55 protein-coding genes and 4 tRNA genes (2 of these 59 cut by a window edge) are annotated in these 55,565 nt (G+C 66.5%); 39 read left to right on the top strand and 20 right to left on the bottom strand.

The features are described 5' to 3' along the window. Positions 1-526 carry the 3' portion of a phosphate ABC transporter ATP-binding protein PstB gene (pstB, locus tag G6N77_RS02480; protein WP_165180408.1) on the top strand. 254 nt of this gene lie to the left of the window's left edge, so only the last 526 of its 780 coding nucleotides appear in the window; its start codon lies off the left edge, out of view; it ends in the stop codon at positions 524-526. Between the two features lie 59 nt (positions 527-585). Here pstB and G6N77_RS02475 read toward each other — a convergent pair whose 3' ends face one another. From G6N77_RS02475 to G6N77_RS02465, 3 genes are all read right to left on the bottom strand, one after another. Beyond that, positions 586-1,593, bottom strand: a complete 1,008-nt coding sequence (locus tag G6N77_RS02475) for an inorganic phosphate transporter (protein ID WP_370875224.1) — start codon at positions 1,591-1,593, stop codon at positions 586-588. A gap of 5 nt (positions 1,594-1,598) precedes the next feature. Continuing rightward, a complete protein-coding gene (locus G6N77_RS02470; RefSeq protein WP_165180407.1) occupies positions 1,599-2,216 on the bottom strand; it encodes a DUF47 domain-containing protein in 618 nt (205 codons plus the stop codon). A gap of 230 nt (positions 2,217-2,446) precedes the next feature. Continuing rightward, positions 2,447-3,094 (bottom strand): hypothetical protein, encoded by a 648-nt coding sequence (locus G6N77_RS02465; protein ID WP_165180406.1) that lies wholly within the window; start codon positions 3,092-3,094, stop codon positions 2,447-2,449. Positions 3,095-3,221: 127 nt separating this feature from the next. Here G6N77_RS02465 and G6N77_RS02460 point away from each other — a divergent pair. From G6N77_RS02460 to G6N77_RS02435, 6 genes are all read left to right on the top strand, one after another. After that, positions 3,222-3,294, top strand: a tRNA-Lys gene (locus G6N77_RS02460). An 83-nt stretch (positions 3,295-3,377) separates the two neighbouring features. Beyond that, complete coding sequence (locus G6N77_RS02455; RefSeq protein WP_165180405.1) at positions 3,378-4,211, top strand: hydroxymethylpyrimidine/phosphomethylpyrimidine kinase; 834 nt, start codon at positions 3,378-3,380, stop codon at positions 4,209-4,211. Positions 4,212-4,253: 42 nt separating this feature from the next. Then, a complete protein-coding gene (locus G6N77_RS02450; protein WP_165180404.1) occupies positions 4,254-4,592 on the top strand; it encodes a GNAT family N-acetyltransferase in 339 nt (112 codons plus the stop codon). Further along, a complete protein-coding gene (locus G6N77_RS02445; protein ID WP_165180403.1) occupies positions 4,593-5,354 on the top strand; it encodes an SDR family NAD(P)-dependent oxidoreductase in 762 nt (253 codons plus the stop codon). Positions 5,355-5,478: 124 nt separating this feature from the next. Then, positions 5,479-6,048 (top strand): hypothetical protein, encoded by a 570-nt coding sequence (locus G6N77_RS02440; protein ID WP_165180402.1) that lies wholly within the window; start codon positions 5,479-5,481, stop codon positions 6,046-6,048. 60 nt (positions 6,049-6,108) lie between these two features. Continuing rightward, on the top strand, positions 6,109-7,926 hold the full coding sequence (locus tag G6N77_RS02435) for a molybdopterin-dependent oxidoreductase (protein ID WP_165180401.1): 1,818 nt from the start codon (positions 6,109-6,111) through the stop codon (positions 7,924-7,926). A 28-nt stretch (positions 7,927-7,954) separates the two neighbouring features. On the opposite strand, the gene G6N77_RS02430 is transcribed toward G6N77_RS02435, so the two are convergent. From G6N77_RS02430 to G6N77_RS02415, 4 genes are all read right to left on the bottom strand, one after another. Beyond that, the gene (locus G6N77_RS02430; protein WP_165180400.1) at positions 7,955-9,547 is read right to left on the bottom strand and encodes an MFS transporter; all 1,593 of its coding nucleotides are present in this window, start codon (positions 9,545-9,547) and stop codon (positions 7,955-7,957) included. Positions 9,548-9,716: 169 nt separating this feature from the next. Further along, positions 9,717-11,765, bottom strand: coding sequence for a PTS fructose transporter subunit IIABC (locus G6N77_RS02425; RefSeq protein WP_165180399.1), 2,049 nt, complete (start codon positions 11,763-11,765; stop codon positions 9,717-9,719). Between the two features lies 1 nt (position 11,766). Then, positions 11,767-12,729: a 1-phosphofructokinase family hexose kinase gene (locus tag G6N77_RS02420; RefSeq protein ID WP_165180398.1), complete on the bottom strand. Its 963-nt coding sequence runs from the start codon at positions 12,727-12,729 to the stop codon at positions 11,767-11,769. After that, positions 12,726-13,514: a DeoR/GlpR family DNA-binding transcription regulator gene (locus G6N77_RS02415; RefSeq protein ID WP_165180397.1), complete on the bottom strand. Its 789-nt coding sequence runs from the start codon at positions 13,512-13,514 to the stop codon at positions 12,726-12,728. Before G6N77_RS02415 ends, G6N77_RS02420 begins: the two co-directional genes overlap by 4 nt. Before the next feature lie 217 nt (positions 13,515-13,731). Between G6N77_RS02415 and G6N77_RS02410 the strand changes: the two genes are divergently transcribed. From G6N77_RS02410 to G6N77_RS02400, 3 genes are all read left to right on the top strand, one after another. Next, positions 13,732-14,373, top strand: a complete 642-nt coding sequence (locus G6N77_RS02410) for an alpha/beta hydrolase (protein ID WP_165180396.1) — start codon at positions 13,732-13,734, stop codon at positions 14,371-14,373. A 149-nt stretch (positions 14,374-14,522) separates the two neighbouring features. Next, entirely contained in the window at positions 14,523-14,975 is a 453-nt protein-coding gene (locus G6N77_RS02405) for a DUF2871 domain-containing protein (RefSeq protein ID WP_165180395.1), read from the top strand. A gap of 63 nt (positions 14,976-15,038) precedes the next feature. Beyond that, entirely contained in the window at positions 15,039-15,848 is an 810-nt protein-coding gene (locus tag G6N77_RS02400) for a hypothetical protein (protein WP_240901604.1), read from the top strand. 20 nt (positions 15,849-15,868) lie between these two features. On the opposite strand, the gene G6N77_RS02395 is transcribed toward G6N77_RS02400, so the two are convergent. Further along, positions 15,869-17,164 carry a DUF445 domain-containing protein gene (locus tag G6N77_RS02395; RefSeq protein WP_240901603.1) on the bottom strand — a complete coding sequence of 432 codons (1,296 nt, stop codon included), beginning with the start codon at positions 17,162-17,164 and terminating at the stop codon, positions 15,869-15,871. Positions 17,165-17,186: 22 nt separating this feature from the next. Between G6N77_RS02395 and G6N77_RS02390 the strand changes: the two genes are divergently transcribed. From G6N77_RS02390 to G6N77_RS02375, 4 genes are read left to right on the top strand one after another with little or no spacing between them, the layout of a single operon-like run. Then, a complete protein-coding gene (locus tag G6N77_RS02390; RefSeq protein ID WP_165180393.1) occupies positions 17,187-18,059 on the top strand; it encodes a glycerophosphodiester phosphodiesterase in 873 nt (290 codons plus the stop codon). 12 nt (positions 18,060-18,071) lie between these two features. Further along, entirely contained in the window at positions 18,072-19,880 is a 1,809-nt protein-coding gene (locus tag G6N77_RS02385; protein ID WP_165180392.1) for a glycoside hydrolase family 15 protein, read from the top strand. Between the two features lie 20 nt (positions 19,881-19,900). Further along, a complete protein-coding gene (locus G6N77_RS02380; RefSeq protein ID WP_165180391.1) occupies positions 19,901-20,686 on the top strand; it encodes an AzlC family ABC transporter permease in 786 nt (261 codons plus the stop codon). Next, positions 20,683-20,994: an AzlD domain-containing protein gene (locus G6N77_RS02375; protein WP_165180390.1), complete on the top strand. Its 312-nt coding sequence runs from the start codon at positions 20,683-20,685 to the stop codon at positions 20,992-20,994. The genes G6N77_RS02380 and G6N77_RS02375 overlap by 4 nt, the downstream gene beginning before the upstream one ends. Here the strand turns inward: G6N77_RS02375 and G6N77_RS02370 are convergent. After that, positions 20,977-21,615 carry a DUF5684 domain-containing protein gene (locus G6N77_RS02370; protein ID WP_165180389.1) on the bottom strand — a complete coding sequence of 213 codons (639 nt, stop codon included), beginning with the start codon at positions 21,613-21,615 and terminating at the stop codon, positions 20,977-20,979. The two genes, G6N77_RS02375 and G6N77_RS02370, sit on opposite strands and share 18 nt — an antisense overlap. Before the next feature lie 128 nt (positions 21,616-21,743). On the opposite strand from G6N77_RS02370, the gene G6N77_RS02365 reads away from it, so the two are divergent. The 8 genes from G6N77_RS02365 to G6N77_RS02330 all read left to right on the top strand — a co-directional run bounded on the left by G6N77_RS02365 (position 21,744) and on the right by G6N77_RS02330 (position 31,130). Further along, positions 21,744-22,076, top strand: a complete 333-nt coding sequence (locus tag G6N77_RS02365) for a thiamine-binding protein (RefSeq protein ID WP_165180388.1) — start codon at positions 21,744-21,746, stop codon at positions 22,074-22,076. 9 nt (positions 22,077-22,085) lie between these two features. Next, positions 22,086-22,754, top strand: coding sequence for an O-methyltransferase (locus G6N77_RS02360; RefSeq protein WP_165180387.1), 669 nt, complete (start codon positions 22,086-22,088; stop codon positions 22,752-22,754). A gap of 35 nt (positions 22,755-22,789) precedes the next feature. Continuing rightward, positions 22,790-23,290 carry a GNAT family N-acetyltransferase gene (locus tag G6N77_RS02355; RefSeq protein WP_165180386.1) on the top strand — a complete coding sequence of 167 codons (501 nt, stop codon included), beginning with the start codon at positions 22,790-22,792 and terminating at the stop codon, positions 23,288-23,290. After that, positions 23,290-24,147: a spermidine synthase gene (locus tag G6N77_RS02350; protein ID WP_165180385.1), complete on the top strand. Its 858-nt coding sequence runs from the start codon at positions 23,290-23,292 to the stop codon at positions 24,145-24,147. The genes G6N77_RS02355 and G6N77_RS02350 overlap by 1 nt, the downstream gene beginning before the upstream one ends. Positions 24,148-24,245: 98 nt before the next feature. After that, positions 24,246-25,040 carry an IclR family transcriptional regulator gene (locus G6N77_RS02345; protein ID WP_165180384.1) on the top strand — a complete coding sequence of 265 codons (795 nt, stop codon included), beginning with the start codon at positions 24,246-24,248 and terminating at the stop codon, positions 25,038-25,040. A 448-nt stretch (positions 25,041-25,488) separates the two neighbouring features. Beyond that, on the top strand, positions 25,489-27,060 hold the full coding sequence (hutH, locus tag G6N77_RS02340; RefSeq protein ID WP_165180383.1) for a histidine ammonia-lyase: 1,572 nt from the start codon (positions 25,489-25,491) through the stop codon (positions 27,058-27,060). Between the two features lie 309 nt (positions 27,061-27,369). Beyond that, positions 27,370-29,100 (top strand): ABC transporter ATP-binding protein, encoded by a 1,731-nt coding sequence (locus G6N77_RS02335; protein ID WP_165180382.1) that lies wholly within the window; start codon positions 27,370-27,372, stop codon positions 29,098-29,100. Continuing rightward, entirely contained in the window at positions 29,100-31,130 is a 2,031-nt protein-coding gene (locus tag G6N77_RS02330; RefSeq protein ID WP_165180381.1) for an ABC transporter ATP-binding protein, read from the top strand. The genes G6N77_RS02335 and G6N77_RS02330 overlap by 1 nt, the downstream gene beginning before the upstream one ends. A 39-nt stretch (positions 31,131-31,169) precedes the next feature. On the opposite strand, the gene G6N77_RS02325 is transcribed toward G6N77_RS02330, so the two are convergent. From G6N77_RS02325 to G6N77_RS02315, 3 genes are all read right to left on the bottom strand, one after another. Further along, complete coding sequence (locus G6N77_RS02325) at positions 31,170-32,888, bottom strand: aldehyde dehydrogenase family protein (protein WP_165180380.1); 1,719 nt, start codon at positions 32,886-32,888, stop codon at positions 31,170-31,172. Positions 32,889-33,005: 117 nt separating this feature from the next. Beyond that, positions 33,006-33,971 (bottom strand): formimidoylglutamase, encoded by a 966-nt coding sequence (gene hutG / locus G6N77_RS02320; RefSeq protein ID WP_165180379.1) that lies wholly within the window; start codon positions 33,969-33,971, stop codon positions 33,006-33,008. Positions 33,972-34,157: 186 nt separating this feature from the next. Next, entirely contained in the window at positions 34,158-35,588 is a 1,431-nt protein-coding gene (locus G6N77_RS02315) for an NCS2 family permease (RefSeq protein WP_240901602.1), read from the bottom strand. 286 nt (positions 35,589-35,874) lie between these two features. Here G6N77_RS02315 and G6N77_RS02310 point away from each other — a divergent pair, with 286 nt between their 5' ends. Beyond that, positions 35,875-36,498: a copper resistance CopC family protein gene (locus G6N77_RS02310; RefSeq protein WP_306987218.1), complete on the top strand. Its 624-nt coding sequence runs from the start codon at positions 35,875-35,877 to the stop codon at positions 36,496-36,498. A gap of 83 nt (positions 36,499-36,581) precedes the next feature. On the opposite strand, the gene G6N77_RS02305 is transcribed toward G6N77_RS02310, so the two are convergent. Next, entirely contained in the window at positions 36,582-37,232 is a 651-nt protein-coding gene (locus G6N77_RS02305) for an NAD(P)/FAD-dependent oxidoreductase (protein WP_165180377.1), read from the bottom strand. Between the two features lie 385 nt (positions 37,233-37,617). Here G6N77_RS02305 and G6N77_RS02300 point away from each other — a divergent pair, with 385 nt between their 5' ends. Further along, positions 37,618-38,622, top strand: a complete 1,005-nt coding sequence (locus G6N77_RS02300) for a universal stress protein (protein ID WP_165180376.1) — start codon at positions 37,618-37,620, stop codon at positions 38,620-38,622. Positions 38,623-38,645: 23 nt separating this feature from the next. Here the strand turns inward: G6N77_RS02300 and G6N77_RS02295 are convergent, their stop codons facing one another. Next, a complete protein-coding gene (locus G6N77_RS02295) occupies positions 38,646-40,106 on the bottom strand; it encodes a C40 family peptidase (protein ID WP_165180375.1) in 1,461 nt (486 codons plus the stop codon). 223 nt (positions 40,107-40,329) lie between these two features. Further along, the gene (locus G6N77_RS02290; protein WP_240901601.1) at positions 40,330-40,737 is read right to left on the bottom strand and encodes a metallopeptidase family protein; all 408 of its coding nucleotides are present in this window, start codon (positions 40,735-40,737) and stop codon (positions 40,330-40,332) included. Positions 40,738-40,871: 134 nt separating this feature from the next. On the opposite strand from G6N77_RS02290, the gene G6N77_RS02285 reads away from it, so the two are divergent. The 14 genes from G6N77_RS02285 (at position 40,872) to G6N77_RS02220 (ending at position 48,945) form a co-directional block, all read left to right on the top strand. After that, positions 40,872-40,944, top strand: a tRNA-Glu gene (locus G6N77_RS02285). Positions 40,945-41,048: 104 nt separating this feature from the next. Next, positions 41,049-41,122: transfer RNA gene (locus tag G6N77_RS02280), tRNA-Asp, on the top strand. Positions 41,123-41,182: 60 nt separating this feature from the next. Then, positions 41,183-41,258: transfer RNA gene (locus G6N77_RS02275), tRNA-Phe, on the top strand. A gap of 191 nt (positions 41,259-41,449) precedes the next feature. After that, a complete protein-coding gene (locus G6N77_RS02270) occupies positions 41,450-41,938 on the top strand; it encodes an Asp23/Gls24 family envelope stress response protein (RefSeq protein WP_165180374.1) in 489 nt (162 codons plus the stop codon). After that, positions 41,935-42,126 carry a hypothetical protein gene (locus tag G6N77_RS02265; RefSeq protein WP_165180373.1) on the top strand — a complete coding sequence of 64 codons (192 nt, stop codon included), beginning with the start codon at positions 41,935-41,937 and terminating at the stop codon, positions 42,124-42,126. Before G6N77_RS02270 ends, G6N77_RS02265 begins: the two co-directional genes overlap by 4 nt. After that, positions 42,123-42,512 carry a hypothetical protein gene (locus G6N77_RS02260; protein ID WP_165180372.1) on the top strand — a complete coding sequence of 130 codons (390 nt, stop codon included), beginning with the start codon at positions 42,123-42,125 and terminating at the stop codon, positions 42,510-42,512. Before G6N77_RS02265 ends, G6N77_RS02260 begins: the two co-directional genes overlap by 4 nt. After that, entirely contained in the window at positions 42,509-43,084 is a 576-nt protein-coding gene (locus G6N77_RS02255; protein ID WP_205677904.1) for a DUF6286 domain-containing protein, read from the top strand. The genes G6N77_RS02260 and G6N77_RS02255 overlap by 4 nt, the downstream gene beginning before the upstream one ends. Next, positions 43,081-43,701 (top strand): hypothetical protein, encoded by a 621-nt coding sequence (locus tag G6N77_RS02250; protein WP_165180371.1) that lies wholly within the window; start codon positions 43,081-43,083, stop codon positions 43,699-43,701. The genes G6N77_RS02255 and G6N77_RS02250 overlap by 4 nt, the downstream gene beginning before the upstream one ends. A gap of 68 nt (positions 43,702-43,769) precedes the next feature. Beyond that, positions 43,770-44,021 (top strand): hypothetical protein, encoded by a 252-nt coding sequence (locus G6N77_RS02245; protein WP_165180370.1) that lies wholly within the window; start codon positions 43,770-43,772, stop codon positions 44,019-44,021. Between the two features lie 261 nt (positions 44,022-44,282). Then, positions 44,283-45,575, top strand: coding sequence for an ABC transporter substrate-binding protein (locus G6N77_RS02240; RefSeq protein WP_165180369.1), 1,293 nt, complete (start codon positions 44,283-44,285; stop codon positions 45,573-45,575). Between the two features lie 137 nt (positions 45,576-45,712). After that, on the top strand, positions 45,713-46,732 hold the full coding sequence (locus G6N77_RS02235) for a carbohydrate ABC transporter permease (RefSeq protein ID WP_370875270.1): 1,020 nt from the start codon (positions 45,713-45,715) through the stop codon (positions 46,730-46,732). A 1-nt stretch (position 46,733) separates the two neighbouring features. Next, positions 46,734-47,612: a carbohydrate ABC transporter permease gene (locus tag G6N77_RS02230; protein WP_165180367.1), complete on the top strand. Its 879-nt coding sequence runs from the start codon at positions 46,734-46,736 to the stop codon at positions 47,610-47,612. After that, on the top strand, positions 47,613-47,870 hold the full coding sequence (locus G6N77_RS02225) for an NAD(P)(+) transhydrogenase (Re/Si-specific) subunit beta (protein ID WP_165180366.1): 258 nt from the start codon (positions 47,613-47,615) through the stop codon (positions 47,868-47,870). 49 nt (positions 47,871-47,919) lie between these two features. Beyond that, the gene (locus tag G6N77_RS02220; protein WP_165180365.1) at positions 47,920-48,945 is read left to right on the top strand and encodes a LacI family DNA-binding transcriptional regulator; all 1,026 of its coding nucleotides are present in this window, start codon (positions 47,920-47,922) and stop codon (positions 48,943-48,945) included. A gap of 14 nt (positions 48,946-48,959) precedes the next feature. Here the strand turns inward: G6N77_RS02220 and G6N77_RS02215 are convergent, their stop codons facing one another. From G6N77_RS02215 to G6N77_RS02195, 5 genes are all read right to left on the bottom strand, one after another. Next, on the bottom strand, positions 48,960-49,802 hold the full coding sequence (locus tag G6N77_RS02215) for a DUF8083 family protein (RefSeq protein WP_165180364.1): 843 nt from the start codon (positions 49,800-49,802) through the stop codon (positions 48,960-48,962). A gap of 3 nt (positions 49,803-49,805) precedes the next feature. Next, complete coding sequence (locus G6N77_RS02210) at positions 49,806-50,609, bottom strand: exodeoxyribonuclease III (RefSeq protein WP_165180363.1); 804 nt, start codon at positions 50,607-50,609, stop codon at positions 49,806-49,808. A 276-nt stretch (positions 50,610-50,885) separates the two neighbouring features. Beyond that, positions 50,886-52,631 carry an AMP-binding protein gene (locus tag G6N77_RS02205; protein ID WP_165180362.1) on the bottom strand — a complete coding sequence of 582 codons (1,746 nt, stop codon included), beginning with the start codon at positions 52,629-52,631 and terminating at the stop codon, positions 50,886-50,888. Between the two features lie 76 nt (positions 52,632-52,707). Continuing rightward, positions 52,708-53,529 carry an ammonia-dependent NAD(+) synthetase gene (nadE, locus tag G6N77_RS02200; RefSeq protein WP_165180361.1) on the bottom strand — a complete coding sequence of 274 codons (822 nt, stop codon included), beginning with the start codon at positions 53,527-53,529 and terminating at the stop codon, positions 52,708-52,710. A 75-nt stretch (positions 53,530-53,604) separates the two neighbouring features. Further along, on the bottom strand, positions 53,605-54,366 hold the full coding sequence (locus tag G6N77_RS02195; RefSeq protein WP_165180360.1) for a FadR/GntR family transcriptional regulator: 762 nt from the start codon (positions 54,364-54,366) through the stop codon (positions 53,605-53,607). Between the two features lie 138 nt (positions 54,367-54,504). On the opposite strand from G6N77_RS02195, the gene G6N77_RS02190 reads away from it, so the two are divergent. Then, a protein-coding gene (locus G6N77_RS02190; RefSeq protein WP_165180359.1) for an ABC transporter substrate-binding protein crosses the window boundary here: on the top strand, positions 54,505-55,565 show its 5' portion. Its footprint extends 220 nt past the window's final position; only the first 1,061 of its 1,281 coding nucleotides appear in the window; it begins with the start codon at positions 54,505-54,507; its stop codon lies off the right edge, out of view.

Below are 55,565 nucleotides of genomic sequence, written 5' to 3'. Positions count from 1 at the left end.
CCAGATCGGGATGGTCTTCCAGCGCCCCAACCCGTTCCCCACCATGAGCATCCGCGACAACGTGCTGGCCGGCGTGAAGCTGAACAGCCGCCGCATGGCCAAGTCCGACGCCGACGCCCTCGTGGAAAAGTCACTGCAGGGCGCCAACCTGTGGAACGAGGTCAAGGACCGCCTCGAAAAGCCCGGCTCCGGCCTTTCCGGCGGCCAGCAGCAGCGCCTCTGCATTGCCCGCGCCATTGCCGTCGCCCCAGACGTGATCCTGATGGACGAGCCCTGCTCCGCACTGGACCCCATCTCCACCCTGGCCATTGAGGACCTCATCAATGAGCTCAAGGACGAATACACCGTGGTGATCGTCACGCACAACATGCAGCAGGCGGCCCGCGTGTCCGACAAGACCGCGTTCTTCAACATCGCCGGCACCGGCAAGCCCGGCAAGCTGATCGAATTTGCCGAGACCGCCACCATCTTCAACAACCCGGGCCAAAAGTCCACCGAGGACTACGTTTCCGGCCGCTTCGGATAACCTCCGGCGCCTTCACGGCGCGGCGCCTTGACGGCGCGGCGCCCGTCACCGGGCCGCATTCAGCCCAGGGGCGACAGGGCCAGGTAGAACACGGCACCCAACAGGGCGCAGGCCACGGGCGTGGCGAGCCACATGCCAACAATGCGCGCCATGACGGGCCCGTTGGTGCCCGGGAACTTCTGGTTCCGGCCGGCCCCCGCGATGGCCGAGGTGACGGTGTGGGTGGTGGACAGCGGCAGCGCCAGGCCAATGGCGCCCACAAACAGCAGCCCGGCCCCCACCAGCTGGGCCGCGTTGCCGCGCAGCGGGTCAATCCGCACCAGCCTGTTTCCCATGGTGTAGGAAATTCGCCAGCCACCAAACAACGTCCCCACCGTGAGCAGGGTTGCCGTGAAAATGGGCACCCACAACGGCATGTCCCCGGCCGCCCCCACACCGGCAGCCAACAGCGCAAGCGTGAGGACCGCCGTCGTGCGCTGCCCGTCCTGCAGTCCGTGGCCAAAGGCCACCGCTGCTCCCGCCACTGATTGCAGCTGCCGGGTGCGGCGGTTGACCCTGTTCGGCGCGGAATTCCGGGCCGCCCAGGCACTGGGGTAGACCGCGGCGAAGCCGAGTATATAGGCCACCACGGGGGAGAGGAGGAGCGGCAGCACCACCAGGCTCAGGAGCATGGTGTCGATGCCCTGCAGCGGCGCATGGCCCAGCAGCGCCGAACCAAGCGAGGCGCCAAGGAGCCCGCCAATCAGCGCATGGGTGGAGGAGGACGGATAGCCGCCCCGCCACTGGTGGATGCCCCACAGGCAGGCGCTGACCAGGGCCGCCAGCAGCAGGATCAACCCGCCGCGGCCGGGCGGGAGCATAATGATGCGGCCGGCAAAGGCGGCGGTGAGGGTCACGCTGACCAGGGCGCCGAGGCAGTTGAACAGGCCCGCCAGGAGCACGGAAATGGTGGGCGTGAGTGCCCGGGTGCGGACGGAGAGTGCGACGGCGGAGGAGACGTCGCGGAAGCCGTTCAGGAAGGCGAACACGGCTGCCCCGGCGATGACGGCGCCGAGCAGGAGCCCCACCAACGTCAGGATTCCTTGACGATGATGCTGCCCACCTGCGTTGCGACGGCGCGCAGCTGGCGGCTGGCGGAGGCAAACTGGTCCGCGAGGGTGCGGTACTTTACGAAACTGGTGGGGCTGTGGTTGTCCATGAGCTCGGCCACCAGGGTGCGGTGGGTGTGGTCGGCCCGCTTGGCCAGGCGCAGCACCTCAAGCCAGTAGTCCTCCAGCGAGTCAAGGTCGTTGAGCGATTTCATGGCCGACGCCGTGAGCTCCGCCTGCCGGGAAATGATCTCCAGCTGGTCGCTGGCGCGGGCGGAAACGCGGTCCAGCCGGTAAAGGGTCACCAGTTCGGCGGCCCCGGTGAGGATTTCGCTGGTCTCATTGAGGAGGCGGCCCAGGGCGAAGAGGTCTTCGCGGGGAAGCGGGTTGATGAAGCTGGTGCGCATGGCGGTGAGCAGGGTGGCGAATTCGGCCGTTGAGGCGCCCTCATGCTGGCGCATGGTTTCGGCCAGGGCGGGGAAGTCGGCACGTCCGGCGCCCAGGAGCTCGGCGAGGGTCTGCGTGCCGGCTGTGATTTGCCCGGCCATGCGGGCCAGGGAATCCAGTCCGGCAGTCTCTTGGGGGAAGAATCGCAGCTTCACGGCAGGACCTGTGGTTTCTGGGTGGTAGGGGGCCTATCCGGGCATAAAAGTGGTGTCGAACCGGGAGCGCCTCTCGGCACAGGGCCGCTCGAAGCGGCTAAAAAATGGAGCCCGGGGGTTCCGCAGTTCGACACCACTTTTAGTGTTCTACGTCCGGCGCCCCCTGTCAACCGAAGCCCCTTGGCGGCCGATTCAACAGGTGGCGGGGCGCACAATTTCCGCCGTGGAATTTAGTCCAGTTCGCCCTTGCGCCACGATGCCGCGGCGCCTTCAAGGTCCTCGGCCGTCCGCACCAGCTGGTGGGCCTTTTTGTTCAGGGCCTGGGCGTGCTCCGGGTGTGCGGCCTTCCTGTCAACGGCCACGGTGGCCTGCCCCAGTGCCACCACCCGGCAAAATGCGGCGGAACGCTCCAGCGCAACGTCAAAGTCGCCGTCGAACGCCCCGGAAAGGATGGCGTCCGCCATGGTGGTGATTTCATCAGCGCCAGGGGGCTCCGCAACGCCCGCCACGGCGTTGGCCACCTGGGCCTGGTGCTGCCCGGCACGGAAGAAGATGCTGATGCCCTCCGGGTCCTGGAGGGTGGCCGCCCGCAGGGCGTACAGCCGCCACAGCGCACCGGGCAGGGAGCGGGCCGGGCTGGCGGCCCACATCTCGGCGATGGCTTCCAGGCCCTGCCTGTCGGCCAGCTTCACCAGCCGCTTGGTGATGGCGGGGTCATTGCTTTCGCGGCCGCCGCGCACCAGGGCGCGGGCAGCAAGGTGCGCAGCCTCGGACACCCTCGCGGGATCCGTGCCACCGGTGAACGGCTCAAAGTCGGCCGGGGCAAACGGCAGCGGCTTGTGCGGTCGGGGAGCGTGCGGGGCTGGTCCTTGGTTCATGACACGACACTACCGCTGCCGCAGGGCAGGGTCGAGGGTGGCGGGGCCGCAATTGCGTTGCAGTGCATGCCGTGCGGTAGTCTAAATTTCGACAACTTTTCCTTACGGATCGGCTGTCAAGAGGTATGGGCCTTTAGCTCAGTTGGTAGAGCATCGGACTTTTAATCCGTGGGTCGCGGGTTCGAGCCCCGCAGGGCCCACCCTTCACACCGAAAAGCCCCCGGACACCGCGTGGCGTCCGGGGGCTTTTTCGCGCCGCCGCCGCGGATGGCAAGATGGTTTCATGAGCCCAAACGCACCCGCACTTGTCCTGACCATCGCCGGATCCGAAGCGACGGGCGGGGCCGGCGCCCAGGCGGACCTGAAGACGTTCCAGGAACTGGGCGTCTTCGGCATCGTCAACCTCACCTGCATTGTCTCCTTTGACCCGAAGGACAGCTGGAACCACCGCTTCGTCCCCGTGGACCAGCAGGTCATCGCCGACCAGCTGGAGGCGACAGTGGCGGTGTACGGCCCACAGTCCGGCGCGCCGAGCATTCTGGAGACCGTCAAAATTGGCATGCTGGGCAGCCCCGACACCATTGGCACAGTGGAAACGGCACTGAAAAATGCCGCCTTCAAGCACGTGGTGCTGGATCCTGTCCTGATCTGCAAGGGCCAGGAACCCGGCCATGCCCTGGACACCGACCAGGCCCTCAAGGCCCAGATCCTTCCGTTGGCCACCTTTGTCACACCCAACCACTTTGAGGCAGAGTCGCTCTCCGGCCTGAAAATCAACACTGTTGAGGACCTCAAGGCGGCCGCCCGCAAGATCCACGAGATCAGCGGCGCCGCCGTGCTCGCCAAGGGCGGGGTTCGGCTGGAAGGCCCGGACGCCGTCGACGTTTTCTTTGACGGGGACACCCTGGAGGTCCTCTCCGCCCCCAAGGAGGGCGAGGTGGCCGTTTCCGGGGCCGGCTGCTCGCTGGCCGCGGCCGTGACGGCGGAACTGGCCAAGGGTGCCACGGCGCTGGAGGCAGCACGCACGGCCAAGGCTTTTGTCACAGAAGGCATCAGGAACAGGGTGTCCTCGGGCGCCCCGTTCACGGCCCTGTGGCAGGGCGGCGCCGGGCGTTAGCGCTCTGTTGCCAGCCACGCGCCATTGTGCCAAGCTCGCTTTATGAGTGACGACATTGTTGACCAGGCCGAAGCGTTTGACGCCGGCGTAACTACGTCCCGCAACGATGCAGCGCACCGCTACGAGCTCCACGTTGGCACGGATTTGGCGGTCATCATCGTCTTTCGCGAGCTGCCCGGCCACATCGACCTGATCCACACGGAGACCCAGGAGGGCTTCGAAGGGCGCGGGCTGGCCCGGGTGCTGGTGCGGTACGCCCTCGATGACGTGGTGGCCTCGGGCAAGCGCATCATTCCGCACTGCCCCTATGTGGCCAAGATCGTGGCGCGGAACCCCGATCTTTACAGGCAGTACACGGACGTTCCGGAGGACGAGTTCTAGGTGTCGCGTCCGGCCGCGCTGGTCACCGGCGCCACCTCCGGACTGGGCGCGGAGTTCGCCCAGCAGCTGGCCCGATCTGGGCATGACCTCATCCTGGTGGCGCGCACCGTTCCCCGGCTGGAGGCCAAGGCAGTCCGGCTGCGCGCCGACTTCGGCGTGCAGGTTGAGGTGCTGCCGGCTGACCTGCTGACGGACGACGGCGTTGCCTCCGTTGGTGCCCGGCTTGCGGACCCTGCGCGGCCGGTTGCCGTGCTGGTGAACAATGCCGGCTTCGGCCTGGTGCACGCCTTCGAGGGAAATACGGTGGAGCAGGAGGCGGACCACCTCCAGATCCTGGTGACGGCACCCATGAAGCTCATGCATGCCGCACTGGGGCCCATGCTGGCCCGGAAGGACGGGCGCATCATCAATGTCGCCAGCGTGGCCGGTTTCATCCCGCGCGGCTCCTACGGTGCGGCCAAGGCCTGGGGGATCAGCTTCAGCCGCTTCGCCAACCTGCGCTACCGCCCGCGCGGTGTCACCGTCACGGCCGTGTGCCCCGGCTTTGTCCACACCGAATTCCACCAGCGCATGGGTGCCAGCATGGGCCGCATCCCGAAGTGGATGTGGCTGGAACCGGACGTTGTGGTGCGCCAGGGGCTGGCCGACTCCGCCGCCGGCAAGTCGGTGTCCATTCCCACCCGGCGGTACGCCACGCTCATTGCCCTCTCCCGGCTGGTTCCGGACAAGGTCGCCGCGGCCGCCGGCAACCGCGGGCGGTAGCAAGGGTTACCGGCGGGGCCCGGCTGCTCGGGTGGCGTCAGCGCCGCGTCAGGAATGGCCCGCCGGCCGTATCGATCGCGTAAAAATCGCTGGCGGCGGGCCCTGGGCATGGTCCCATAAAAGCATGGACGGAACGGCAGGGCGGGCCCCGGAGGGGGCCCCGGTGGATGGCGGCCCGGTGGACAAGCGCTTGGTGGACAGTGGCCTGGTGGCCGTGGACGACGGCGGCGACTTCTCGTACTACGCCACGGCGGGCGCCCTTGAGGCGGACTATGAATACCCGGGGGACTTGGTGTGCGTGCTGGACCGGCGGGGCGGTGCATTCCAACTGGCAGCGGCCGGATCATCGCGGGTGAAGTTGGTCCCAGCAGCCGCCGCCGTCGATTATTCCTGGTTGCGGAAGGCCTGGCTGGAAGCCCAGCGCCGCCACCCCCGCCGCTACCCGCTCCGCCGGTTTTATCCCGACAGCAGGGAGACGCTCCTGGCGGCAGTGTTTGAATGCCTCTACCTGCGATGGACGGCGGAACCGTGGCCGCCGCCGTCGGACGTGGCAGCCGGGCGCATCCTGGCGGACCCCTTCGGGCACCGCTACAAGGCGGCGAAACTCCCTTCCCTGACCCAACTATGTATCAGAAACTCCATTAAAAATGCGATTTTCGTCGAAATTCCTGCAGTTTCTGACTCACAGTTGTGAGAGGAGGGATGTTTTCTACGGACAGTAGAAATTGTTGTGTTTCGGGGCTATGCTCCGAGTATGGGACACGAAATTGAGCAGGCCAGGGAGAATTCGCCGGTGGTTTCCGCGGTAGTAGTCGGTGCGGCACGCGGTGATCCGGCCTCCCGGCTGCGGGAAAGTTTCCGCTCGGAACTGGTGAAGAAGGAAGAAGACGTGGTGGATGCCGGCTGGGCCGGCGGCATCCCCGCCCAATACGGCGTGGCCCCCAGGATCCGGGTGGGGCGGAACAAGTGGTTCAACCTGCTGTGGCTGGTCCCGATCGGCCTGCTGCTGCTCATCGTGGGAATCGCCGTGGCCAAGGGCCTGCGCGAACTGCCGGGCGTGCAGGAATTCATCGCGAAATACCCGGGCACCTCGCCGCTGCCCGCCACCGCGCCCGTGGGCCTTCCCGCCTGGATTGGCTGGCAGCATTTCCTGAACATGTTCCTGATGGTCTTCATCATGCGGTCCGGACTGACCATCATTGCCGACCACCCCAGGTTTTACTGGACCCGCCACTCCACGCCCGGCAAGGACTGGTTCCGGGTCCAAAAGCCCATCCCGCATGATCCGCTGTACACGGCAAAGGCAGACTCCATCACCCTTCCCAACGGCGTGGGGCTGCCGGGCCAGCGGCACTCGATCGGGCTGGCCCGCTGGTGGCACCTGGGCGTGGATTCCCTGTGGCTGCTCAACGGTGCTGTTTTCTTTGTCCTGCTTTTCGCCACGGGCCAGTGGATGCGCCTGGTGCCGACAGGCTGGGACGTGTTCCCGAATTCCGTCTCGGTGGGCATCCAGTACCTCTCCCTGGACTGGCCGGTGGACAACGGCTGGGTCAACTACAACTCCCTGCAGGTGGTTGCCTACTTCATCACCGTTTTCATTGCCGCCCCGGCCGCCCTGGTCACCGGCCTGGGGATGTCCCCGGCACTGTCCACGAAGTTCCGGCGCATCAGCTCGGTCTTCAGCATCCAGCTGGCGCGTTCCCTGCACTTTTTGGTGTTTTGCTGGTTCGTGCTTTTCATTGTGGTCCACGTGACGCTGGTCCTGACCACAGGCGCCCTGGCCAACCTCAACCACATGTACGCCTCGCAGGACAGCAGTGCATCCTGGCTTGGCTTTTGGATCTTTGCCGGCTCCATGGTGGTGCTCATCGCCGCCTGGGTGGCCGCCACCCCCGTCACCTACAAGTATCCGCGCAAGGTGCAAAGGATCAGCTATGCACTGATCGGCCCGGTCCAGCGGCTCTTTGAGCACGTTGACTCCAAGCCGGGGCAGTACACGGAAAAGGACATCTCGCCCTATTTCTGGCACAACGGCTACTACCCGGCCACGGATGAATACAAGGAACTCCGCGCCGGCAACTTCAGCAACTACACCTTGCGCGTCAACGGCCTGGTGGAAAACCCCGTGGAACTTACCCTTGAGCAAATCAGGGCCCTGCCGTACCACGAACAAATTACCCAGCACTTTTGCATCCAGGGCTGGTCCGGGGTGGCCAAGTGGGGCGGTGTGTCGATGCAGACCATCGTGGACCTGGTCAAGCCCAGCCCGGAAGCCAAGTGGGTGGTGTTCTACTCCTTCGCGGAGGGCCCCGACTCCGGCATCTACTACGACGCCCAGCCGATCGAGCAGATGGGGTACCACCTGACCATGCTGGCCTACGACATGAACGGGGAGGAGCTGCCGTACGGCCACGGGGCGCCGCTGCGGCTGCGCAATGAAGTCCAGCTGGGCTTCAAGATGGTCAAGTGGATCAAGGGAGTGGAATTTGTGGCCCATTTTGACGAAGTGGGCGGCGGACAGGGCGGCTACAACAACGACCACGAGTTCTTCGGCTACAGCCAGTCGATCTAGCCCTTCCCCGGCCCGCCGCCGCGGTCCGTCAGGGCAGGCCCACCGTGACCGGGATGCCGGTGCCCGGGGTGGGCGGCTCGTAGGAGTCGTCAAAGGGCAGGTAGTCCATGTCCAGCAGCGGGTTCTCATCCTGCGTGGCCACCAGTTCCTGCGCCTCTTCCAGCGTGGCCACGCTGGGCATGGAGCCGGGCAGCGGCTTTTGGGCGGACTCGCGCAGGAAATAGATGGCCACCGCGCCAACGGCGGACGTCGCCATGAGGTAGTAGGCCGGCATCATGTCGTTGCCCGTGAGCGTGATCAGCCCCTGAATGATGAACGGCGCCGTGCCGCCAAAAAGGGCGACGGCGAAGTTGTAGGCAATGCCCATGCCGCCGTAACGGCTCGACGTCGGAAACAGCGCCGGCAGCGATGACGCCAGGTTGGCCACATAAAAGGTCACCGGGAAAGCGATCAGGGCCAGGCCCAGCAGCGTGGACCAGATGGCCCCCACACCAATGAGCATGAACGCAGGCACGGCCAGGACCACGGTGCTCAGGGCGCCGACCCATAGCACGGGGCGGCGGCCCACCTTGTCGGAGAGGCGCCCCGTCAGCGGGATGCACAGGGCCATGGCCACCAGGATGGGGATGGTGAGCAAGGTGCCGTGGACGGGGTCGTAGCCCTTGGAATCGGTCAGGTACGTGGGCATGTAGGAGGTCAGGGCGTAGCCCACGGTGTTGGCCGCGGCCACCAGCACCATGGCCAGCAGGATCTGGCGCCAGAACACCCTGACCAGCCGGACGGGGCCGTTGGCGGTGGCCTCGTCGCTGGCTGCGGCGGCCTTGGACGTTTCCTCCGCGGCGTCCAGTGTGGCCTGGAACTGGGGCGATTCCTCAATTTTCAGGCGGAAATAAACGGCGACGGCGCCGAGCGGGCCAGCAGCCAGGAACGGCAGACGCCAGCCCCACTGTTCCATGGAGTCCTGGCCCAGCGTCAGCTGCAGCACCGACACCAGTGCGGCGCCGATTGCGAAGCCAAGGTAGCTGCCCAGGTCAAGGATGCTGGCGAAGTAGCCGCGGCGCGCGTCCGGAGCGTATTCGCTGACAAAGGTGGTGGCGCCGGCGTACTCGCCGCCCGTGGAGAATCCCTGGACAAGCTTGAGCAACACCAGCAGCACGGCGGCCCAGATGCCGATCTGTGCGTAACCGGGCAGCAGGCCGACGGCGAACGTGGAGGCGGCCATGACCAGCAGTGTTGCGGCCAGCACCTTTTGCCGGCCCACCTTGTCCCCGAGCCAGCCAAACACGACCCCGCCAAGGGGGCGGGCCAGGAACGTCGCGGCGAACGTGCCCAGCAGGAACAGCGTCTGCACGGCGGCGTCGGCCTCCGGCAGGAACACGGGCCCCATGGTGGCGATCAGGTAGCCAAAAACGCCCACGTCGTACCACTCCATGGTGTTTCCGACAACGGTGCCGCCAAGGGCTTTTCTCAGCATGGGCGTATCCACGACATTGACGTGGTCGACGTCCAGGCGGCGTCTCTTGAGTTTTGGCAGGAGCGGCTTTTTTGGCCTTGCCTGCGATGGTTCTGCGGTGTCCCCGACACCTGTTTCCGGTTGAATCGTGCTTCGGTCCATGGGCATTTGCACATCCCCTTACGGAGGTCATTTGCTTGCGGTTTTTAGCTTTCTCGCTACGGGCAGACCATAAATTCTAGCAGATGGACTAATTCAAGCCCTGGGGAGAGGTCCGTCACACAGGCAAAAAGCCCTTGAAAGTCCGCCATTTTGGGGACCTTCAAGGGCTTTATTGCTAGCTGTTTTGGCTGACCAGCTGGCCGGTGGCGGGTGTTTCGGCGGCTGCCGCCGGAGCGCGCACTGCCCAGCGCTTCAGGGCAACCACGGCCAGCGCAGCGACAACGGTTCCCACCAAGATGGCCGTGATGAACATGCCGATGTTGCCGATGGCGAAGAAGACGAAGATGCCGCCGTGGGGTGCCTGCGAGGTGACGTGGAAGCCCATCGTAATGGCGCCGGTGACGGCACCGCCCAGCATGGTGGACGGGATGACCCGCAGCGGGTCGGCCGCGGCGAAGGGGATGGCGCCTTCGGAAATGAAGGAGGCACCAAGGAGCCAGGCGGCCTTGCCGTTTTCACGCTCGGCCAGGGAGAAGCGCTTCTTGTCGATCACGGTGGCCAGTGCCATGGCCAGCGGCGGGACCATGCCCGCGGCCATGACGGTGGCCATGATTTCCCACGGTGCGTGGTTCAGCGCTGATCCTGTGCCCAGGCCGGCAACTGCGAAGGCGTACGCCACCTTGTTGACGGGGCCGCCCAGGTCGAAGCACATCATCAGGCCCAGGACAATGCCCAGCACCACGGCGGACGCCCCGGACATGCCCGTGAGCCAGTGGTTCAGGCCGTTGGACAGTGCCGCGATGGGGCCGCCAAGGAACAGGAGCATGGCGCCGGAGGCGATGATGGAGCCCAGCAGCGGGATGATGACCACGGGCATGAGCCCGCGCAGCCAGCGCGGCACCTGCCAGGTGCCGATCCAGTAGGCGGCAAGGCCGGCCAGCAGGCCGCCCACCAGGCCGCCCAGGAAGCCGGCGCCCATGAACACGGCCACCGCTCCGGCCGTGAAGCCGGGTGCAATGCCGGGCCGGTCGGCGATGCCGAAGGCGATGTAGCCGGCCAATGCCGGGACCAGGAAGCCCATGGACAGCCCGCCGATCTTGAACGCGACAGCGCCCAAGTACAACAGGAGGTTGCCGCCGTCGGGCAGGTTCAGCAGCGTGTTGTCCGCCAGGATGTGGTCGGCCTGGCCGTTCAGTCCCAGCCCGTATCCGCCCAGCAGGAAGCCGAGCGCGATGAGCAGTCCGCCGCCGGCCACAAACGGGATCATGTAGCTGACACCGGTCAGCAGCACCTTCTTGACTTTGGTGCCCAGGTGCTCCCCGGCCGCCTCTGCGTTGTGCTCGGCAGCCTCCTCGGCGCCAAAGTGCGGCACCCGGTGTGCGTGGGGGTCCGTGGCAGCCGCAAGGGCCTCCTGGATCATCTTGGCCGGTTCGTCAATGCCGCGCTTGACGGGGGCGTTGATGACTGGCTTGCCGGCAAAGCGCTCCTTGCCGCGCACATCAACGTCGACGGCGAAGATCACGGCGTCGGCCGCGGCGATGACGGCGGGGTCCAGCGGCGTCACGGCGCCCGAACCCTGCGTTTCCACCTGGAGGTCTATCCCGGCCTCCTTGGCAGCCTCCACAAGCGAATCGGCGGCCATGTAGGTGTGGGCGATGCCGGTGGGGCACGCCGTCACAGCGACCAGGCGCTTCGGGGCGGCGGAGGTGACCGGGGCCGAAGCCGGGGCTGTAGCGGCAGCCGGGCCGTCCGCCGCGGTGCTTGGCTTTGGCGCCTCAGCCAGTGCGCCGTCGACCAGGGCCACGATCTCCTCCGGCGTTGCCGCTGCGCGCAGGGCCGCCGTGAAGTCCTTCTTGATGAGGGAACGGGCCAGCTTGGAAAGCAGCTTGAGGTGCTCGTTGTCGGCGCCGGCCGGGGCGGCAATGAAGAAAACAATGTCCGCGGGGCCGTCCTTCGCACCGAAGTCCACGGCCGGGGACAGACGGGCCATGGCAAGCGTGGCCTCGCGGACGGCCGATGAGCGGCAGTGCGGGATGGCGATCCCGCCGGGCACGCCCGTGGCGGTTTTCTGCTCGCGGGCCAGGGCATCCGCGTACAGGCTTTCGACGTCCGTGGAGCGGCCTGTGCCGGCAACCAGCTCGGCCAGCCTGCGGATCACGGATGGGGTGTCGGTGCCCAGGTTGGCATCCAGGGCCACCAGGGCGGTGTTGATGAGGGTTGTCATGTCATTTTTCCTTGACAGGGGTCAGTGCCGTCACGGCGACGTCGGCGGGGTGGGTTTGCTTGAGGGAGGGAACCAGTGTTCCGGGGAGGGAAGCGGCGGCCGCTCCATGGGCCACGGCTTGCTGCAGGCATTCGGCGGGGGTGTCCCCGCGCTGGCTGGCCAGCAGATATCCGGCGAGGGCGGAGTCGCCCGCGCCAACGGTGCTTTTGGCGGCGATGACGGGACCCTTGGCGAGCCAGCTGCCGTCTGCCGTGACCAGCACGGCGCCACGGGAGCCCAGCGTTGCCAGCACGGCCCCGACGCCCCGCTCCACCAGGGACGCCGCGGCGCTCGCGGCCATGAAGGGATCGGCCTCCAGGGATGGTCCGTCGCCAATGCCGGTCAGCTCGGCGAGTTCCTCCGCATTGGGCTTGAGCAGATCGGGCGACGCGGCCACGCTGGCTGCCAGCGGGGCTCCGGAGGAGTCGACGGCGATGCGCGGGGAGTCCGGGCCGTACGTGGCCCGGACTGCGGCAATCACGCGGGCGTAAAAATCGTCGGGCGCCCCCGGCGGCAGGGAACCGGCCAGCACCAGCCAGGCAGCGCCGTCGGACTTCTCCACGGCCAGCTTCAGCAGCGAGGCGAGCTGGGCGGCGGAGAGTGCGGGGCCGGGTTCGTTGACCTTGGTGGTGGTGCCGTCCGGCTCGGTGATGGCCACATTGCTGCGCAGGGGGGCGCCTATGGGGAGGGAAAGGTGCGGGATTTCCTCGCGGCCCAGCGCCAGCACGACGTCGTCTCCCGGATCTCCGGGCAGCAGCGCCAGGGCGGCAGTGCCGGAAGCGGTGAGGGCGCGGACGATGTTCACGCCCTTTCCGCCGGGATGGGCGGAGGCGGCGGCGGCCCGCTGGACCTCGCCGCGTTCCAGCCGGCCGGGCAGTTCGATGGTGCGGTCCAGGCTGGGATTGGGGGTCAGGGTGAGAATCATGCCAGCACCACCTCGACGCCGGCGGCTGCCAGTGCGGCGGCAAGATCGGGTGCGGGGGCGGTGGTGGTGATCAGGGTGTCGACCTCCTCAAGGTTGGCAAAGCGGACAAGGGTTTCGGCGCCGAGCTTGGAGGCATCGGCAAGGATGACAATTTGGCGGGCCGCACGGACCATGGCGGTCTTGGTGGCGGCCTCAACGGGGTCCGGGGTGCTCAGGCCAAAGTCCGCGTGGACGCCGTTGGCCCCGAGGAACGCGATGTCGGGGCGGAGGGCGCCGAGCTGTTCGGTGGCGCGGGCCCCCACCACGGCGCTGGTCAGCCCGCGGACCCGGCCGCCCAGGATGTCCAGCAGCAGGTGGGTGTTGTTGGAGAGCGTGGCGGCGATGGGGAGGGAATTGGTGATGGCGAGGAGTTCGTCACCTTCATTGGCGGGGGTCCAGGCCGCCAGTTTGTCGGCAAGGGCCGCAGTGGTGGTGCCGGAGTCCAGCAGGATCGAAACGGTCTGGGCTTGGGGGATCAGGGTCAGGGCGGCCGCGGCAATCCGCTGTTTTTCGTCCAGCCGCTGGCCCTGCCGTTCAACCAGGCTCGGTTCGGAACGGCTCAGCTTGTCCAGGGCGACGGCGCCGCCGTGGACACGCCGCAGCACGCGGCCGTCCTCCAGGGCCGCCAGGTCGCGGCGGACTGTTTCCTGGGTGATGGCGAAGAGGTCGGCCAGCTCGTTGACGCCGACCCGGCCCTGTGCGCCCACCAGTTCGGCAATGCGCTGGTGCCGTTCTTCCGCAAACATGGCGTTCCTTCCTCCGGTCCATCGCGTGACGGGCATCACATGATGTTGTTTCACATGACTTTATCTGTGTTTGTCTTCGCTTGTCAAGGGAAAACAACATAAACGCAGATTCGGGTGAGTGTGCCGGGTTCGGGTGCGCCGTTCGGGGGTGAATTGATGCGTCGGGTGCGCCGGTTCGGGGGTGCCGGCGGCGCACCGCGGTGCGTAGGCTGGCCTGATGGAAACGGTTGCGTGGTCCCGCCCGGAGAACGAACGCGCAGACACGCCGTTGCTGCTGATGCTCCACGGCTACGGCTCCTGCGAAAAGCGCATGGCTGAGGCGTTTGGTGCCATGCCCCGGGGATTTACCTGCGCCGCGCCGCGTGGTCCGCTGGATGTGGGCGGCGACTGGGGCTGGTTCCTGCTGGACTACTTTCTGGACAACGACTTTGCCGAAGTGGTCGCCGCCGCCACGAAGGTGCTGGCCTGGCTGGACACCGTGACGGCCACGTACAAGTTCAGCTCCGTCTCCGTCCTGGGGTTCTCGCAGGGGATGGCAATGGGCACCACGCTCATCCGCCTGCGCCCCGGGATGTTCACGGCAGCAGTGGGACTCTCCGGCTTTGCCCTCAACAACGATTTGCTGGCCGCCATGGAGCCGCTGGCCCGCCAAGTCCCCTTCTTGTGGGCCCGTGATACGGAAGACCTGGTCATCAACCCCGACGCCACGGCATTCACGGCCGAATGGCTGGCCGCCAACACGGATCTGCAGCAGGCCCGCTACGAAGGCCTGGGCCACAACCTCCGGGCCGACGAGCTCTCCGACGTGGCCTCTTTCCTGACGGCCAACGTGCCCGGCTCCTTCGTGCCGCGCGGGTAGGCGCCGCTCAGCCCCGCGGAAGCGCCGTCCCGCGGGAGCGCCGTCCCAAAAGCAGCCCAAAGGCGCACGCCGGTTCAACCAAAAGGTTGATGGCCGCCGTCGTGCGCGTCAATAGGCTGGAAGCAAAGCCCAACCAGCGAAGGAACCCCATGAAAAAGCTCTTCTATTCGTCATTCGCCTACATGGTGGTCGGCGTGCTTTCCGGCCTGTTTTACCGCGAATACACCAAGGGAAAGTCATTCGAAGGCTTCACACAGCTTTCCGTGGTCCACACGCACCTGCTGACCCTCGGCTTCATCGTCCTGCTGATTGTGCTGATCCTCGAGAAGCTGTTCACGCTGTCGAAGTCGCGCCTGTTCAGCTGGTTCTTCTGGACGTACAACGCCGGCCTCATCCTCACCGCCGCCATGATGGTGGTCCACGGCATGCTGCAGGTCCAGGGCGCCACGGACGTCTCCGCCGCCATCCCCGGCATTGCAGGCCTGGGCCACATCCTGCTCTCCGTTGCCATGGTGCTGCTGTTCCTGGCGCTGCGGACCCGCCTGTTCGGCGCCGGCAAGGAAAGGGTCGACGGCGGCGCCAAGGTGGCGCTGAAGGGTTGAGCCGGGCGCCGGCCGGGCCTGCTGGCGGTTAGGCTTGGAGCCAGGTCTACGGGAAGGTTTCGCATGGCGCGCAAGGATGTGGAAAAGGCGGGGAAGCCAAATCCCGCCGTCGGGCTGGCTGCCGCGGCCGCCTTTGACGACAAGGGCAGGCCCAAGCCCGCAGTGCACGGCATGCTGCTCAAGGCCGTGGAGGTGCAGCGGCCCCTGGTCCTGGCCAACCTGCGCCGGCTGCGCAAGAAATACCCCAACGCCACCGCCTTCGAGCTCAGCCAGCGGCTGGAACGCGACTTTCTGAACGGGGTCGGCACCGGCGGCGCGGCCATTGGCGCCACGGCCATCATTCCCGGCGTGGGGACAGTTGCGGCGCTCTCCATCTCGGCCGCCGCCACGGTGGTCTTCCTGGAGGCCACGGCGCTTTACGCCCAGTCAGTGGCGGAGCTGCACGGCGTCCGGCTGGCGGACCCGGAGCGGGCACGGCTCACCGTCATGGCCATCATGCTCGGCGACGAGGGCACGGCCATGCTTGCCGGACTCACGGGGCACGCCATCGGCAACGGCAAGACTCCCATGCAGGCCTGGGGCAAGACGGTGGGCAAGAGCATGCCCATCTCGGCGGTGAAGGCCATGGTCGGATCGCTGCAAAAGAAGTTCGTCAAGCGGATTGCTGTCCGGGGCGGTGCCTCGGTGGTGGGCAAGGCCCTGCCATTCGGCATCGGCGCAGCGGTGGGCGGCGTGGGCAACTACATGATGGGCCGTGCGGTGGTGGCCTCCACGCTCCGCGCATTCGGCCCCGCCCCGCTGGAGATCCCGGCGGAGCTTCTGGCTGAGCTCGATGCTCCCAAGGAGAAAAAGCCCCGCGCCGTGCGGAACTAGGCGCCTGCTTCAACCATTTGTCAGTGGAAGACCAGCGTTGCGAGGGTAAAGATGGCCAGGCCGGCCAGGGAACCCACCACGGTGCCGTTGATGCGGATGAACTGCAGGTCCTTGCCCACCTGGAGCTCGATCTTTTGGCTGGTCTCCACGGCGTCCCATCGCTCCACCGTGTCCGTGATGATGGACGCGATCTCGTGCTTGTACGTGCGCACCAGGTAGGACGCGGCGTCGGAGATCCAGGCGTTGGCCTTGCCGGCCAGTTCGGGATCGGTGGCCAGGCGCGTGCCAAATTCCTGCACGGCCCCCGTGAACTTCAGGCGCAATTCCGACTGCGGATCGTCTACGGCGTCAAACAAGGCCTTCTTGATGGTTTCCCAGGTGCGCCCCGCCAGGTTGCGGACCTCGGGGTCGCCCAGAACCTGCGCCTTGATGTTTTCGGCGCGGGCAATCATGGCTGGATCGTGCTGGAGCTCCTGGGCCAGGTCCGCGAGGTAGCTGTCCAGCTGCTGGCGGAGCTTATGGTGGGGATCGTTCTGCACGGCGCGGGCAAACTTGTAAATCTCGGTGTAAATCTTGTCCCCCACCAGCCCATCCATAAATTGCGGTACCCAGGCCGGCGAGCGGTCGGAGACCAGCCCGGAAATGGTGTCATGGTTGGCCTGGATCCACAGGGTGGACCGGTCGACCAGCAGGTCCACCAGGGCGTGGTGGTGGCCGTCGGCAAAGATCCGCTCCGCCACCTTGCCGATGGGCGGGCCCCAGGGCGGGTCAACGAGGTGCTTGCGGACCATGGACTCGATGACGTCCCGGACGTCGTCGTCCTTCAAAACCGCCATGGCGCCGCGCATCGCGGCCGCGCCCTCCGTGGCCACGCGCTGTGCGCTGGCGGGCTTGGACAGCCAGGCACCCACCTTTTCCGCAATCTGCGTCCCGGCCAGCTTCTCCGCCACCACGTTTTCAGAGAGGAAGTTGGTTTCCACAAATTCGCCCAGCGACGCCCCGATTTGGTCCTTGCGGTTGGGGATGATGGCCGTGTGCGGGATCTTGATCCCCATGGGGTACTTGAACAACGCGGTCACGGCGAACCAGTCGGCCAGGGCGCCCACCATGCCGCCCTCCGCCGCCGACCGGACATACTCCAGCCACGGGTACTGCCGGGCGAACGCGAACGCAACACAAAAAATCACGGCCATTGCCACCAGCAGCGCCAGGGCAATGTTTTTCATGCGGCGCAGGGCAGCTGCCTTTTCCGCGTCCGGATGGGGCGCGCCGGAAGTGCCTGCCTTCGGTGCCGTGCGTTGTTCGGGATGCGCCATAATGCAAGCGTAGCGTGGTGCCATGACAGTTCAGGTTTATGCCCACCGGGGTTCCTCCGGCCTCTTTGCCGAGCACACCCGCGCAGCCTATCTGCAGGCCCTGGCCGACGGCGCCGACGGAGTTGAGTGCGACCTCCACCTCACCGCTGACGGCCACCTGGTGCTGCTCCACGACGACGACGTCGACAGGACCTCCGACGGCACTGGCCCCGTGGCGGAGAAGACCCTCGCGGAGCTGAGGGGCCTGGATTTCAGCTCCTGGAAGGGCACGGCCATTCCGGAGGAATTCGGCGGCACCGCGGAGCAGCTGCTGACTTTGGGGGAACTGCTGGACATTCTGGCGGGGGCCGGGCGGCCAGTCGGCCTGGCGATTGAATTCAAGTACGGTGCGCTTTTTGATGCCGCGCTGGTGGACGCCGCACTGTCACTGTTGGCCGGGCGCGGCTGGTCCGCGGACGCGGGGCCCTCGGCACTGGGGGCCGGAAATGTCGGGGTTTCCTTCATGAGTTTCCACCCGGATGCCGTGAAGTACCTAGCGGAGCGCGTGCCGGCGGAGCTGGTCTGCCAGCTGCTGGAGGAAGTGGAAGTGGGGGAGGTGCGCGAGGAGCTCGACGTCGGCCCCATCGCCGGGCACACCGTGGCCTTCTTCATGCGCCGCGCCGTGGCAGAGGGCGAATCCCTGCTGGACCGCGGCGTCGCCCACCTCGCCGGGCCCGGCGTCGACTACCTGCGCGCAAACCCCGAAAAGACTGCGGGCTGGCTGGCTGCAGGGCGGCGTTTTCGGGTCTGGACGGTGGACACTGAGGAGGAACTGCGGCTCTGCCTGGAGGCGGGCGTGGCCGAGGTGACCACCAACCGTCCGGCAGAAATCAAGGCGCTGCTGTCCGGCATGTGATTGCATGGGGTCATGGCCTCACGGATTGAAGATTATGCGCTGCTCTCCGATTTGCACACCGCCGCGTTGATTGGCCGGGACGGCAGCCTTGACTGGCTGTGCTTCCCCCGCTTCGACTCGCCGTCGGTTTTTGCCGCCCTGCTGGGCACCGAACACCACGGGCGCTGGCTCATGGCGCCAGTGGACGGAAAGGTGGTGCGCCGGTCCTACGTGGGGCACAGCTTTGTGCTGGAAACGGAGTGGGAATCCGCCACGGGAACAGCACGCGTCACCGAGTTCATGCCCACCGAGGACAGGCGGGCCTCCGTGGTGCGGCGCATTGAAGGGCTGTCCGGCAGCATGGAATTCCGGCAGGAAATCACCATGCGCCCCGGCTACGGTGCGGTGCTGCCGTGGGTCCGGCGCGTCCGCCAGGACTCTGGCCACCCGGCCATCCTGGCCGTTGCCGGGCCGGACGCCCTGGTGCTGCGCGGCGCTGAGCTGCCCCACGCCGTCGACCATAAACACGGCGGCCGGTTCACGGTGGCGGCGGGGGACAAGGTTGAGCAGGAACTCATCTGGTACCCGTCTCACCGGCCCCTCCCTGCCGACATCGACCTGGACGCGGCGCTGCGGGACACTCTGGCGTATTGGGGCAGCTGGGCTGAAATGTGCAGCGAGGACGGGAAGTATGCACCGTTTGTGGAGCGTTCCCTGCTGGTGCTGCGCGCCCTGACCCATGAGGACACAGGCGGCATCGTGGCGGCGGCCACCACCTCGCTGCCGGAGGACTTTGGCGGGGCACGGAACTGGGACTACAGGTTTTGCTGGCTGCGGGACGCTGCGCTCACGCTGGAGGCCATGCTGACCCACGGCTATGAAAACGAGGCCCTGCGGTGGCGCGACTGGCTGCTGCGGGCCGTGGCCGGTGACCCCGAGGACCTGCAGATCATGTACGGGCTCTCCGGGGAACGGCAGCTGGCCGAGGGCGTGCTTGAGCACCTGCCGGGCTATGAAGGATCTGTGCCGGTGCGGATCGGCAACGGTGCCGTGGGCCAGTACCAGGCTGACGTGGTGGGCGAGGTGCTGGTGGCCATGGAAAAACTGCGCCTGGCCGGCGGCAAGGAGGACCACTTCTCCTGGCCGCTGCAGCAGGCCCTGTTGAAGTTCGTGGAGCGGCACCTGGCGGAACCGGACCACGGGATCTGGGAAATGCGCGGGGACCTGAAGCACTTCACGCACTCGCGGGTCATGATGTGGGCCGCGTTCGACGCCGGCGTCCGGGCCGTCCGCGACCACGGGCTGAAGGGGCCCGTGGAGCACTGGGAAATGCTACGCGAACAGCTGCGGACGGAAGTCATGGAGCAGGGCTTCAACAAGGAATTGAACACCTTCACCCAAACGTATGGCGGCACCACCACGGACGCCTCACTGCTGGTGATTCCGATGGTGGGCTTTGTGGACCATGGTTCGCCGGAAATGCTGGGCACGGTTGCCGCGCTGGAGGCCGAGCTCGTGGACCACCACGGCCTGCTGATGCGGTACCGCACGGACAGCGGCGTGGACGGCCTGGCCCCCGGCGAACATCCGTTCCTGGCCTGCTCCTTCTGGCTCGTGGAGCAGTATGCACACACGGGGCGCCGGGCCGAAGCGGTGGCCCTCATGGACCGGCTGGTGGGCTATGCCAACGAGTTGGGGCTGCTCAGCGAGGAGTACGACGCCGACAGCGCGCGCATGGCCGGAAATTTCCCGCAGGCCTTCTCCCACCTGGCGCTGGTGCGGGCGGCGGACGCCCTGCACGAGACAGACAGTGGCAGCACTGCAGGCGCCGGGGACGCCTGAGAACGTGAAACCATGGGTGCATGAAGTTACGTGAGTCGCCGGCAGCGAAGATCGGTGCGTCGATCGCCGTTGCCACGGGCCTTTACGGGGTGTCCTTTGGGGCGCTTTCCGTGGCGTCGGGCCTGTCGTTTTGGCAGACCATGGCCCTGAGTTTTCTGCTCTTCAGCGGCGGTTCCCAGTTTGCCTTCATCGGCGTGGTTGCCGGCGGCGGCTCCGGCGTCGCGGCCATGAGCGCCTCCGCGCTGCTGGGCATCCGCAACGGCGTGTACGGGATGCAGCTCAACGCCCTCCTGAGGCCCACCGGCTGGCGGCGCTTTGCCTCCGCCCATCTCACCATTGATGAATCAACGGCCACCGCCACGGGCCAGGCCGATCCGGCAGAGCAGCGGCGCGGTTTCTGGGTGGCGGGCCTTGGCATTTTCATCTTTTGGAACGTCATGACGGCCGTTGGCGCGGTGATTGGCAATGCCTTGGGCGACCCCAAGCAATGGGGCCTTGACGGCGCCGCCGTGGCAGCATTCCTGGGCCTGCTCTGGCCGCGCATCAAGGCGTTTCAGCCGGCCGCCATTGCGGTGGTGTGTGCCGTGGTGACGCTGCTTGCCGTGCCGTTTGTCCCGCCGGGCGTGCCCATTTTGGTGGCTGCGCTGGTGGCCGGGCTCATCGGCTGGTTCCGGCACGGGCGCACCCCTGACCATGCCCCCGGCCACGTGGATGACGGCCTGGAGCCGGACATTGAGCCATACAGGCACGACGCCGGCGCCCGTCCGCCGCGCCCGGCCCGCCTGGGGCAGGGGGAAGACGCATGAGCATGTGGATCTGGGTGCTGGTGGCGGCCCTGCTGGCCTACCTGACAAAGCTGCTGGGCTACCTGGTGCCGGCCAAGGTCCTGGCGAATCCGCGAATGTCGCGCGTGGCCGGCACCCTGACCATCGGGCTGTTGGCGTCGCTGACGGTGGTGAACGCGGCAGCCACGGGGACCGCCGTCGTGCTTGATGCCCGGGCCGGGGCCCTGGCCGCGGCCGCAGTGGCGCTCTGGTTCAAGGCGCCGTTTTTGCTGGTGGTGCTGGTGGGGGCGCTGGCCGCGGCCGGGCTGAGGCTACTGGGCTGGCCCTGAGCCGTAGGGGTTCTGGCCCTGCGCGTTGGGGTCCTGCTGGCCGGGCTGCTGATCGGGATAGGCCTGGCCCGGGTAGGCCTGGCCGGGGTACGGCTGCTGGGGGTACGGCTGCGGCTGCCCCTGGTAGGGCTGGCCGTATGGCGGCGCGAACTGCTGGGCGTACTGCTTTTGGGCGGCGGAAACATACTGCGGCCCCCGGTATGGGGCCTCGCCGTAGGAAAGTATGCTGGCGAAGACCACCGGAATGAACACCAGCCCCACGGTAAAGGCGGCATCCTTGCCAAACGCCTTCGCAATGTCGTTGAGGATGACAACCTGCATGTAAATGTTGAAGTACGGGATGAACAGGAACCAGAAATGGGATTCCGGCCGACCCGCAATTTTGACCAGGATCCACTGGTTGTAGAACGGCACATAGGCCTTCCACTTCGCGTACCCGGCCTTGCTGAACACCCCGGCCCACATGATGCCGGCCACCACCAAGGCCAGCACAATGATGAACAGGTAAAAGAACATCAAGGCCGCTATCAGGCCCATGGCTGCGGCCGGATCGACGCTGGAACTGCCGTAGGGGGCGGGGTCTGTGGCGCCAAGCACGGCGGCGAGGGAAGTGGCAAGCATAGTTGAACCTTATAGTGGGGCGCACCCGGCAACCAATGGGGAGGAGTCCCCTTCTGGTGAATAGTGGAAGAAGCAAAGACTCCCGGGGCAATAATGGGAGGGAAAGCACCAATTAAGAGGAGATTTCCATGATCGTGGCATTTTCAGTTGCACCCAGCGGTACCCCGTCCGGTGCGCCTGCGGGAACGGGCGACGACGCCTCCGTGCACACGGCCGTCGCGGCTGCCGTCAAGGTGGTCAGGGAATCGGGGCTGCCAAACCGCACCAGCTCCATGTTCACCGAAATCGAAGGCGACTGGGACCAGGTCATGGATGTCGTCAAGCGCGCCACCGAGGCCGCGGGCCGCTACGGCTCCCGTGTGTCACTTGTCCTGAAGGCAGACATCCGCCCGGGCCACACCGGCGAGCTGACGGGCAAGATTGACCGCCTCGAGGGAGCACTGGGGACCCTCGGGCGCTAGGCTGGGGCCATGGTTGAGCATCAGCGCCGGCCCGGTTGGGCTGAGGTCGAAGAATACTTGTCCGCAACGCTCGTGCAGGGAGGCGGCGGCATGGACGCCGTCATCTCCAGCATCGACCGCGCCGGCATGCCCCGGATCGAGGTGGCCCCCACAGCGGGGAAGCTGCTGATGCTGCTGGCCCGGATCCAGGGCGCACGGCGCGTGCTGGAGATCGGCACGCTGGCCGGCTTCAGCACCATTTGGCTGGCCCGCGGGCTTCCCGGCGACGGCCACATCACCACGTGCGAGTTCCTCCCCGAACACGCCGCCGTCGCCCGCGGCAACATTGACGCCGCCGGGTTTGGGGCCATGGTGGACATCCGCATTGGGCCCGCCCTGGACACCCTGCCCACCTTGGCCGGAGGGGAGCCCTACGACTTCGTGTTCATCGACGCGGACAAGGGAAACGACACCAACTATCTGCAGTGGGCGCTGAAGCTGACCCGTCCCGGCAGCGTGATCGTCATGGACAACGTGATCTGGGAGGGCACCATCCTGGACCCGGGGGATGATCTGGACGCCGCCGCCATCCGCGCTGCGCTGGACTTCATGGGGGCCAGCGATTCCCTCGACGCCACTGCCATCCAGACCGCAGGCTCCAAGGGCTGGGACGGTTTCGCCATTGCGGTGGTGAAGTAGTTTTTGGCCTGTGCCGGCTCGGCTACGCTGGTCGGGTGACCATCAAGCTGCGACCCGCCACCTCTGACGACGCCGAAGCGGTGATGCGCCTGCACCTGCAGTGCCATGAGGAGGCGTATGGCCGCCACCTGCCGCCGTCGTTCTTTGCCATGCGCCGCGAGACGCTGCCGGGCCGCGTGGAAAACTTGCGCCGGGGGATCGAGGCCGGGCATATTCCCATGCTGGCATACGACGGCGGCGGGCTGCTTGGGCTTGCGGCCGGCGGTCCCGCCCAGCACGCCGACGCGCCCGTTCCCGTGGAACTGTACATGCTGTACATCCTGCAGCGCGCCTACGGAAGCGGTGCCGGCCAGCTGCTGCTGGACGCCGCCATTGGGCGTGAGGCCGCGTTCCTTTGGGTGCTGGCGGACAATCCGCGCGCCCAGGCGTTCTACGCAAAGAATGGGTTTGCCCTTGACGGGGCCAGCGATGTTTTGGGCGACGACTGGCACAACTTGCCCGAGGTGCGCATGGTCCGCGCCGGGGTGGCGCCCTGATGGGACGCCAGAGGCCGCCCAGGAACGCCGTGGTTGAGCCGGACGCCGCCCTGTCCGGCCCCGTGGCCGGGCTGTACCCCACCGACACCGGCACGGCGGAGTTGATTGCCGACGGCGACAACCCGAATGGCTGGCTGCTCATGCTCAACGGCGTGCAGAGCTCCCATGTGGACCTGGCCGATCCCCTGCGCCTGGAATTCGAATACATGCGCTGGATCATGGCGCTGGTGGCGGACCGCTGGGCGCCGGACGCGCGCCTCCGGACGCTGAGCCTTGGAGGGGCTGCCTGCTCCATGCCCCGCTACCTGGTGGCTGCCTACCCGAATTCCCGCAATGTGGTGGTGGAAATTGACGGAAAGCTCGCCGCCCATGTCCGCGACTGGTTCGACCTTCCCCGCGCACCGCTGCTGAAAATCCGGGTGGGGGAGGCCCGGGAGGTCACGGAATCCCTGGCCCCGGCCAGCCGGGAGCTCATTATCCGGGACGTGTTTGCCGGGGCCAGGACTCCCCATGCGCTGATCACGGCCGAGTTCACGGAAGCGGCCCGCAAGGTGCTTATTCCCGGCGGCGTATATGTCGTGAACTGCGGTGACTCGCCCGCGCTGGCCACGGCCAGGCGGGAAGCTGCCACGATCGCCGCGGCGTTCGGGCACACCGCCATCATTGCCGATCCGCCCATGCTCAAGGGCCGGCGGTCGGGAAACATCATCATCGCCGGCAGCGATTTGCCCCTGGGCGACGGCCCCGGGTTGCCGCGTGCGCTGCTGGGGGGTGCCATGCCAGCCCAGCTGTGGGGCGACGCCAAGGTGCGCCAATTCGGCCAAAGCGCCCTGGTGCTCCACGACGCCGGTGCCTGAGAAAGCCAGCTAATCTGGGATTGGAGACGTCAGCGGCGGGCCCTGGGCCAGCGTTATGACCGTGCGCTGCGGAGCGTGGACAGAAAGGCGGCGGAAAATTGACAGACACAAGCAGGACCCCATCCAAGGTCCCGGCGGCGGACAATACGCTGCGCATCCTCAAGCTGCTCTCCTCCAAGAGGGGCCCGCTGGCGGCGTCAACCATCGCCACCACGCTGGACCTGCCGCGCTCCAGCGTTTACCACTTGCTCGGTGTGATGGAGGCCAGCGGCTTTGTCATGCACCTGCATGAGGAGCAGCGCTACGGCCTGGGCATTGCAGCCTTTGAACTCAGCAGCGCCTATTCACGCCAGGAGCCGCTGTCCCGGCTGGGCCGGCCCCTGCTCGAGGCCCTGGTTGACCGGATTGGCGAAAGCGCGCACCTGGCGGTGCTGCACGGGCGCGACGTCCTCTACATTGTGGAGGAGCGGGCGAAGCACCGCCCGTCCCTGGTGACCGACGTCGGCGTGCGGCTTCCCAGCCACCTCACCGCCAGCGGGCGCGCCATTTTGGCAGCGCTGCCCAAGTCGCAGGTCCGCGCGTTGTATCCGAATGCTGCGGCGTTTAGTTCGCGCACCGAGGTTCCGGACCCCATCGGCAAGTACTCCACGCTCTCCGCGCACCTGGACCAGGTCCGCCAGCGCGGCTACTCCACGGAAAACGGCGAAGTCACGGAAGGGTTCGGCTCCGTGGCGGCTGCTGTCACCGACCACCTGGGCTGGCCCGTGGCGGCCGTCGCCGTGACGTTCCTGGAGGCCAAGGTGCCGGCGTCGGAGTGGCCCGCGCTGGCCAGGCGGGTCACCAAGGTGGCGGGAGAGCTTTCGGTGCGGATTTACGGCCGCCCCGGCAGCTGACCGTCCCGCCGGCCGAGCCCGCGCGGCGAGTCCGAACCGGCGGCGAAAGGACCTTCCATCCCCCACCCTACCCCACCCGACGCTCCCTCACTTTATGGCCGTTTCTCCCCGACGCTCCCTCATCTTTCGCGGTTTTTTTCGATACGCTCCATCACTTGCTTGCGAGGCGAGCGGCGGGCAAACAGCCGCCGCGAGAGTTGCGAGGGAGCGTCGCCGGAAACCCCGCGAAACGTGAGGGACCGTCGCGGGAAAGACAGCGAAAGATGAGGGAGCGTCAGGGGGTGGGGGCGGGGAATTGCACGATCTTGTCGTCGCCGGGCCGGGGGTGTAAGTTTCACCCCCACGCACTGTCCGGAATCCCGGACACATGGGGCCGCAGGGTGGCAGACTTTGGCGCCGTTAAGCGGAATAGTGGCTCTTAAGCCCGCCGCAACGCAAAGGAACCACCATGACCGCCGCCGTTCTGTCCCAAGAAGTCACCCTCTCATCCTCCGGGGTCACGCCCGAAGACGTCATTGCCGTCGCCCGCCACAACGCCACGGTGGTGCTGAGCGCGGAGGCGCTGGCCGGCGTCGAACGCGTCAGGTCGCACATTGAAGAGCTGGCACACTCCGACACCCCGGCGTACGGCATTTCCACCGGCTTTGGCGCCCTGGCAAACCGCCACATCCCCGAGGACATGCGCACGCAGCTGCAGAAGTCCCTGATCCGCTCCCACTCCGCCGGCATGGGCCCGGCCGTGGAGCGCGAGGTGGTGCGGGCACTGATGTTCCTGCGCGCCAAGACGCTCGCCAGCGGAAGGACCGGCGTGCGCCCCGTCGTCGTCCAGACCATGGTGGACGTGCTCAACGCCGGCATCACCCCCGTGGTCCGCGAATTCGGCTCGCTTGGCTGCTCCGGCGACCTGGCACCCCTCTCCCACTGCGCACTGGTGCTCATGGGCGAGGGCGAAGCTGCCGGGCCCGACGGCGAAATCCGCCCCGTCCCGGAACTGCTTGCCGAGGCCGGCATCACCCCCATTGAGCTGGCCGAAAAGGAAGGCCTGGCGCTGGTCAACGGCACCGACGGCATGCTCGGCATGCTGCTCATGGCCATTGCCGACCTGAAAATGCTGCTGACGACGGCGGACATCACCGCCGCCTTGAGCGTCGAGGGCCTGCTGGGCACCGACCAGGTGTTCCTGCCCGAGCTGCACATGGAGCTGCGCCCGCACCCCGGCCAGGCAGCCAGCGCCGACAACATGCTGCGCGTGCTCGCGAACTCGCCGATCGTGGCCTCGCACCGCGTGGGCGACAACCGCGTCCAGGACGCCTACTCGCTGCGCTGCGCCCCGCAGGTGGCCGGCGCCGCCCGCGACACCGTGGACCACGCCCTCATGGTGGCCACCCGCGAACTCGCCGCCGCCATCGACAACCCCGTGGTCCTCCCCGACGGCCGCGTCTCCTCCAACGGAAACTTCCATGGCGCGCCCGTGGCCTACGTGCTGGACTTCCTCGCGATCGTTTCCGCGGACGTCGCCTCCATCGCCGAACGCCGCACCGACCGCATGCTGGACCCCGCCCGCAGCCACGGCCTGCCCGCCTTCCTGGCCGGCGACCCCGGCGTGGACTCCGGCCTTATGATCGCCCAGTACACCCAGGCCGGCCTGGTCTCGGACTCCAAGCGCCTCGCCGTGCCCGCCTCCGTAGACTCCATCCCCAGCTCCGCCATGCAGGAGGACCACGTGTCGATGGGCTGGCACGCCGCCCGCAAGCTGCGCCGTTCCGTGGAAAACCTGCGCCGCGTCCTCGCCATTGAGCTGGTCACGGCCACCCGCGCCATTGACATGCGCACCTCCATGTCCGACGGTGAACTGGTCCCCGGCCCGGCCGGCGCCGCTGTGATTGGGCTGCTTCGGGAGACGGTCCAGGGTCCCGGATCGGACCGCTTCCTCTCCCCGGAACTCGAAGAGGCCGACCGCCTGGTGGGCTCCGGCGCCATCCGCGCGGCGGCCGAATCAGCGACGGGCCCGTTGAACTAGCCAGGGCCGCGGCCGAGCTGGGATTCAACCACATAGGCGACGGAGCCGGTGTTCCCGGAGGTGACGTAAAGGAGACGCCAAAGGCCGCCCGCGGCCGACGCGTCGGATAGTCCCCAAGCGCTCCCACTGCTCGCAAGCTCGCAGCGGGTCCCTCGCGCTTGTGGGCCCAGCTGAGGGAATGCCGGTCCGGCGCCGGCCGCCCGTGACGATCCAACCCGCCCCCGATGTGACAGTTGCCACATCGGGGGCGGGCGTGTTTAATGTTCGGGTCACGCGAATACCAAACATTTATTCGAATTGGGGAATTCTGTGAAACTCGCCCGACTGGCATTCCAGCATGCGCGTCCCTACTGGGCGTGGATCGCGGCGGTGCTGGTGCTCCAACTGGCCTCCACCATCGCCGCCCTCTACCTGCCCAGCCTGAACGCGCAGATCATCGACCTGGGCATCTCCAAGGGGGACACCGGCTTCATCTGGAACACCGGCACCACCATGGTGGCGGTGTGCTTCGTCCAGCTGGCCACCGCCATTGGCGGCATCTATTTTGGCGCCCGCACGGCCATGGCGATCGGCCGGGACCTGCGCCGCGAGGTCTACCACCGGGTCAACGCCCTGGGCGCCCTTGATGTGAGCCGCTTCGGCACGGCCACGCTGATCACCCGCAACACCAACGATGTCCAGCAGGTGCAGATGCTGGTGCTGATGGCCCTGAACTTCATGGTTTCCACGCCCATTATGTGCATTGGCGGCATCGTCATGGCCCTGCGCGAGGACGTGGGCCTGTCATGGCTGGTGTGGGTCTCGGTGCCGCTGCTTTTCGCCGTCGTCGGCTTCCTGGTGGTGAAGCTGCTGCCCCTGTTCCGTGACATGCAGGGCCGCATCGATGACGTCAACGGCGTGCTGCGCGAGCAGATCACGGGGATCCGCGTCATCCGGGCCTTCGTCCGTGAAAAATTTGAGGCCGAACGGTACCGCGCCGCCAACCTGTCGCTGACCCGCGTTTCCGTCCGGGTGGGCAACCTTTTCGTGCTGATGTTCCCGCTCATCATGATGATCCTGCACCTCGCCACGGCCGCCGTGCTGTGGTTTGGCGGTGAGCGCGTGAATGCCGGCCAGATGCAGGTCGGCTCGCTGACGGCGTTCCTGCAGTACCTGCTGCAAATCCTGGTGGCCGTCATGATGGGCGTCTTCATGGTCATGATGATCCCGCGCGCCGCCATCTCCGCCGAACGCCTCGACGAGGTCCTCTCCGCCCAGCCTAGCCTGGCGGTTCCGGCGGGCACGGAGCTTCCCACGGGCCACGCCGTCGAATTCTCCGGTGTCACCTTCGGCTACCCTGGGGCCGAGCGCCCCGTGCTGAACAACGTGAGCTTCACTGCCAGGGCAGGCACGACGACGGCGATCGTCGGCTCCACCGGTTCGGGCAAGTCCACGCTGCTGAACCTGGTCCCGCGGCTTTTCGATCCCCAGGAGGGAACGGTGTGCATCGGCGGGGTGGACGTCAGCGAACTGAACCGGCGCCAGGTGGCCGGGCTGGTGGGGCTGGTGCCGCAGAAACCGTACCTGTTCTCCGGCACCATTGCCTCGAACCTGTTGTTTGGGCGCCCGGACGCGGACAACGATGAATTGTGGGAAGCGCTCCGGGTGGCCCAGGCCAAGGACTTTGTGGCGGAAAAGCCCAAACAGCTGGACGCCCCCATCGCGCAGGGCGGCACCAACGTCTCCGGCGGCCAGCGCCAGCGGCTCTGCATCGCCAGGGCCCTGGCCGCCCGCCCGCAAATCTTCCTCTTTGACGATTCGTTCTCGGCGCTGGACGTCGGCACGGACCAGCGTCTGCGCGAATCACTGCACGAAGCCACGGGAGGCGCCACCGTGATCATTGTGGCCCAGCGCATCTCCACCATCCGCGAGGCGGACCACATCATCGTGCTGGACAACGGCGAGGTGGTCGGGGCGGGCACCCACGATGAACTGCTCGACACCAACGACACGTACCGGGAAATTGTGGAGTCGCAACTGAGCATCGAGGGGGTTGCCTGATGGCCCGCACCAGCAAGCGGCAGGCTGCCGAGACAAACGCACCCCAGGACCCGGCCGACGTCGAGCTTCAGGAACCCGAGTACCAGCCCACTGGGTCCGACGGCGACATGTTCGGCGGCACCCCGGCCAAGAAGGCGCAGCACTTCTGGCCGTCCGTCAAGCGCCTGGTGGGCCTGCTGCGCCCCGAGCGCGCCCAGTTCTCCCTGGTGGTGGCACTGGTGGCCCTCTCGGTGGTGCTCACAGTCATCGCCCCAAAAATCCTCGGCGCGGCCATGGACGTCATCTTCAACGGCGTCATGGGCGCGGGGCTGCCGGCAGGCGTCCCGCTGGAGCAACTGGTGGCGGCCGCCCGCGCCGCCGGCCACGGGCAGTACGCCGACATGCTCGCCAAGACCAGCATCATTCCGGGGCAGGGCATCGACTTTGTCCAGCTCAGCCGGCTGATCGCCATTGTCCTGTCGCTGTACATGGTGGCGTCCACGCTCATGTGGCTCCAGGGCTTCCTGCTCAACGCCCTCGTCATGCGGGTGGTGTTCCGCCTGCGCGAGGACATTGAGCGCAAGCTCAACCGGCTGCCGCTGGGCTACTTTGACACCCGCCAGCGCGGGGACCTGATGTCCCGGGTCACAAACGACGTCGACAACATTCAGGCCGCGCTGCAACAGGCCTTCTCGCAGCTGGTGCAGTCCGCGCTGACGGTCCTGGGCATCGGCATCATGATGTTCATCGTCTCCTGGCAGCTGGCCCTGATTGCCTTGATTGCGCTGCCCCTTTCCGCCGTCATCGCCGGGGTGGTCGGTTCCCGCTCGCAGAAGCTGTTTGCGGCGCAGTGGAAACACACCGGCTCGCTCAACGGCCATGTCGAGGAGACGTTTTCGGGCCTTGAGCTGGTGCGCGCCTACGGCCGGGACGCGGAGATGCTGGCCGAGTTCGACAAACGCAACGAGCAGCTGTTCAAGGCGTCGTTCGGGGCGCAGTTTGTCTCGGGCATGATCATGCCGGCCATGCAGTTCGTCTCCTACCTCTCCTACGTGCTTGTCGCCGTCGTGGGCGGTCTGCGGGTTGCCACGGGGCAGATGACACTGGGAGACGCCACGGCGTTCATCCAGTACTCGCGGGAGTTTTCCCAGCCCATCGGGGAGATGGCGGGCATCGCCAACATGATCCAGTCCGGCGTGGCTTCGGCTGAGCGGACCTTTGAAATCCTCGATGCCGAGGAGCAGCTCGCGGAGGAGGAATCCGTGGCCCTGCCAGGGCAATCGGACGGCCAGGTGCGCTTTGAAAATGTGGCCTTCAGCTACTCGGAGACGACGCCTCTCATCCAGGACGTGACCTTCACGGTGCAGCCTGGGGAGACCGTGGCCATTGTGGGCCCCACCGGCGCAGGCAAGACCACCCTGGTCAACCTCGTCATGCGCTTTTACGAGCTCACCGGTGGTCGGATCCTGCTCGACGGCATCGACACCCGCCGCCTCACCCGCGAACAGGTGCGCTCGCAGGTGGGCATGGTGCTCCAGGACGCGTGGCTGTTTGAGGGGACCATCCGCGAAAACATCCGCTACGGCCGGCTGGATGCGAGTGATGCGGAGATTGTTGCCGCCGCGGAGGCCACCATGGTGGACAGGTTTGTCCGCCAGCTCCCCGAGGGCTACGACACCGTGATCGACGCCGACGGCGGCACAGTCTCCGCGGGTGAACGCCAGCTGATCACCATTGCCCGCGCCTTCATTGCGAACCCGTCGCTGCTGATCCTGGACGAGGCCACCTCCAGTGTGGACACCCGCACGGAGCTGCTGGTCCAGCACGCCATGGCAGCCCTGCGCACCGACAGGACGTCCTTTGTCATAGCGCACCGGCTGTCCACGATCCGGGATGCGCACACCATCCTGGTCATGGAGGACGGCGACATTGTGGAGCACGGCAATCACGAGGAGCTGCTAGCCCGCCGCGGCGCCTACTACACCCTCTACAGGACGCAGTTCCGCGGCGGCCGCGAGCTTGAGGGCGAGGTCGCAGCAGAAGCCCACTAAGCGGTTGGGCGGCGGCCCGTCCGGCCCCGGCTGGCGCGTTCAGCCGCGAAGGGCGGATACGAGGATTGCCGGAACACGCCGCCAGCGGGGGTCTGCCGCGAACTGCGTCAGCCGTTCTCCCGTCACGGCCGCCGTCCTGTTTGTGACATACCAGGGCGGCGTGGGCGTGAGCGAGAACTCCCCGTGCAGCAGGGACCGGGGCGAAGGCCGGAACGGGCCGCGGACCACGGTGCGCTCGGTGTCGGCCAGCAGAAGGGCGTTGTGGACCACGCCGATGCCGCTTTGGACGTCGTCAAGGGTGTGGCCCGGGAACCCGCCCCAGGTTGCTGCCGGGCTCAGGAATCCGACGGCGGTCCATGCGTTGATGCCGATGGTCCCGTACCTGAGGGAGGCAATGAAGCGCTCAAAGGAGGGGCCCAGACCCTTGATGGTGCCGGGGCTGGCAATGACGTTGGCGCCCAGGGTCCCGGCGAGGCGTTCATTGGCAGCGGCGGCGGCCCGGTCCAGGAACTCCCGGCCGCTGCCCTCAATTTCCACCACGCCAAGCACGGGGGCAAGGTACTCCTGCTCCAGCACCTCTTCCGTGTCCTTGGGGGAGAGGCCCGTGATAAGCAGGCGCTGGCCCGCCTCCCCGAGCCGTTCGGCGGAGGGGTGGGCTGCGGCGGCCGCGGCCATCCTGTCGTCGCTGCCGGGGTAGTAGGCCTCCCGTGGCGGCGCGGTGTCCAGGGCGTTGCGGAGTGCCGCAAGAAATTCCTGCTTTTGCCCCCACTCGGCCGAAATCACCACGGCCTGCGACGCAATGCAGTTGTAGCCGCCGTTGTGCAGGCGCTGGGTGGCGACATGCTGGGCCTGGAAGGTGATGTCCGCCCGGCTCCACTTGCCCGGAATGATGATGGTTGGGGAGACGCCGCCCAGCTCGCTGGTGATGGGCTTGCCCAGGCGTGGGGTGCCGGCCGCCTTGCGGTCCGCGGCCTGCTGGCCGGTGCCCCACACAATGGCGTCGTGCGTTGCGGCGCTGCCGGTCAAGTGCACGTGCGCCACCTGGGGGTGCTCCACCAGGAGGCCCCCGACGTCGGCCCCGCCGGTGAGGATGCGCAAGGCGCCCAGGTTGATAAACGGTGTGAAGATCTTGGTTAAAGCCTCCAGCATGGGGTCCGTCAGGGGGTTCAATTTCAGCGCAACCACGCGATTGTTTGCCAGGAGTTCGTAGAGAACGTCCAGGGGTGCGATCGAGAGGATGTTGCCCGCGCCCAGGACCACGCCGATGCCCCGGGTGTCCTGCGGGGTCCGCTGGGCGAGCCCCGCGCCGGCGACGGAGGCCGCCTTGCCGACCCCTGGCCGCAGCCAGACTTCAGCACTGAAACCGCTGAGCAGCAGGGAATCCATGGCGGACAGCGGCACCACCTGGACTGTGGCCTGGCCGTTCGCTTCGCCAAAGTGTGCGGATTCAACCGGGCTCCTGCCGGTGTCGAGGGCTGCGAGGGAATTCTCCAGGACCCCGAGTGCGGCGGCCAGCGCATAGGGCCCGGACAGCCATTCCTCGCCCATCAGTGGGGAATCGGCGGGCAGGCGCTTGATCTGCGCCGCTGCCGCCACCCATTCCCGGGCGTGGGCCCCCACCCGGCGCCGGACCTCGCCGAGCATGGCCCGCCGTCCGGCGAGGGGAAGCGCCGCCCACCGCGTTTCGCCTTCGGCCAGCTCGGCAATGGCCGTGTCGACCAGGGTGCGGGCACCAGTTTCCGCGCTGGCATGGTTCATTGTTGGCTCCTTCCGCCCGGGCCGGGGCCCATGGGTTGAGCCTAGCGAGTCCCGGCCGCGAAAGTCCGGGCCACGCGCAGAAATAACGCGGGAGACGGGAGCTGTCCCGCGCATCCGCTACCGCAGCAGCGTGTCGATGAGCCGTGCGGCAACCTTGGCCGTGCGGTTGTCGATGTCGAACTCCGGGTTCAGCTCGGCCACGTCGAAGTGGAACAGCTTCCCGCTCGCGGCAACCTGGCGGCATACGGCGGCGATGACCGGCAGCGGCACGCCGTAGGCGGCGGGGGCACTGACGCCCGGCGCCACGGAAGCCGGCAGTACATCCAGGTCAATTGTCAGGTACACAATGTCCACGGTTTCCAGGAAGGAGGACACAAAGGCGGCCGTCCGCTCCGCCGAGCAGTCCTCGTCGAGGAGGTACTTCACATCCAGCTCATGGGCGGTGTCAAAGAGCACGCGCGTGTTGTTGGGTTCGCTGATGCCGACGACGGCGTAGTTCAGTTCGCGTCCCGCGGCGGCTTCCGCTCGGGCCATCTGGAGGAACGGCGTGCCGGAGGTGGGTGCCGGGGCGTCCCTCAGGTCAAAGTGGGCGTCCAGGTTCAGCACGCCCAGGCGGGCGCCATTGGCCACTGCCGCCGTGCCGGCAACGCCCAGGTAGCTGGCAAAGGCGGTTTCGTGCCCGCCGCCCAGGACAAAGGTGAGCTGTCCGGCGTCGAGCATGGCAGTGAGGGCGCGCCCGGCGCGCGCCTGGCCCTCCTCCAGGGCATCTCCGGCCACCACCACGTCCCCCACGTCGGTGACGGCCCGGGAGCCGTGGAAGGCCAGCGAGCCCAGCGCGGCGCGGATCGCGGCCGGGGCGGCTGCGGCACCCACGCGGCCTGCATTGCGGCGCACACCCTCATCGGAGCGAAAGCCAAGCAGCGCGGCGGGGGCCGCGGAGGACGGGGAAGCGGCGGCATCGGAAGTACCGGACGGGGGAGTGGCCACTGCCTGCCACCAGCGCCGGTGCGCCGGCCCGTCGCCGTCGTTCCTTCCGGTCCAGGCGGAGGCGGGGGTGTCAACGGTGAGTGAGGTGAAGTCCATGGTTCCAGCCAACCGCAGCCGCGCCGGGATTGCCACCCGGAAGGGCAGGCCGCCGTCTGACATCACAGATTAACGCGCCAACGGGCACTTAACGTGGATGTTGCGGCGAAACATCCACGTTAAATGCCCGCTCGGCGGAGGGGAGGGGAGAGGGCGTGGAGGCGGAGGGACGGCGAAGCGGGGGAGCTACTTGATCCCGAACCAGGCTTCCACCGTGCCGATGCCGAAGAACAGCACGAACGCCGCCGCCACGGCCCACATGAGCGGGTGGATTTCGCGGGCTCGGCCCTGGAACAGGCGGATCAGCACGTAGGCGATGAAGCCGGCGCCAAGGCCGTTGGCAATGGAGTACGTGAACGGCATGAGGGTGAAGGTCAGGAACGCCGGGATGGCCAGGCCCCAGTCGGACCAGTCGATCTTGCCCACCTGGGAGACCATCATGAAGCCCACCACCACCAGGGCGGGGGCCACGGCCTCAAAGGGAACCAGCTTGATCAGCGGGGTGACAAACATGGCCAGGAGGAGCAGCAGCCCCGTCACAATGGAGGCCAGGCCCGTGCGGGCGCCTTCACCGATGCCGGCGCCGGATTCAACGAAAATCTGGTTGGAGGACGTGGACGCGCCGCCGCCGGCAATCGCGCCAAAGGCATCCACCAGCAGCACCCGGTCCACGTTGGGGATGGTGCCGTCCGCGCGCAGGGTCCCGGCCTCCCCGGCCAGCCCCACCATGGTGCCCATGGCGTCAAAGAAGATGCTCAGCAGGATCACAAAGGCCAGCAGCGCCGCGGCGAGCCCGCCCAGGTGGGCAAAGGCGCCAAACAGGTTGAACTGGCCGATGAGGCTCAGGTCCGGCAGGCTCCACTTGGACATTTCGGGGGACACCAGCGACCAGCCCGCGGGGTTGTGGACCTTGCCGTCAAAGGACGGGCCGATGTGGAAGACGGCCTCAAGGATGTTGGCCAGGATGGTGGAGGCGATGATGCCAATCAGGATGGCGCCGCGGACCTTGCGGACCACCAGCACAATGGTCAGGACCAGGCCCACCACAAAGACCAGGGTGGGCCAGCCGGCGAGCTTGCCGTCAAAGCCCAGCCCCACGGGGACAGTGGTGCCGGCCACGTCGGGGATGCGGCGCACAAAGCCGGCATTGACCAGCCCGATCAGCGCAATGAACATGCCGATGCCCACCACAATGGCCGTCTTCAGGCTTTCCGGCACGGCACGGAACACGGCGGTGCGGAAGCCGGTGAGCACCAGGATGAACATGGTGATGCCGGAGATCATGACCAGCCCCATCATGTCGGGCCAGGTCAGCCCCGGGTTGGCCACAATGGTCACGGCCACAAACGCGTTGACGCCGAGCCCCGTGGCCAGGGCGAAGGGGTGCTTGGCCCAGGCGCCCATGAGGATGGTCAGGATGCCGGCCACAAATGCTGTCGCGGCGGCCACGCGCTCAATGCCGAGCATGCCGCCGGAGGAGTCGGCCACGTTGAGGATCAGCGGGTTGAGCACCACAATGTAGCTCATGGCAAAGAACGTGGCGAAGCCGCCGCGAATTTCCCGCGAATAGTTGGAACCGCGCTCGGTGATCATGAAGTACTTGTCGACCGCAGACATGCGGGCTGCCGTTTTTATTGCCATTGAATGCCCTCCCGGGCGAAGTGTAGAGACGAAAAAGCCACCTGGAGAAATACTAACGGGTCACGGCGCGTCATACCGGGGCTGCGCCGGCACGCATGCCAAGGCACGACGCCGGTCCCCACCCTGCCTGCCCCTGGCACCTTCTCGCTGTGGCAGGGCAGGTGCCGGGGCGCTTTGGCGGCGTCTTTACGCAGGATGTTCCCACCTGGCTCAGTTAGTCTGGGATTGAAGCCCTTTCCCCTACCGCAAGGACGCACAGCACGTGAAACCGCTCTCCCGGCCACAGGTTTTTGAGACGAACATGACACCTCCGGCGGTGCCGGACGGCACCAAGGTCTTGTGGCGCGCCCTGGCGGGTGCCGCCGTCGTCCTGCTGGCGCTGCTGGGCGGCTCCGGGGCGGCCCAGGCGCACGACGCCCTGGAGGCGACTTCCCCGGCCGACGGCTCCTCCGTGGCGACCGCGCCCCACGTTGTCACCCTGACCATGAGCAACACCCCTGCCGCGATTGGTGCCGAGGTCAAGGTGCTGGATGCCGCGGGCACCAATTGGTCCGAAGGGGCGGTGTCCGTGCTGGACAACGTGGCCACGCAGGCCGTCAAGCCCGGCGCCCCGGCCGGAAAGTACACGGTGCAGTGGCGCCTGGTCTCCTCCGACTCGCACCCCGTGGAAGGGCAGTTCACCTTCACCGCGAAGGCCGCCGCAGCCGGCTCCGGGGCCGTGGCGGGACCAGCCGAATCGATCCAGGCGCCGTCCGCGGCGGCCGCGCAGGCGGCCCCCGATGGGGGAGGCGTGCCGTGGAGCGTGTTTGGCCTCATGGGCGTGCTGGTGGTTGTGGTGGTTGCCATGGTCGGGGTGGCCCGCAAGCGTCTCAAGGCTTCCGACTAGCTGCCGAATAGCTGCCGGGGGCCTGCCTGGGCTGCAGCCGCGGTCTGGGAGGTAGCGCCGGCCCCGGGGGAGTGGCGCCGCCTCTAGGCAGTGGCGGCGGCGGGCGTGCCTTCGCGCAAGGCCACGCGGTGGGCGATGGACGCACCCGCCCGCTTGGCCTGGTGCAGGATTTCCTGGGTGCTCGGCAGCACCAGGTCGCCCACGCCCACCAAATACAGGCCCACGGAATGCAGGGCATTAGTGAAATCGTGGCCCGTGTTCACCCCGAGCTCGCGCAACATGCGGCGCAGCTGGTTCAGCGCCCCGCGCGTGAACACAATGCTGTGGGCCGTGACGGTGCCGTTGGCCGTCTGCACGGACCACTGGCGTTCGTTCGGCTCTTCACTGTTGGTGTGCAGGAGCGCCGTGGCGCAGGTGGAAGGGCGGATATCCAGTTCATGGCGGCGGGCGTAGTGCTCCAGCAGCCTCATGATTTCCGAGCGCTCCGCCATGGCGTCCAGGCTGATGTTGCCCGTGGGCGGTGCCGGGGAATTGGGGTTGGTGGGGCAAAAGCAGTCCACCACGATGGCCTTGATGCCCTGCCGGTTGAGTTCGGCCGCCATGGCCAGACCCGAAAAGCCTGACCCGATCACCAGGGTGGTGGTGGCCTCCGCGGGCCGCAGTTCGTCGGACGGGGGGTTGGGACTCAGTGCGGGACCAGGAGTGGTCAGGGCAGGGTCAAGCGTGGCCAGCATGGCAGAATGCCTCCTCGAACGGTAGGAGAACTTCGGTGGTGGCCCGTCCCGGAGCAGGGGCGAACCATGGAGCTGAATGGGTGCGGGCCGGATCCCCGCATGTGATTTCAGGCACATGCCGGGCAGCGGCGCCAATCCGAACACTACCCAACATTTTGACGGCTGGGTAGCATTTCAAAAAATCACTCGATTGGACAAAGCCGCACACGGCATGGGGGCGCCGAAAGTGCCTTGCAGGGGGCTGCACAACAGCCCAAATCCCACACGCCGCCGGCGGAACTTGACGTGGATTCCGCAACCGACAATAGTCACTGGTACAGGCCGCGAAGGGGAGGCGGACAGGAGTCTGCGACCCCGGCGGCACAGGAAAACAAGGAGGCGCAGCATGAGCGATCCACAGGAGTCATTCCCTGTTGCCCAGCCCGACCCCATCCCCGCCCCGACCGGAATTGTGGTCGGAATTGACGGATCCGAGCAAAGCAATTGCGCCTTGGTGTGGGCCGCACGGGAGGCCAAGCTGCGCAAGCTTCCGCTGCATCTGGTCACCGCCTACACTGTTCCCATCTTCGCCGCCTCCGGCCTGGACGGCGGCTATGCCACGGTTGACGACGACGTGATCCGCCAGGGTGCCGAGGCAGTGCTGCGCGAGGCTGCAGCCAAGATTGCCCATGACGAGCTGGACATTGACGCCAGGGTGGAAAACGGCGACGCCGCCGGGGTGCTCCTGGAAATGAGCGAAACAGCCGAGCTTCTGGTGTTTGGCACCCGCGGCCGCGGCGGCTTCATCGGCCGCCTGCTGGGCAGTGTCAGCTCCGCACTCCCAGCGCACTCCAAGTGCCCCACCGTCACGGTGCCCCTTAGTTGTGCCCCGCGACTGGGCGAAGGCCAGCCGCCCAAGTCCCCGATGCCGGTAATAGAAAAGGTCGTCACGGTGGGTGTGGACGGGTCCGACCAGGCCCGCTACGCCGTGCTGGTGGCTGCCGAACAGGCCGAACGCTCCGGATTTGCCCTGCGCATCATCTGCGCCGTGCAGCCCTACACCGGCTCACTTGCCTGGATGCCGGCGCCCGTGGACCGGGAGGCGCTGTTTGCCGAGATCCAGATCCAGCTCGACGCCGGCGAAAAGTGGCTGCGGGCCCACTTCCCGCAGCTTCCCATTGAGGTCAAGCTCGTGGAGGGCTCCGCCGTCGACGTCCTGGTCAAGGCCTCCGAGACCTCCGAGCTGCTGGTCATGGGCACCCGCGGGCGCGGCGGCTTCGCCGGCATGATGCTCGGCTCCACCACGGACGGCGTGCGGCACCACGCCAAGGGCCCCGTCATGGTGGTCCGGGACCGCGAGGATCCGCGCCAGAACGACCGCTCCGCGTTTGGGCCGCTGCTCCAGGCCTGAGCTGCAGGGCTTGAGCGGGGCGTTTAGTACCTGGCGGCGTAGGGGTAAAGCGTCATGCCGAACTGGAGCATGCTGGAGATCGAATAGACGCCCGTGGCAAAGCCGGGCGAGAGGGCCTGCACCACCTGGTCGTTGCCGAGGTAGATGGCAATGTGGCCGAAACTTCCTGAACCGGCGGGAGATTCGTCAAAGACCAGCAGGTCGCCGTAGCGCATCTGGGACAGCGGCACGCGCTGCGGCGCCGCCCAGAACTGTTCCGTTCCGGTGCGCGGCACGGAGACCCCTGCCGCGGCGAAGGCCTGCTGCACCAGTCCCGAACAGTCATAGCCCACAGGCCCGGTGCCGCCCCACTGGTACGGGGTGCCGGACTTGGACAGTGCGAAGTTGACCATGGTCTGGATGTAGGAGCCTGTGGGCTGGGTGGGCGCGGGCGGGGCCACGGGAGGCGCCGGCGGAATCACTGGCGGAACCACCGGGGGTGCCGGCGGGAGAACGGGCGGCGCCGGGGGTGCGACGGGCGGCGCCGGCGGGGCAACTGGCGGCGCGGCGGGCTTGGGCTGGGCTGGCTGTGCCGGCTGGGGCTGGCTGGGGGCGTTTTGCGCTGGCGCGGCGGGTGCAGCGGGGGCCACCGGCGCTGGTGCCCTGGTTGAGGCGGCAATCTGTGCCTGCAGCGCCGCTTCCTCGGCTTTTTTGGCCAGGCCGTCCACGCGGGCGCCTTCCAGGGCAACCGTGGTGTTGTGGAGGCTGGCCAGTTGCTTGAGTAGCACGTCCCGCTGGGCCTGGTTTTCCTTCACGACGGCGGCCAGGGCGCCGGTGGCAGATTGGGCGGCCAGCTTGGACTGCTCGGCCAAGCGGGCGGCGTCGTCGGCTGCCTTTTGGGCGGCGGCAGCCTGCGCCTGCAACGCCGTCGAGCTTGCCGAGGCTGCCGCAGCGGTGTCAAAGGTGTTTGCGCGGTCGGTGGACAGCGCCATGAGGGTGGAGGCCTGGTACATGGCGTTGTCGGCACTGGTGCTGCCAATCAACGCTTGCACGTCCAGGTTCATGCCGCCGGTCTTGTAAAGGTTGCCGGCCAGGGCGCCCAGGTGGGCCTTGGCCGTCTTGTATTGCTTGGCGGCGGCATCGGCCTGCGCCTTGGCCTGCGTGGCTTCCGTGCGGCGCTGGTCCAGGGCCACCAGGGCATCGGTGTAGGCGCTGTTGGCGCGGATGGTTCCCGACAGGGAGCCCTGCAGGCGCTCATTGGCTGAGCCAAGGAGGGCGTCGATCTTGGCGGATTCAGCGGCTGTTGCAGCTTCGGACTTTTTGGCCTGGTCAATGTCATCGGTGCTCGGAATGGCCGGGGAGGCCGGAACGGACGTGAAGGCGGAGAAGGCCGGCGCAGCCACAAAAGCCGGTGCCGCAGCGTGGGCAGGGGCAACCACGGCAGTGGCGGCAAATGCAGCGCAGGCAAGAACTGTGGTTCCACGAACCAGGCGGGGCAAACTCATCCTTGAAATCCTTTACTACCGGTCGACGGGCAAGTTCCGGATTCAGCCCGGATCAATGACCGACAAAATTGCGGGTGCAATTGCACGGCAAATGTGCACGGCAAAGCTGACACTACGGCCATTGACTTTGCTTTGGCAACACCAGTAACACAGGCAACATAAACAACATTGCTGTAACCACACGGCTGTTATTTACCGGGCCGTGCCTCCGCGGCCGGGCTGGCTATCCCCATCCGAGCTCGTGCAGCCGTTCATCACTGATGCCAAAATGGTGTGCGATCTCGTGCACCACGGTGACGGTGACTTCATGGACCACCTGCTCGCGGGATGTGCAAATGTCAAGGATGGGCTGGCGGTAGATGGTGATGCGGTCTGGCAGCGAACCCGCGCCCCACCAGCTGTCCCGCTCGGTCAGCGGCGTGCCCTGGTAGAGCCCCAGCAGCACCGTGCCGGGGTCCTCGTCCGGCCCCGGCACATAGTCGTCCTCGACGAAGATGGCCACATTGTCCATCTCATCGCGGATATCCGCCGGGATGGAAGCCATGGCCTGTTCCACGGCGGCGTCAAATTCCTCCGGCCCCATTCGGTATGGGCCAAATGACGGGATGGAGGCGAGGGGGTTCTTGCTCATGGCTCCAGCCTAGTGATTGCCGCCCGCCCACCCGGTGGCGGCTCGTTTTGTGTTCTGGACAAATAGGCCCTATAGTTTTTGAAGTCCACTGCGGACAGCACGCAGGCAACTGTGAGCTGGACGTCGGTGACGATGCCCCCATCGTCTAGCGGCCTAGGACACCGCCCTTTCACGGCGGCGGCACGGGTTCGAATCCCGTTGGGGGTACTTTGCGAGTGGTGGTCAATTGGTCCAAAAAAGGCTGATACGATATTACTCGTGAATTTCGCACTAAACGCGAAATTGGCAACAAAAAATAGCAATTAAAGTAAGGCCCTGTAGCGCAGTTGGTTAGCGCGCCGCCCTGTCACGGCGGAGGTCGCGGGTTCGAGTCCCGTCAGGGTCGCTGAGGTTTCCTGGAATCTTTTTAGGAGATCTGGTGACAAAGGCTTTCGCAGTTCACCAAGGCTCTGTAGCTCAGTTGGTAGAGCGTTCGACTGAAAATCGAAAGGTCACCGGATCGACGCCGGTCGGAGCCACCACATAAAACCCCTTAGCAATAAGGGGTTTTCTGCTTTAACTTGCGGTCTTGCCCGCCGCTTCCCTGTGACGTTTCCCACGCCCCCGCCCCGAGTGAAGCCTGCCTGAAGCCTGCCTGAAGCCGGAGTCCGCGGCGTTGCCCCCCATCTTTTGGATGCATAGGCTTACGGTAAGGGAAACAGAAAGGGCTCACATGGATGCGCAGGACCAGCCTCTGGCCGTCACGGAAACGCCCCGCGCCATTGACGCACCGGGCCGCACGGTCATTTCCGACACCGCGGTGGCAAAGGTGGTCGGCGTTGCCGCCCGGGGCGTGGCGGGGGTCCATGCGCTCGGCACGGGCGCCTCGAGGTCCATTGGCGCCCTGCGGGACGTGGTGGGGGCAACCGATTTGACCCAGGGAATCCGGGTGGAGGTCGGCGAGACCGAGGTGGCCGTGGACATCGTCCTGATGGCCGCGTACGGCTACCCCCTGCAGGAACTCGCCGGCACCGTCCGGGCCGCCGTCTACCAGGCCGTGGAGGAGCTGGTGGGCCGCCACGTCATTGAGGTCAACATCGAGATCACGGACGTATATGTCGCTGCCCCCGACACGGAGAAGTCCGCTCCCCGTCCCCGCCTCGCCGAACGGCTCGGAGCCGCCGCCAAGGCAACACCCGCAGACCCGGAGGACCGGCCATGAACCTGACAGTAGTGTGCGCGGCGTTTGGCGCCTTTTTGGCCTTCATGGGCTTTCAATTCGGCTTTTGGGGGTTCATCGTGGGGGCGCTCTTTGTTGCCATCGGCGCCTTTGTGGGCAGGGCGGCGGGCGGCAAGCTTGACTGGCGCGGCGTCCTGGACGCCCTGACCGGCCGGCGATCGTCGTCGTGAGTCCGGCCGCTCCCCGCCTGGCGGGGCAGGCCGGGAAGGGCCTCGCGGGGCACACACGGATCAGCACCCAGGCCCTGACCTCGGTGGCGCAGGCTGCCGCCGCGGACGTCTTCGGCGTGGCACCTGCCGCCGTCCGCGTGTCCTGGACGGACGACGCCGGCGCGCTGGCCCTGGCGGTCTCCTCACCCATCAGCGCCCCCTCTCTGGGCACGGTCAGGGCAAGCCCCGGCAGGCTGGAGCGGACGGGCGGCAGCATTGCCCAGCGGGCCACGCTGGCCAAGGCATTGATTCTGGCCACAGTGGAGCACCTGACGGGTTCGCGTTTGAGCCGCGTGGACATTCGTATTTCCGGGCTCCAGGCCACCGAGCAGGGGAGGGTCCAATGACGGGCTTCACGCAGCGGCTGCTCAAGCGGGAGACGCACTCATCGCGGGCACCGCTTTCCGTGGCCGCCGCCATATTGGTGTCGCTGCTGGCCGTCTATTGCTTGTTGGAGGCCCTGCTGCGCGCCTTTGGGCAGCCCGAGTGGCTGGTGGACCCGTTGACGGCGGCGGACAGGCTGTCCCGGCTCCCTGCCGGAATTCCCGCCGTCCTGCTCGGCAGCATCGGCGTCCTCGCCTTCCTGCTGGGACTGGTCTTCCTGGCCCATGCCGTGCTTCCGGGCCGCCGTGCCCGGCACGTCATGGCGGACCCGCGCGTGGTGGTGGTCGTGGACGACGAGGTCATTGCCTCCGCGCTGGCCAGGTGCGCCCGCGTGGCCGCCGGCGTCACCCGTGAGCAGGTAGTGGTGGTGGTCTCTGCCGCAAGCGTCCAGGTCAACGTCCGGCCGACGTCGGGCATTGGCATCGACGGAGGGCGGATCCAGGCCGCCGTCGACTCCGAAGTTGCCGCCATGGGCCTGGACCCGGTGCCCACCGTCGCGGTGCACTTGGCGAGCACGGGGGTGATCGGCGTATGAACGGCACACCCCGCGGCTTCAACAGGTTCCTGCTGGGACTTTTGGGCCTGGTGCTCCTTGTCCTGGGCGCGGCCGTCGTGGCGCTGGCCGCGGTCCCTGCGGCCGGGAGCTGGTGGCAGGGCTGGTCGGCACCACAGCTGGAATCGCTGCGCGCGCTGGCCGCGCGGACCCGGCTGTCCCCGACCATGGGCAGCTGGATCTGGGTCCTGGCCGCGGCCTGCCTGCTGGTGGTGGTGATCGTGATGGTCGCCTGGATCGCCAACCAGGGGAAGGGCCGCACCGGGATCCTGCTGGAGCGTGCAGGCAGTGCGGAGGACGACGGCGCCGCCGGCAAGGTGGTGCTCAGCTGCGCCGTGGCGGAGCAGGCCCTGAAAAGTGCACTGTCGGAGCGCACGGACCTGGCTTCTGCATCCGTGAGCAGTTGGAACTTCCGCGGCCAGGCCTCCCTGCGCGTACGTGTGCTGCCGCGCCAGGGCGTGGCCCCCCATGAGGTGGCCGGCGACATCGGGGCACTCGTGGAATCCCTGGACCGGCTGCTCGGTGTGCAAGTCCCCGTGCTGGTCAGCATTGGCTCCGGAGCCAGGTCACGCTTCACCAAAGCCGAGAGAGTCCGCTAGTCTGTTCCCATCACCCGTGGGAGTACGTTCTGCCTGGGGGCACGAAGTTCAACCAGATGGAGAAAACAATGACCGAGAACAATCCGGAAAACCCGCTGGACCAGGCCAAGGAAGCCGGGGCTGACGCCTTGGGCAAGGCCCAGGACTTTGCCGGGGACGCCGCCGAGAAGGCCAAGGAGTTCGCGGGCGACGCCGGCGAAAACATCAAGGAATTTGCCGGTGACGCGGGGGAGAACATTAAGCACTTCGCCGAAGACGCCGTCGGAAACGCCAAGGGCCTTGGCGCCAAGATTGCAGGCCTTTTCAAGCACGACAAATAGCTTTTAGCACCCTTGGAAGGGGCGGCACGGTCCAGCACGGGCCGGGCCGCCCCTTCCTTTTTTGTGCCTCAAATTCCCCTCCGGAAGCCCGCCCGGCGACAGCGCGCAATTTTGGTAATGAAACGGTCACAATGATGCGTAAGCGCTTGCATTCCACGCCTCAGGCCATCTAAAGTGATGCACATCACCGAATGGTCCGGGTAGTTGCCCAGGCCGGTCATTTCATGATTGAACGTTTTCACTTATGAGAAAGAGCGTGGCATGAGACATTCAAGGAAGTTTGCATCGCTGGCGGCAGCCTCGGTCCTGGCGATGACGCTGGCCGCCTGCAGCGGCGGCGGATCGAGCGGCGGCTCCAGCTCGGGAGGCCTCAGCGGCGACGCCGGCGCCAACCTGGACGGGCGCGGCCCCATTACTTACGTTCAAGGCAAGGACAACTCGAACGTCGTCCGCCCCCTGGTTGACAAGTGGAATGCAGCGCACCCCACTGAGAAGGTCACCTTCAAGGAGCAGTCGGACAAGGCAGACCAGCAGCACGACGACCTGGTGCAGAATTTCCAGGCCAAGAACGCCAATTACGACGTCGTCGATGTGGACGTTGTGTGGACGGCCGAGTTTGCCGCCAAGGGCTGGCTGCAGCCGCTCAAGGACAAGATGGCCTTTGACACCACCGGCTTCCTGCCGGCCACGGTGGCCACGGCCACCTACAAGAACACCCTTTACGCGGCCCCCCAAACGTCCGACGGCGGACTGCTCTACTACCGCAAGGACCTGGTCCCCACGCCTCCGAAGACCTGGGACGAGATGATGAGCATGTGCTCCATCGCCAAGGCCAAGGGCATTGACTGCTACGCGGGACAGTTTGCCCAGTATGAGGGCCTGACCGTCAACGCAGCCGAAGCCATCAACACGGCCGGCGGCGTCATCGTCGACAAGGACGGCAAGCCGGCCGTGAACACGCCCGAGGCCAAGGCCGGTCTGAGCAACCTGGTCAACGCCTTCAAGGACGGCAACATCCCGAAGCAGGCCATCACCTACCAGGAGGAGCAGGGCCGCCAGTCCTTTGAGTCCGGCAAGCTGCTGTTCCTGCGCAACTGGCCCTATGTCTACAACCTGGCCAAGACCGACGGTTCCTCCGTTGTCAAGGACACGTTCGGGATCGCACCCCTCCCGGGCAAGACGGGCCCCGGCGCCTCGTCCCTGGGCGGGCACAACATCGCGATGAGCGTCTACAGCAAGCACAAGGCAACCGCCATGGACTTCATGAAGTTCATGACCAGCCAGGAGACGGAGAAGTTCTACGCGACGCAAGGTTCCCTTGCCCCGGTGTTGAGCGCGCTCTACACGGACAAGGACCTCGTTGCCAAGCTGCCCTACCTGCCCGTCCTGCTGACGTCCATCCAGAACGCCGTGCCCCGCCCGGTCTCGCCGTTCTACCCGGCCGTCACCCAGGCCGTCCAGGTCAACGCCTACGCCGCCTTGAAGGGCGACAAGAGCGTTGACCAGGCGTTGACTGACATGCAGGCGGCACTCACGGCCGCCGGTTCGCAGTAGGCGCCAGCCACGCCGTAACCGGCAGGCGTCAGTAACAGAGGACGGTCGGCGGCCCGCGCACCTGGGTGCCCGGGCCGCCGTCGTCCGCACCATCAACCCATGCAATCGGCACCCGAGGAAAGGACCAGGGAATGTCAATGCAAGCGGAGCCGCTAACCCGTCGCGGCAAGAAGGGAACGGGCGCGGGACCTGAAAACAAGGAAGTTGGCCAGGACCGGAAGCAGAAAACGCAGGGGCGGGCGGCGGCGCTGCTGATCATCCCCTCGATGATTGTGCTTGGCATCGTGATCGTTTACCCGGTCATTGAAGCCATTGTCATGTCCCTGCAAAAGGACGCCGGGCTGGACCCCGTGACAGGGACTTTCGTGGCCGGCGGCTTTGCCGGTTTCTACAACTACATCCACTGGATCCTCCAACAGTGCAACACGCCCAACGGCCAGGCCTCCTGCCCGGCGGGCACGCTCGGCTCGCAGTTCTGGTCCGCCACGGGCACCACGTTCCTCCTCACGGTTGTTTCGGTGGCGCTGGAGACGGTGATCGGATTCTGGATGGCCATCATCATGTCCCGGACGTTCCGGGGCCGCGGCGCCCTCCGCGCGGCGGTCCTGGTGCCGTGGGCCATCCCCACAGCCGTGACGGCCAAGCTGTGGTTTTTCATTTTTGCCTTTGATGGCATTGCCAACACCCTCTTCCACACCTCCATCCTGTGGACCGGGTCCGAAGTGCCCGCCCGGTCGGCAATCATCATCGCCGACGTCTGGAAAACCACGCCGTTCATGGCGCTGCTCATCCTGGCGGGCCTGCAAATGATCCCGGACCAGGTGTATGAGGCTGCCAAGGTGGATGGTGCAACTGCCTGGCAGCGCTTCCGCCTTATTACGCTGCCGCTGGTCAAGCCGGCCCTCATGGTGGCGATCCTGTTCCGCACGCTGGATGCTTTGCGCATGTACGACCTTCCGGCCATCATGACAGGGGGCGCCAACGGCACCACCACCTTGTCGATCCTGGTGGTCAACCAGATCCGGGTCGGCTTCAACTCCGCCGCAGCCCTGTCCACCATCACGTTCCTGATCATCTTCATCGTGGCGTTCATCTTCGTCCGGTTCCTTGGGGCGAACGCCGTTGAATCCGCCACAAACTCGGGAAAGGCGAAGTAAAATGAGCGCCACAACCTTGGACCCGGCGGCGGCAAAGTCCGTTGCCCGCCGGCGGGAGCGCTGGTCCAGCTCCCGCACCTACATCAGCGCGGCCATCATCCTTATCTGGTGCCTGCTGCCGTTCTACTGGATGATCGTCACGGCGTTCCGCGACGTCGGCTACACCTTTGACCCGACGCCCTGGTTCACGCACGTCACCTGGGACAATTTCACGACAGTGTTTTCCGAAAGCCTGGGCAACCACTTTGCGCAGAACCTGCTGAATTCACTGATTGTCGCCACTGTCACCACTGCCGTGGCCCTGCTGTTCGGTGTGTTTGCCGCCTACGCGCTGGCCCGGCTGGAATTCCGCTTCAAGTTCCTGGTGCTTGGCTTTGTGCTCGGGGCTTCCATGTTCCCCGGCGTTGCCATCGTCACGCCGCTGTTCCAGCTGTTCACCAACATCGGCTGGTTTGGCACCTACCAGGCACTGATCATCCCGAACATCTCGTTCGTGCTGCCGCTGACGGTCTACACGCTCACGTCCTTCTTCCGCGAAATGCCGTGGGAACTGGAGGAAGCCGCCCGCATTGACGGCTGCACGCAGGGTGAGGCCTTCCGCAAGGTCATCATGCCGCTGGCGGCCCCGGCCGTGTTCACCACTGCCATTCTGGCCTTCATCGGCGCCTGGAATGAGTTCCTGATTGCCAGCCAGCTGTCCAGCGAGGCCACGAAAACGGTGACAGTGGCCATCGCCTACTTTGCCGGCTCGCAGCCTCACCAGGAACCGTACACGGCCGTCATGGCAGCAGGTACCGTGGTGACCATCCCGCTGGTGATCCTGGTGCTGGTGTTCCAGCGCAAGATCGTGGCCGGCCTGACGGCAGGGGCGGTGAAGTAGATGGCCGGCCGCAAGCAGAAGGATTCGGGGCTGCATGCCCCCGCCTCCCGGCAGCGCAGCGCCGAGGACTTCGACTTGATCATCGGCTTCCTGGGCTTCTGGGCCCTGGTGGTCCTGGCCGTCACCGTCTGGATGGAGGTCACGGGGCAGCCGGCCCTGCTGTGGGCCATGGGGCTGCTGGCCCTGGTGCTCGGGCTGTGGGGAATGGTCAGGCTGCGACGCAAGCTCCCGGCCCGCACGGCGCGGCGCCCGCGCTGACCATGCCAGGCAGGGGATAGTCGCAACACACCTTAAGGGGGCGGAATCCATGGGCGTCAGCATTGACGACGTGGCGGCACGGGCCCAAGTGTCCACTGCGACGGTTTCGCGGGCGCTGCGGGGCTTGCCGCGGGTCAGCGAGGCCACTCGGGCCAAGGTCCTGGCCGTGGCCGAGTCAATGGGGTACGTGCCGTCGCCGTCGGCCAGCGGATTGGCCAGCGGGCGCACCAGGACCGTGGGGGTGTTGGTGCCGTTCGTGGACCGCTGGTACTTTGGGCACGCCATTGAGGGCATCGACCAGGTCCTTCGGGACAACGGCTACAACCTGCTGCTCTTCAGCCTTGGCGGCTACCTGCACGGGCAAAAGCGCAGCTTCACCGAAAGCATGGTGCGCAAGCAGATCGACGGGCTGCTGGTGCTCTCCCTGGGCCTCTCCGACGAGGAGCTCCGCCAGCTGCACCACACCGACATTCCACTGATGTCGGTGGGCGGGCCCGTGGAGGGGTGCAGCGGCGTCTACATTGACGACGCCGCTGCCGCGACTATGGCAACGGAACACCTGATTGGGCTGGGGCATCGCCGGATAGGGTACCTGCACGGCGGCGTCCAGGATGAACGCAACTTCAGGGTTCCCGCACTGCGGACTGTGGCCTTTGAGGAAACCATGTCCCGGGCCGGGCTGGAATTGAGGCCGGAATGGATGGTTGCCGGCGATTTCACCGTGGCGGAAGGGGTCCGGGGCGCGGCCAAGATCTTCGAGCTGCCGGGTGAACTGCCGACGGCCATTTTTTGCGGCTCGGATGAAATGGCGCTCGGGGTCATTTTTGAGGCCCAGCGCCGGGGCATCCGCGTGCCGGAGGAACTCTCCGTTGCCGGGATTGACGACCATGACTTTTCCGGGCCCGCCGGGCTGACCACCATTGCCCAAAAACCGTGGGAACACGGCCGGGCCGCCGCCGCCATGGTGCTGGGCGAGCTTGCCGGGAAAAAAGACTCGGTGCGGGAGCGGTTCATGCCCTTTGAACTTGTTGTACGGCAGTCCACAGCCCCGCCCCGGACGTCGGTGGGCGCCTAGTTTGCCTAGTTTGCCTAGTTTGCGCGGGCCAGCTGCCGGATGGGAATCCACCGGTTGGCCAGGCGGCGGTACGCGGCCGCCGCGCCCGTCAGGTCCCCTTCGGCCAGGCTCTGCAGGCCGGCGTGGACATCCGCGGGGGACTCGTCCGGGTGCACCCGGTTGGCCACGGGGCCGTAGTCCAGTTCCACCACGCCGGCGTCGTCAAAGCCGTCCAGCCAACCGTGGAGTTCGTCCAGTTCCTCGAACAAGTCAAGGTCCGGCGCCATTTCCGCCAGCATTTTCAGTGTCCGCCCGGACCGTTCGACGGCGACGGGCACGGGGACCTGGATGCGCACCGTGAGGACGCGGCCGTTGGCCTCCACCACCTCCATGCGGTCGTTGGCGTAGACCAGGGTAAACCAGCTGAAGGGGATGCCCCAGGTGGAGACCCGGGTTTGCAGGGAGGTCCCGGGACCCGGGACGGTTTCCAGGCGTTCCAGGTGCCGGTCCCATTCGGTGTCCGGCACCACCAGCTTGGCAAGCTGCGCGAGGGGACCGGAGAGCAGTTCAGTGGTGGCCGCAATGGACCTCGCCACCACCTGGTTGGGGGCGTAGAGCAGGGGCGCGTCCTCATCCATTTGAAGCACCCGCACCCTGTCCACGGCCGGCGTCGGGAGCGGGTTGGCACTGGGCCTGCTGACGCGCCCCAGCGAGTCCGCCAGCTCCTGGGCGTCCACGCTCACCGCATTTTGTTCCGGTTCCACCCGCTGGCGCAGGTAGCCGAACTGTTCCGGCGTGTACGCCTCGCGGGGCAGGTAGATGCGCAGGCTGGAGACAAACGGCAGTTGCACGCCGCCCAAATACAGCCCACTGCGCATGGCCTAGCCCAGCTCCACGATCACCGGGGCATGGTCCGAGGCGCCCTTGCCCTTGCGTTCCTCGCGGTCGATTTCGGCCCCGGACACGCGCGCCGCCAGGGCCGGGGAGGCCATGACAAAGTCGATGCGCATGCCTTCCTTTTTGGGGAAGCGCAGCTGGGTGTAGTCCCAGTAGGTGTAAACGCCCGGGCCCGGGTGCAGGGGACGGACGACGTCGGCAAATCCGGCGGTTTCAAACGCGGAGAAGGCCGCCCGCTCGGGGGCGCTGACGTGGGTGAGGCCCTGTTCGATGAAGAAGTCGATGTCCCAGACGTCGTCGTCCTGGGGGGCAATGTTCCAGTCGCCCATGAGGGCGATCTGGACCTGGGGGTCGGCAGCCAGCCAGCCCGCCGCCTGGTCCTTGAGCTCGGCCAGCCACTTCAGCTTGTACGGCATGTGCTCGTCATCCAGGGCGCGGCCGTTGGGCACGTACAGGCTCCAGATGCGCACGCCGTTGCAGGTGGCGCCAATGGCACGGGCCTCCTGCACGGGGTCCTTGCCGCCCTTGCCAAAGGCGGGCTGGCCGGGGAAGGTGCGTTCGACGTCGTCGAGCCCCACGCGGGAGGCGATGGCCACCCCGTTCCACTGGCTGAAGCCAAAGTGGGCCACCTCGTAGCCGTTGTTTTCAAAGAGCTCCCAAGGGAAGTTTTCATCCTTGCACTTGGTCTCTTGGATGGCGAGCACGTCCGCGTCGGTCCGGCGCAGCCAGTCCTCCACGCGGTCGGCACGGGCACGCAGCGAGTTCACATTCCAGGTCGCAATCTTCACGCCTTCAAACTATCAACTAAAGCTGAAGAACTCGTGTTCCGGCCGAGTCGATCGGTCAAGGAGGTCACTCCCCGCCAGCGCCCCCACGACCTCCAAGGTTCCCCCACTCCGACGCTCCCTCACCTTTTGCGGTGTTTGGGGCGGCCCTCCCTCACGTTTCGCGGTGTTTCCGGCGACGCTCCCTCAGCTTTAAAAAGTGGTGAGTGAGCGTTCGCGAAAACATGCCATTTGATGAGGGAGGGTCGGGGTTTGTGCCCATTTGATGAGGGAGGGTTTTTAGGAGGTTTCGAGGAATTCCGTGTCCAGGTATTCACGGCCCAGGCCGTTCGGGGTGGGTGTGCCGGCCACCGCACCGCCGCTGCCGTGGCGCGCCACCTCGTTGGCCCGCAGTTCCACGCGGCGGATCTTGCCGGAGATGGTCTTGGGCAGCTCAGCAAATTCCAGCCGGCGGATCCGCTTGTAGGCCGGCAGGTGCTCACGGCAGTAGGCGAAAATTTCGCCCGCCAGCGCGTCGCTGGGTTCATACGCCGCCGCCAGCACCACGTAGGCCTTGGGCACGCTCAGCCGCAGCGCATCGGGCGACGGGACCACGGCAGCCTCGGCCACGGCCGGGTGTTCAATGAGCACGCTCTCCAGCTCGAAGGGAGAGAGGCGGTAGTCCGAGGACTTGAACACGTCGTCGCTGCGGCCCACGTAGGTCAGGATGCCGTTTTCGTCCCGGCTGGCAACGTCGCCCGTGTGGTAGTAGCCGCCGCGGAAGGCCTTGGCCGTCTTCTCCGGATCCCCGTAGTAGCCCTTGGTGAGCCCCACGGGGGCGGGGTCCAAGCGCAGGCAAAGCTCGCCGTCGTCCTTCTCCTCACCGGTGATCAGGTCCAGGAGGACGACGTCGTAGCCCGGGAGCGGGCGGCCCATGGAGCCGATCTTGATGGGCTGGCCGGGCGTGTTGGCGACCTGCACGGTGGTCTCCGTCTGGCCGAAGCCGTCGCGGATCAGCTGGCCCCAGGCACGCTCCACCTGCCCGATGACCTCGGCATTGAGCGGTTCGCCGGCCGAGACGACCTTGGTGGGCGGGTGCTTCAGCAGGGTCAGGTCCGCCTGGATGAGCATGCGCCACACGGTGGGCGGGGCGCAGAAGCTGGTGACATGTTCGGCGTCCATCTGGGCCATGAGGGCGGCGGCGTCAAAGCGCGTGTAGTTGTAGATGAACACGCAGGCCTCGGCGATCCACGGTGTGAACACATTGGACCAGGCGTGCTTGGCCCAGCCGGGGGAGGCAACGTTGAGGTGGACGTCGCCCGGCTCCAGACCGATCCAGAACATGGTGGAGAGGTGGCCCACGGGATAGGAGGTGTGCGTGTGCTCCACCAGCTTGGCCTTGGACGTGGTGCCGGAGGTGAAGTAGAGCAGCATGGTTTCGTCTGCCTTGGTGGGGGCGTCCGGGGTGAAGTTTTCCGGGCTCCCGGCCGAATCCGCGAAGTCGAGGACCGGCCGCCCGGCCTCCGCATCCGTGCTGCCGGCGCCGACGCCCACCAGGGTGTAGTCCCCGGGCACGTCGGCAAACTTGGGGGCGTCTTCGGCGCGCGCCGTTACCCAGTGGGCACCGCCGCGCTCCACCCTGTCGCGCAGGTCCGCCGGGCCCATCATGGTGGTGGTGGGGATCATGACAACGCCCAGCTTGATGCAGGCCAGCATCACTTCCCACAGCTCCACCTGGTTGCCCAGCATGATGATCATGTGCTCGCCGCGCCGGATGCCGTGGCTCCGCAGCCAGTTGGCCACCTGGTTTGAGCGTTGGGACAGCTCCGAGAAGCTGCGCCTGGTGGCGGTGCCGTCCTGTTCCACGATGACCAGTGCGGGGTTGTTCCCCGTGGCGGGGTCGCGGGCGATCGCGTCGATCCAGTCCAGCGCAAAGTTGAACTCGGTGAACGCCGGCCATGTGAACTCCCGTTGTGCCCGGGCGTTGTCCAGGCGCATTTCCAGCAGCTTGTTGCGGGCCGCGCGGAATTCTTCAGTGACGTTCATGGTGTTCACCTTTCGGCGTCGAAAGACGGTGTTCCTTGTCACCTTGAATATACGCGCAGCCCCCGCCGGGCTGCCCCTATTTCCACCAGGTGTCCAGCACGGACACGGGGGTGGTGCGCTTGTGGCGGCTTTGCAGGTAGCGGCGTTCTATGTTCGCAGCAGCCTCCGGGGCAATGTCCCGGCCCTCGAGGTAGTCGTCGATGTCGTCGTAGCTGATGCCCAGCTCGTCCTCGTCCGTGCGCCCGGGGACGCCGTCGAGCAGGTCCGCTGTGGGTGCCTTGCCCCACAGCTTTTCCGGGGCGCCCAGCTCCTTCAGGAGGGCCCGGTTTTGGCGCTTGTTCAGGGTGAACAGCGGCAGGATGTCCGCGCCGCCGTCGCCAAACTTGGTGAAGAACCCGGTGACGGACTCCGCCGCATGGTCAGTGCCGATCACCAGCAGGTTTCCCTGGCCGGCCAGCGCATACTGGGCCACCATGCGGGAGCGGGCCTTGATGTTGCCCTTGTTGAAGTCTGAAAGATCCGTGGTGCCGCCCCTGGCGAACTCGGCCTCGAAGCTGTCCACGGCCGGGGCGATGTTGAACGTCCGCTCCACCTGGGGCTTGATGAAGTCCAGTGCGGCCCGGGCGTCGTCCTCGTCATGCTGGACGCCGTAGGGCAGGCGGACGGCGATGAAGGTGGCGTCAGTGCCCTCGGCAGCGAGCTCCTCCACGGCCAGCTGGGCCAGGCGGCCTGCCAGCGTGGAATCGAGGCCACCGCTGATGCCCAGCACGAAGCCGTTGGTGCCGGTGGAGGCCCGGTAGTCCTTGAGGAACTCCACCCGCCGGGCAATTTCCGCTGCCGGATCGATGGCTGGCCGGACGCCCAGTTCTGCAATGATTTGTGCCTGTAGTTCGCGCATGTCAAAAGGGTATCGCTTCCATGTTTCGGGGGTGTTGCACGCCCGGCCCCGGCCCGGGCAAGACTGCCTGCGGATTTACGCTTCCTCGACGCCGTGGATTTGGGACCAGATGACGCCCATTTCATCCATGGACTGCTCCACTATCTTGGTCATTGCGGCCTGTGCGGCGTCACCGTTGCCGCGCTGGACCGCATTGGCCACATCGGAATGGAAGCCCATGGCGTGGTGGTTGGGGCTGTGGGGCATGAGGCCGTGCTCAATGCGGCCCTTCAGGACCTCCGTGACCAGGGAATTAAGCTGGGCAAACATTTCATTCCCCGATGCCTCCAGCAGCTTTGCGTGGAACTCGACGTCAAGTTTCAGGAACGTCTCAAGGTCCGAGGCCTGCCCCGAAGCCCACATCTTCGCGGACAGGGCCACCAGGTCGCTGGCCTGAGTGAAGCTGGCGCGCGCGGCTGCCAGTTTGGCGGCCATGGGTTCGACGGCGGAGCGCAGTTCGCCCAGGCTGCGCAACTGCTCGAGCCGGCTGCCCGACGCAAGGCGCCACCGGATGACGTGCGGATCGTACAGATTCCAGGCGGACTGGGGCTGCACCAGCGTGCCCAGGCGCCGGCGGGAAGCCAGCAGCCCCAGCGAGGAAAGCACCCGAATGACTTCGCGGACCACCGACCGGGACACGCCGTAGCGCGATTCCAATTCCTCGACGCTCAGGACGGCACCCACGGGAAACTCCCCTGTCACGATGGCCAGGCCCAGCTTGTCCACCAGTGATGAATGGAGGTATTCGCGCGGCATGCCTGGGACTGGCGCTGGCGCGGCGCTGTGGGGAGCGGTCATTGAAGCATCATATCGATTCGGTCTCGACTCTTGATAAGTATGTTTTATGAGACTAGCATCACAAATACGGCATATGTTTTTGAATGCCAGCGAACTGTTTGGAACTTCGGTTCCGGCCTCATCGAAAGGGAAGTCGTAATGAAGCGACGCTCTGTACTGCAGCTTTTGGCTGTGGCTGTAGTTGTTCCGTTTGGTGTTGCCGCCTGTGGCGGCACCGACTCAAAGGCCACCGGCACCTTGCGTGTCACGCTGGCCAACCACGTATGGACGGAGGGCATCAAGGCAGCCATCCCTGAATTTGAAAAAGACTCCGGCCTGAAGGTGGAGCTGACCCAGCTGGGCGAGGACCAGCTCTCCGACCAGTACAACGTCAAGCTCAACGCCGGCACCAACGAGATCGACGTGATGATGTACCGCCCGCTGCAGGAGGGCAAGCTCTTCGCCAAGAACAAGTACCTTGCCGACCTGAGCAGCAACGTGAAGTCGGATGCCGCGTGGGACTGGGCCGACTTCCAAAAGGGCCCAGTGTCCTCCACAACATTTGAAAACAAGGTGGTGGGCGTGCCCATCATCACCGAGCGCGAAGTCCTGTACTACCGCAAGGACCTCTTGGAGGCTGCCGGCGTGGCAGTGCCGAAGACCATGGAAGAGCTCGAAGCCGCGGCCAAGAAGGTCTCCGCCGCCAACAAGGGCGTGGCGGGTTTCGTGGCGCGCACCAACAAGTCCGCAGCCGTCACACAGTTCTCCAGCTTCCTGTACAGCTTCGGCGGCGACTTCATCGACGGGTCCGGCAAGGCGTCGCTTGACACGCCCGAAGCCAAGGCAGCCTACGCCTTTTACGGCGGGCTGCTCCACAACCATGGACCGGCGAATGTCAGCACGGACATGAGCTGGCCGGAGGCCATGGCCATTTTCACCCAGGGCAACGCTGTCTTCTACACCGAAGCCGATTCCCTGTACAAGAATGCCACCGACACGGCCAAGTCCAAGGTGGCTGACAAGGTGGGCTTTGCCGCCCTCCCGGCCGGGCCCGCAGGGTCCAAGCCGTACAACGTTCCGTCCTGGGCCCTGGGTATCAATGACGCCTCCGGCAACAAGGACAACGCCTGGAAGTTCATCCAGTGGGCCACCTCCAAGGCCCGCACCCTGGCAGCCCAGAAGGCCGGCGTCCCCGGCCCGCGGTCGTCGGTCTGGGCCGA

It is taken from the genome of Arthrobacter silviterrae (assembly GCF_011045165.1).
In the GTDB taxonomy this organism is placed as follows: domain Bacteria; phylum Actinomycetota; class Actinomycetes; order Actinomycetales; family Micrococcaceae; genus Specibacter; species Specibacter silviterrae.
This window is presented reverse-complemented; position numbering and strand designations above follow the sequence as displayed.

Coding starts and splice junctions, on each gene's coding strand:
- G6N77_RS02385 (WP_165180392.1), top strand. CDS start 18,072: ATGGCCTCACGGATTGAAGATTATGCGCTGCTCTCCGATTTGCACACC.
- G6N77_RS02435 (WP_165180401.1), top strand. CDS start 6,109: ATGGGACACGAAATTGAGCAGGCCAGGGAGAATTCGCCGGTGGTTTCC.
- G6N77_RS02250 (WP_165180371.1), top strand. CDS start 43,081: ATGAACGGCACACCCCGCGGCTTCAACAGGTTCCTGCTGGGACTTTTG.
- G6N77_RS02300 (WP_165180376.1), top strand. CDS start 37,618: ATGAGCGATCCACAGGAGTCATTCCCTGTTGCCCAGCCCGACCCCATC.
- G6N77_RS02430 (WP_165180400.1), bottom strand. CDS start 9,547: ATGCCCATGGACCGAAGCACGATTCAACCGGAAACAGGTGTCGGGGAC.
- G6N77_RS02395 (WP_240901603.1), bottom strand. CDS start 17,164: ATGGCGCATCCCGAACAACGCACGGCACCGAAGGCAGGCACTTCCGGC.
- G6N77_RS02400 (WP_240901604.1), top strand. CDS start 15,039: ATGGCGCGCAAGGATGTGGAAAAGGCGGGGAAGCCAAATCCCGCCGTC.
- G6N77_RS02390 (WP_165180393.1), top strand. CDS start 17,187: ATGACAGTTCAGGTTTATGCCCACCGGGGTTCCTCCGGCCTCTTTGCC.
- G6N77_RS02265 (WP_165180373.1), top strand. CDS start 41,935: ATGAACCTGACAGTAGTGTGCGCGGCGTTTGGCGCCTTTTTGGCCTTC.
- G6N77_RS02365 (WP_165180388.1), top strand. CDS start 21,744: ATGATCGTGGCATTTTCAGTTGCACCCAGCGGTACCCCGTCCGGTGCG.
- G6N77_RS02440 (WP_165180402.1), top strand. CDS start 5,479: ATGGACGGAACGGCAGGGCGGGCCCCGGAGGGGGCCCCGGTGGATGGC.
- G6N77_RS02360 (WP_165180387.1), top strand. CDS start 22,086: ATGGTTGAGCATCAGCGCCGGCCCGGTTGGGCTGAGGTCGAAGAATAC.
- G6N77_RS02215 (WP_165180364.1), bottom strand. CDS start 49,802: ATGCGCAGTGGGCTGTATTTGGGCGGCGTGCAACTGCCGTTTGTCTCC.
- G6N77_RS02225 (WP_165180366.1), top strand. CDS start 47,613: ATGGCCGGCCGCAAGCAGAAGGATTCGGGGCTGCATGCCCCCGCCTCC.
- G6N77_RS02245 (WP_165180370.1), top strand. CDS start 43,770: ATGACCGAGAACAATCCGGAAAACCCGCTGGACCAGGCCAAGGAAGCC.
- G6N77_RS02270 (WP_165180374.1), top strand. CDS start 41,450: ATGGATGCGCAGGACCAGCCTCTGGCCGTCACGGAAACGCCCCGCGCC.
- hutG (WP_165180379.1), bottom strand. CDS start 33,971: ATGGACTTCACCTCACTCACCGTTGACACCCCCGCCTCCGCCTGGACC.
- G6N77_RS02220 (WP_165180365.1), top strand. CDS start 47,920: ATGGGCGTCAGCATTGACGACGTGGCGGCACGGGCCCAAGTGTCCACT.
- G6N77_RS02295 (WP_165180375.1), bottom strand. CDS start 40,106: ATGAGTTTGCCCCGCCTGGTTCGTGGAACCACAGTTCTTGCCTGCGCT.
- G6N77_RS02410 (WP_165180396.1), top strand. CDS start 13,732: ATGGAAACGGTTGCGTGGTCCCGCCCGGAGAACGAACGCGCAGACACG.
- G6N77_RS02235 (WP_370875270.1), top strand. CDS start 45,713: ATGCAAGCGGAGCCGCTAACCCGTCGCGGCAAGAAGGGAACGGGCGCG.
- G6N77_RS02455 (WP_165180405.1), top strand. CDS start 3,378: ATGAGCCCAAACGCACCCGCACTTGTCCTGACCATCGCCGGATCCGAA.
- G6N77_RS02305 (WP_165180377.1), bottom strand. CDS start 37,232: ATGCTGGCCACGCTTGACCCTGCCCTGACCACTCCTGGTCCCGCACTG.
- G6N77_RS02315 (WP_240901602.1), bottom strand. CDS start 35,588: ATGTCTGCGGTCGACAAGTACTTCATGATCACCGAGCGCGGTTCCAAC.
- G6N77_RS02420 (WP_165180398.1), bottom strand. CDS start 12,729: ATGATTCTCACCCTGACCCCCAATCCCAGCCTGGACCGCACCATCGAA.
- G6N77_RS02370 (WP_165180389.1), bottom strand. CDS start 21,615: ATGCTTGCCACTTCCCTCGCCGCCGTGCTTGGCGCCACAGACCCCGCC.
- G6N77_RS02195 (WP_165180360.1), bottom strand. CDS start 54,366: ATGACCGCTCCCCACAGCGCCGCGCCAGCGCCAGTCCCAGGCATGCCG.
- G6N77_RS02325 (WP_165180380.1), bottom strand. CDS start 32,888: ATGAACCATGCCAGCGCGGAAACTGGTGCCCGCACCCTGGTCGACACG.
- G6N77_RS02425 (WP_165180399.1), bottom strand. CDS start 11,765: ATGACAACCCTCATCAACACCGCCCTGGTGGCCCTGGATGCCAACCTG.
- hutH (WP_165180383.1), top strand. CDS start 25,489: ATGACCGCCGCCGTTCTGTCCCAAGAAGTCACCCTCTCATCCTCCGGG.
- G6N77_RS02240 (WP_165180369.1), top strand. CDS start 44,283: ATGAGACATTCAAGGAAGTTTGCATCGCTGGCGGCAGCCTCGGTCCTG.
- G6N77_RS02330 (WP_165180381.1), top strand. CDS start 29,100: ATGGCCCGCACCAGCAAGCGGCAGGCTGCCGAGACAAACGCACCCCAG.
- G6N77_RS02375 (WP_165180390.1), top strand. CDS start 20,683: ATGAGCATGTGGATCTGGGTGCTGGTGGCGGCCCTGCTGGCCTACCTG.
- G6N77_RS02290 (WP_240901601.1), bottom strand. CDS start 40,737: ATGAGCAAGAACCCCCTCGCCTCCATCCCGTCATTTGGCCCATACCGA.
- G6N77_RS02405 (WP_165180395.1), top strand. CDS start 14,523: ATGAAAAAGCTCTTCTATTCGTCATTCGCCTACATGGTGGTCGGCGTG.
- G6N77_RS02350 (WP_165180385.1), top strand. CDS start 23,290: ATGGGACGCCAGAGGCCGCCCAGGAACGCCGTGGTTGAGCCGGACGCC.
- nadE (WP_165180361.1), bottom strand. CDS start 53,529: ATGCGCGAACTACAGGCACAAATCATTGCAGAACTGGGCGTCCGGCCA.
- G6N77_RS02255 (WP_205677904.1), top strand. CDS start 42,509: ATGACGGGCTTCACGCAGCGGCTGCTCAAGCGGGAGACGCACTCATCG.
- G6N77_RS02465 (WP_165180406.1), bottom strand. CDS start 3,094: ATGAACCAAGGACCAGCCCCGCACGCTCCCCGACCGCACAAGCCGCTG.
- G6N77_RS02205 (WP_165180362.1), bottom strand. CDS start 52,631: ATGAACGTCACTGAAGAATTCCGCGCGGCCCGCAACAAGCTGCTGGAA.
- G6N77_RS02230 (WP_165180367.1), top strand. CDS start 46,734: ATGAGCGCCACAACCTTGGACCCGGCGGCGGCAAAGTCCGTTGCCCGC.
- G6N77_RS02415 (WP_165180397.1), bottom strand. CDS start 13,514: ATGTTTGCGGAAGAACGGCACCAGCGCATTGCCGAACTGGTGGGCGCA.
- G6N77_RS02380 (WP_165180391.1), top strand. CDS start 19,901: ATGAAGTTACGTGAGTCGCCGGCAGCGAAGATCGGTGCGTCGATCGCC.
- G6N77_RS02450 (WP_165180404.1), top strand. CDS start 4,254: ATGAGTGACGACATTGTTGACCAGGCCGAAGCGTTTGACGCCGGCGTA.